Origin of the sequence: Kitasatospora sp. NPDC001309 (genome assembly GCF_042896295.1) — a bacterium.
GTDB lineage: Bacteria > Actinomycetota > Actinomycetes > Streptomycetales > Streptomycetaceae > Kitasatospora.
Genome location: NZ_JBIAXC010000036.1, coordinates 58,703 through 105,523 on the forward strand (window position 1 = coordinate 58,703; position 46,821 = coordinate 105,523).

The 46,821-nt window shown below is 71.3% G+C and carries 50 protein-coding genes (1 of these 50 running past the window's edge); 22 read left to right on the plus strand and 28 right to left on the minus strand.

The genetic code is table 11. The features are described from left to right. Positions 1-144 carry the start of a helix-turn-helix domain-containing protein gene (locus ACFY2K_RS30345; RefSeq protein WP_387715674.1) on the minus strand. 165 nt of this gene lie to the left of the window's left edge, so the window shows 144 of its 309 coding nt (coding positions 1-144); it begins with the start codon at positions 142-144; its stop codon lies beyond the left edge, outside the window. 768 nt (positions 145-912) lie between these two features. Next, complete coding sequence (murF, locus tag ACFY2K_RS30350; protein WP_387715677.1) at positions 913-2,292, minus strand: UDP-N-acetylmuramoyl-tripeptide--D-alanyl-D-alanine ligase; 1,380 nt, start codon at positions 2,290-2,292, stop codon at positions 913-915. Between the two features lie 516 nt (positions 2,293-2,808). On the opposite strand from murF, the gene ACFY2K_RS30355 reads away from it, so the two are divergent. Continuing rightward, on the plus strand, positions 2,809-3,771 hold the full coding sequence (locus ACFY2K_RS30355) for an SDR family NAD(P)-dependent oxidoreductase (protein ID WP_387715680.1): 963 nt from the start codon (positions 2,809-2,811) through the stop codon (positions 3,769-3,771). A 165-nt stretch (positions 3,772-3,936) separates the two neighbouring features. Here ACFY2K_RS30355 and ACFY2K_RS30360 read toward each other — a convergent pair whose 3' ends face one another. The 7 genes from ACFY2K_RS30360 to ACFY2K_RS30390 all read right to left on the minus strand — a co-directional run bounded on the left by ACFY2K_RS30360 (position 3,937) and on the right by ACFY2K_RS30390 (position 9,318). After that, complete coding sequence (locus ACFY2K_RS30360; protein WP_387715683.1) at positions 3,937-4,119, minus strand: hypothetical protein; 183 nt, start codon at positions 4,117-4,119, stop codon at positions 3,937-3,939. 278 nt (positions 4,120-4,397) lie between these two features. Beyond that, entirely contained in the window at positions 4,398-4,874 is a 477-nt protein-coding gene (locus ACFY2K_RS30365; RefSeq protein ID WP_387715821.1) for a ferritin-like domain-containing protein, read from the minus strand. A 186-nt stretch (positions 4,875-5,060) separates the two neighbouring features. Continuing rightward, the gene (locus tag ACFY2K_RS30370; RefSeq protein ID WP_387715686.1) at positions 5,061-5,981 is read right to left on the minus strand and encodes a Rieske 2Fe-2S domain-containing protein; all 921 of its coding nucleotides are present in this window, start codon (positions 5,979-5,981) and stop codon (positions 5,061-5,063) included. A 70-nt stretch (positions 5,982-6,051) separates the two neighbouring features. Further along, entirely contained in the window at positions 6,052-6,792 is a 741-nt protein-coding gene (locus tag ACFY2K_RS30375) for a glycosyltransferase (protein WP_387715689.1), read from the minus strand. Beyond that, positions 6,789-7,382, minus strand: a complete 594-nt coding sequence (locus tag ACFY2K_RS30380; RefSeq protein WP_387715824.1) for an SAM-dependent methyltransferase — start codon at positions 7,380-7,382, stop codon at positions 6,789-6,791. Before ACFY2K_RS30380 ends, ACFY2K_RS30375 begins: the two co-directional genes overlap by 4 nt. Positions 7,383-7,447: 65 nt before the next feature. Further along, a complete protein-coding gene (locus ACFY2K_RS30385; RefSeq protein ID WP_387715692.1) occupies positions 7,448-8,074 on the minus strand; it encodes a PIG-L deacetylase family protein in 627 nt (208 codons plus the stop codon). 182 nt (positions 8,075-8,256) lie between these two features. Further along, entirely contained in the window at positions 8,257-9,318 is a 1,062-nt protein-coding gene (locus tag ACFY2K_RS30390; protein WP_387715695.1) for an acyl-CoA dehydrogenase, read from the minus strand. Positions 9,319-9,831: 513 nt separating this feature from the next. On the opposite strand from ACFY2K_RS30390, the gene ACFY2K_RS30395 reads away from it, so the two are divergent. The 3 genes from ACFY2K_RS30395 (at position 9,832) to ACFY2K_RS30405 (ending at position 11,558) form a co-directional block, all read left to right on the plus strand. Further along, the gene (locus tag ACFY2K_RS30395) at positions 9,832-10,164 is read left to right on the plus strand and encodes a hypothetical protein (protein ID WP_387715698.1); all 333 of its coding nucleotides are present in this window, start codon (positions 9,832-9,834) and stop codon (positions 10,162-10,164) included. A 183-nt stretch (positions 10,165-10,347) separates the two neighbouring features. Further along, positions 10,348-10,833 carry a flavin reductase family protein gene (locus ACFY2K_RS30400; protein WP_387715700.1) on the plus strand — a complete coding sequence of 162 codons (486 nt, stop codon included), beginning with the start codon at positions 10,348-10,350 and terminating at the stop codon, positions 10,831-10,833. Between the two features lie 368 nt (positions 10,834-11,201). Continuing rightward, the gene (locus ACFY2K_RS30405) at positions 11,202-11,558 is read left to right on the plus strand and encodes a hypothetical protein (RefSeq protein ID WP_387715703.1); all 357 of its coding nucleotides are present in this window, start codon (positions 11,202-11,204) and stop codon (positions 11,556-11,558) included. 137 nt (positions 11,559-11,695) lie between these two features. Here the strand turns inward: ACFY2K_RS30405 and ACFY2K_RS30410 are convergent, their stop codons facing one another. From ACFY2K_RS30410 to ACFY2K_RS30420, 3 genes are all read right to left on the minus strand, one after another. Beyond that, positions 11,696-12,043 carry a PRC-barrel domain containing protein gene (locus ACFY2K_RS30410; RefSeq protein WP_387715706.1) on the minus strand — a complete coding sequence of 116 codons (348 nt, stop codon included), beginning with the start codon at positions 12,041-12,043 and terminating at the stop codon, positions 11,696-11,698. Positions 12,044-12,079: 36 nt separating this feature from the next. Further along, entirely contained in the window at positions 12,080-12,355 is a 276-nt protein-coding gene (locus ACFY2K_RS30415) for an isoamylase early set domain-containing protein (RefSeq protein WP_387715709.1), read from the minus strand. Between the two features lie 397 nt (positions 12,356-12,752). Next, positions 12,753-12,923: a hydrophobic protein gene (locus ACFY2K_RS30420; RefSeq protein ID WP_387715712.1), complete on the minus strand. Its 171-nt coding sequence runs from the start codon at positions 12,921-12,923 to the stop codon at positions 12,753-12,755. A gap of 695 nt (positions 12,924-13,618) precedes the next feature. Between ACFY2K_RS30420 and ACFY2K_RS30425 the strand changes: the two genes are divergently transcribed. Continuing rightward, positions 13,619-14,263: an L-threonylcarbamoyladenylate synthase gene (locus ACFY2K_RS30425; protein WP_387715715.1), complete on the plus strand. Its 645-nt coding sequence runs from the start codon at positions 13,619-13,621 to the stop codon at positions 14,261-14,263. Between the two features lie 39 nt (positions 14,264-14,302). On the opposite strand, the gene ACFY2K_RS30430 is transcribed toward ACFY2K_RS30425, so the two are convergent. Beyond that, on the minus strand, positions 14,303-14,941 hold the full coding sequence (locus tag ACFY2K_RS30430; protein WP_387715718.1) for a carbonic anhydrase: 639 nt from the start codon (positions 14,939-14,941) through the stop codon (positions 14,303-14,305). Positions 14,942-15,472: 531 nt separating this feature from the next. Here ACFY2K_RS30430 and ACFY2K_RS30435 point away from each other — a divergent pair. From ACFY2K_RS30435 to ACFY2K_RS30445, 3 genes are all read left to right on the plus strand, one after another. Then, positions 15,473-16,657, plus strand: coding sequence for a zinc-dependent alcohol dehydrogenase (locus ACFY2K_RS30435; RefSeq protein ID WP_387715721.1), 1,185 nt, complete (start codon positions 15,473-15,475; stop codon positions 16,655-16,657). 63 nt (positions 16,658-16,720) lie between these two features. Continuing rightward, positions 16,721-17,686 (plus strand): SDR family NAD(P)-dependent oxidoreductase, encoded by a 966-nt coding sequence (locus tag ACFY2K_RS30440; protein WP_387715724.1) that lies wholly within the window; start codon positions 16,721-16,723, stop codon positions 17,684-17,686. A 14-nt stretch (positions 17,687-17,700) separates the two neighbouring features. Continuing rightward, positions 17,701-18,705, plus strand: a complete 1,005-nt coding sequence (locus ACFY2K_RS30445) for a DNA topoisomerase IB (protein ID WP_387715727.1) — start codon at positions 17,701-17,703, stop codon at positions 18,703-18,705. Positions 18,706-18,860: 155 nt separating this feature from the next. Here ACFY2K_RS30445 and ACFY2K_RS30450 read toward each other — a convergent pair whose 3' ends face one another. The 3 genes from ACFY2K_RS30450 to ACFY2K_RS30460 form a co-directional block, all read right to left on the minus strand. After that, the gene (locus ACFY2K_RS30450; RefSeq protein WP_387715730.1) at positions 18,861-19,286 is read right to left on the minus strand and encodes an SsgA family sporulation/cell division regulator; all 426 of its coding nucleotides are present in this window, start codon (positions 19,284-19,286) and stop codon (positions 18,861-18,863) included. 205 nt (positions 19,287-19,491) lie between these two features. After that, on the minus strand, positions 19,492-20,046 hold the full coding sequence (locus tag ACFY2K_RS30455) for a type 1 glutamine amidotransferase domain-containing protein (protein WP_387715733.1): 555 nt from the start codon (positions 20,044-20,046) through the stop codon (positions 19,492-19,494). 964 nt (positions 20,047-21,010) lie between these two features. Further along, complete coding sequence (locus ACFY2K_RS30460) at positions 21,011-21,571, minus strand: hemerythrin domain-containing protein (protein WP_375892191.1); 561 nt, start codon at positions 21,569-21,571, stop codon at positions 21,011-21,013. A 304-nt stretch (positions 21,572-21,875) separates the two neighbouring features. On the opposite strand from ACFY2K_RS30460, the gene ACFY2K_RS30465 reads away from it, so the two are divergent. From ACFY2K_RS30465 to ACFY2K_RS30480, 4 genes are all read left to right on the plus strand, one after another. Beyond that, positions 21,876-22,199, plus strand: a complete 324-nt coding sequence (locus tag ACFY2K_RS30465) for a plasmid stabilization protein (RefSeq protein WP_375892189.1) — start codon at positions 21,876-21,878, stop codon at positions 22,197-22,199. 137 nt (positions 22,200-22,336) lie between these two features. Beyond that, positions 22,337-22,537, plus strand: coding sequence for a hypothetical protein (locus tag ACFY2K_RS30470; protein WP_387715738.1), 201 nt, complete (start codon positions 22,337-22,339; stop codon positions 22,535-22,537). 60 nt (positions 22,538-22,597) lie between these two features. Then, a complete protein-coding gene (locus ACFY2K_RS30475; protein ID WP_387715741.1) occupies positions 22,598-23,071 on the plus strand; it encodes a hemerythrin domain-containing protein in 474 nt (157 codons plus the stop codon). A 48-nt stretch (positions 23,072-23,119) separates the two neighbouring features. Next, the gene (locus ACFY2K_RS30480; RefSeq protein WP_387715744.1) at positions 23,120-25,453 is read left to right on the plus strand and encodes a molybdopterin oxidoreductase family protein; all 2,334 of its coding nucleotides are present in this window, start codon (positions 23,120-23,122) and stop codon (positions 25,451-25,453) included. 111 nt (positions 25,454-25,564) lie between these two features. On the opposite strand, the gene ACFY2K_RS30485 is transcribed toward ACFY2K_RS30480, so the two are convergent. From ACFY2K_RS30485 to ACFY2K_RS30515, 7 genes are all read right to left on the minus strand, one after another. Beyond that, complete coding sequence (locus ACFY2K_RS30485; protein ID WP_387715747.1) at positions 25,565-25,729, minus strand: CinA family protein; 165 nt, start codon at positions 25,727-25,729, stop codon at positions 25,565-25,567. Positions 25,730-25,747: 18 nt separating this feature from the next. Next, entirely contained in the window at positions 25,748-26,281 is a 534-nt protein-coding gene (locus tag ACFY2K_RS30490) for a hypothetical protein (RefSeq protein ID WP_387715750.1), read from the minus strand. Positions 26,282-26,967: 686 nt separating this feature from the next. Next, a complete protein-coding gene (locus tag ACFY2K_RS30495; protein WP_387715753.1) occupies positions 26,968-27,303 on the minus strand; it encodes a hypothetical protein in 336 nt (111 codons plus the stop codon). A gap of 277 nt (positions 27,304-27,580) precedes the next feature. Further along, a complete protein-coding gene (locus tag ACFY2K_RS30500) occupies positions 27,581-28,708 on the minus strand; it encodes a hypothetical protein (RefSeq protein WP_387715756.1) in 1,128 nt (375 codons plus the stop codon). Positions 28,709-29,010: 302 nt separating this feature from the next. Then, the gene (locus ACFY2K_RS30505) at positions 29,011-29,415 is read right to left on the minus strand and encodes a hypothetical protein (RefSeq protein WP_387715759.1); all 405 of its coding nucleotides are present in this window, start codon (positions 29,413-29,415) and stop codon (positions 29,011-29,013) included. A 314-nt stretch (positions 29,416-29,729) separates the two neighbouring features. Then, a complete protein-coding gene (locus ACFY2K_RS30510; protein ID WP_387715762.1) occupies positions 29,730-30,251 on the minus strand; it encodes a hypothetical protein in 522 nt (173 codons plus the stop codon). Between the two features lie 61 nt (positions 30,252-30,312). After that, positions 30,313-31,617: a beta-ketoacyl-[acyl-carrier-protein] synthase family protein gene (locus ACFY2K_RS30515; protein WP_387715765.1), complete on the minus strand. Its 1,305-nt coding sequence runs from the start codon at positions 31,615-31,617 to the stop codon at positions 30,313-30,315. Positions 31,618-32,212: 595 nt separating this feature from the next. Here ACFY2K_RS30515 and ACFY2K_RS30520 point away from each other — a divergent pair. After that, complete coding sequence (locus ACFY2K_RS30520; protein ID WP_387715768.1) at positions 32,213-32,674, plus strand: hypothetical protein; 462 nt, start codon at positions 32,213-32,215, stop codon at positions 32,672-32,674. A gap of 118 nt (positions 32,675-32,792) precedes the next feature. Here the strand turns inward: ACFY2K_RS30520 and ACFY2K_RS30525 are convergent, their stop codons facing one another. From ACFY2K_RS30525 to ACFY2K_RS30535, 3 genes are all read right to left on the minus strand, one after another. After that, positions 32,793-33,026 (minus strand): DUF6296 family protein, encoded by a 234-nt coding sequence (locus ACFY2K_RS30525; protein WP_387715771.1) that lies wholly within the window; start codon positions 33,024-33,026, stop codon positions 32,793-32,795. Further along, positions 33,023-33,457 (minus strand): STAS domain-containing protein, encoded by a 435-nt coding sequence (locus ACFY2K_RS30530; RefSeq protein ID WP_387715774.1) that lies wholly within the window; start codon positions 33,455-33,457, stop codon positions 33,023-33,025. Before ACFY2K_RS30530 ends, ACFY2K_RS30525 begins: the two co-directional genes overlap by 4 nt. A 198-nt stretch (positions 33,458-33,655) precedes the next feature. Beyond that, positions 33,656-34,012 carry a winged helix-turn-helix transcriptional regulator gene (locus ACFY2K_RS30535; protein ID WP_387715777.1) on the minus strand — a complete coding sequence of 119 codons (357 nt, stop codon included), beginning with the start codon at positions 34,010-34,012 and terminating at the stop codon, positions 33,656-33,658. 361 nt (positions 34,013-34,373) lie between these two features. On the opposite strand from ACFY2K_RS30535, the gene ACFY2K_RS30540 reads away from it, so the two are divergent. After that, entirely contained in the window at positions 34,374-34,985 is a 612-nt protein-coding gene (locus ACFY2K_RS30540) for an HhH-GPD-type base excision DNA repair protein (RefSeq protein ID WP_387715780.1), read from the plus strand. Positions 34,986-35,552: 567 nt separating this feature from the next. Here the strand turns inward: ACFY2K_RS30540 and xerC are convergent. Beyond that, positions 35,553-37,565 carry a tyrosine recombinase XerC gene (xerC, locus tag ACFY2K_RS30545; RefSeq protein WP_387715783.1) on the minus strand — a complete coding sequence of 671 codons (2,013 nt, stop codon included), beginning with the start codon at positions 37,563-37,565 and terminating at the stop codon, positions 35,553-35,555. 452 nt (positions 37,566-38,017) lie between these two features. Between xerC and ACFY2K_RS30550 the strand changes: the two genes are divergently transcribed. The 4 genes from ACFY2K_RS30550 (at position 38,018) to ACFY2K_RS30565 (ending at position 40,990) form a co-directional block, all read left to right on the plus strand. Then, positions 38,018-38,227 (plus strand): hypothetical protein, encoded by a 210-nt coding sequence (locus tag ACFY2K_RS30550; protein ID WP_387715786.1) that lies wholly within the window; start codon positions 38,018-38,020, stop codon positions 38,225-38,227. Between the two features lie 73 nt (positions 38,228-38,300). Continuing rightward, positions 38,301-39,449: a hypothetical protein gene (locus tag ACFY2K_RS30555; protein WP_387715789.1), complete on the plus strand. Its 1,149-nt coding sequence runs from the start codon at positions 38,301-38,303 to the stop codon at positions 39,447-39,449. Between the two features lie 50 nt (positions 39,450-39,499). Further along, positions 39,500-39,724, plus strand: a complete 225-nt coding sequence (locus ACFY2K_RS30560; RefSeq protein WP_387715792.1) for a hypothetical protein — start codon at positions 39,500-39,502, stop codon at positions 39,722-39,724. A gap of 69 nt (positions 39,725-39,793) precedes the next feature. Next, complete coding sequence (locus ACFY2K_RS30565; protein ID WP_387715795.1) at positions 39,794-40,990, plus strand: hypothetical protein; 1,197 nt, start codon at positions 39,794-39,796, stop codon at positions 40,988-40,990. Here the strand turns inward: ACFY2K_RS30565 and ACFY2K_RS30570 are convergent. Continuing rightward, entirely contained in the window at positions 40,984-41,457 is a 474-nt protein-coding gene (locus ACFY2K_RS30570) for a hypothetical protein (protein WP_387715798.1), read from the minus strand. The genes ACFY2K_RS30565 and ACFY2K_RS30570 overlap by 7 nt on opposite strands. Positions 41,458-41,641: 184 nt before the next feature. Between ACFY2K_RS30570 and ACFY2K_RS30575 the strand changes: the two genes are divergently transcribed. From ACFY2K_RS30575 to ACFY2K_RS30590, 4 genes are all read left to right on the plus strand, one after another. Further along, entirely contained in the window at positions 41,642-43,351 is a 1,710-nt protein-coding gene (locus ACFY2K_RS30575; protein ID WP_387715801.1) for a hypothetical protein, read from the plus strand. A gap of 212 nt (positions 43,352-43,563) precedes the next feature. Then, positions 43,564-45,423 (plus strand): helix-turn-helix domain-containing protein, encoded by a 1,860-nt coding sequence (locus ACFY2K_RS30580; RefSeq protein ID WP_387715804.1) that lies wholly within the window; start codon positions 43,564-43,566, stop codon positions 45,421-45,423. Between the two features lie 344 nt (positions 45,424-45,767). Continuing rightward, a complete protein-coding gene (locus ACFY2K_RS30585; protein ID WP_387715807.1) occupies positions 45,768-46,208 on the plus strand; it encodes a hypothetical protein in 441 nt (146 codons plus the stop codon). A 150-nt stretch (positions 46,209-46,358) separates the two neighbouring features. Continuing rightward, positions 46,359-46,730: a hypothetical protein gene (locus ACFY2K_RS30590; protein WP_387715810.1), complete on the plus strand. Its 372-nt coding sequence runs from the start codon at positions 46,359-46,361 to the stop codon at positions 46,728-46,730. Positions 46,731-46,821 lie beyond the last annotated feature (91 nt).

Below are 46,821 nucleotides of genomic sequence, written 5' to 3' on the forward strand. Positions count from 1 at the left end.
GGCGAGTTCCTCGGTCGAGTACCAGCCGCCGTGCAGGAGGTCGAACTCCGCTGCCGGATCGGCCTCGTACGCGGGGGCTACGGCGACGGCCGGGGTCGGAACCGAAAACCGGCTGGCGGTGGAAACGTGGGGTCGGACGTGCATGGTCTCCCTCTGATGGGTGGTGGAGCCGCTTTGGCTCGGCCGGGCACGCCCACAGTCACCTGTCCGTCTGGACGGGCGGAACAGGGTTTGGCGTGCTGAACGGGGCAGACCGTATGCACGTGTCGTTCTTCGAAACGCGTCGAGACCTGTCGGGCACAGTGGGTGGAAGGCGACCTGACGTCTTCGACCGCTGAGGAGGGCCAGCCGCTCCCGGGAGTCTGCGCAGGTCACCCGAGTACGAGGAGGCGCTTCTCGGTGCCGGCCGCGATGCGTGCCGCGAATGGCGTCCTTGCCCGGTGGGTCGCGGCCGGAGCGCTGGGCAAGGGCCCGGAGTACCCTGAAAGTGACGGTAGACGCAGGACGGCAGCTACGGTCTGTGACGAACGTAAGGAGTCCAGGGCTGTCGACCGCCTACGTCGCGCCGACGCTAACTCAAGAGCTGCGGACTTTTAATCCGTAGGTTCAGGGTTCGAGCCCCTGGTGGCCCACCGACGAAAGAGCCAGATCAGACCGCAACTGACCTGGCTCTTTCTGTGTTTGACGATCCCTCGCGATCTGGGCAGGTGCCTCGCTGCGCCTTCATTTCGTCCCCTTTGCCCCCGAGCGGGGACGGAGCGGGGATAGAGCCCCCGAAACGCCCTCGCCGGGCCCCTTTCCACCCACGGCCATGGCGGTCCAGCGGCCTCCAAGTTCAGGGCGAACCCTCACTCTTCGTGTGCGCCCCGGGACTGGCGGCCAGACGTACCACCGTCTTTCGCTTCGGCAACGTCAGGCCGGAACCACAAGCAGGTCCTGTACCAGGGCCTGCAGCCCGGCCGACAGGGAGGCCTTCACCACCACCAGGTCCCCGGGGCGCAGTAGGCCGACCAGGAGTTTGGCGGCGGCCTGGCGGTCCGGCACCAGGTGGGTGGTGCTGCCGGCCTCGCGGGCGCCGGCGGCCGTCCGTGCGGCGTCGTCGCCGCCGACCGCGACTACCACGTCCGTGCCAAGGCTGGCGGCCAGGACGCCGACCGTGCGGTGTTCGGCAGCTGAGCTGATGCCGAGCTCGTGCATCTCGCCGATCACCGCGACGGTGCGGCGTCCAGCGCGCATTGCCGCCAGCGCCCGCAGCGCGGCCGCCATCGAGTCCGGGTTGGCGTTGTAGGCATCGTCGATGACGGTGACGCCGTCAGGCCGGTTGTGGAGCTGCATTCGGGAGCCGGTGGAGGCGACCGCGGAACAGAGGGCGTCGGCGATTTCGGCCGCGCTCAGGCCCGCGTGGTGGGTGACTGCGGCGACCGCGAGCGCGTTGGAGACGTGGTGCTCGCCGAGCAGGCCCAGCTGAACCCGGGCCTGCCCGGTCGGGGTGGTCAGCAAGAACCTGGCCCGGCCGTCCCCGTTTATGGTGACGTCGGTGGCGCGGATCTGCGCGGCCTTGGAACGGCCGAAGAACAGCACCGGGGCCGTGGTGCGGGAGGCCATCGGTGCTACCAGCGGGTCGTCGGCGTTCAGCACCGCCAACCCGTCCGGACACAGCGAGGCGGGCAGCTCGCCCTTGGCCTTCGCGGTGTCCTCTTTGCTGCCGAACTCCCCGACGTGGGCGGCGCCGACATTGAGGACCACGGCGACGTGTAGCGCCACCATGTCGGTCAGGTGCGTCAGGTGTCCGATCCCCCGAGCGCCCATCTCCAGCACCAGGAACCTTGCGTCCGGAGGGCAGGCGGCCACGGTGAGCGGGACGCCGATCTCGTTGTTCTGGGAGCCGACCGTCGCATGGGTGACCCCGGCACGGGACAGGACCTGCGTGAGCAGGTCCTTCGTGCTGGTCTTCCCCGAGGATCCGGTCACCCCGATCCGCGTCAGGCCCGGCATTCGCTCGGCCTGCCACCGGGTGATCTTGGCGAGGGCTGCCATGATGTCCGGCACCAGTACCGCGGGCGTGCCGCACGGCCGGGATCCGATGATCCCGGCCGCACCGGCTGCCAGCGCGGCAGTCGCGAAGTCGTGGCCGTCGACGTGCTCGCCTCTGAACGCCACGAAGAGGGAGCCTGGAGTTGCCCGGCGGGAGTCGACCACCAGGGGACCGGTGACGACCGCTGCCGGGTCCGATACCTGGTCGAGCCGACCGTCAACCACCTCGGCGATCTCGCTCACGGTCATCGGCTGCATGTGCTCACTCCGTCCGTCAGCGGGCCGTGCGCCGACCGTACCGCTCGGTGGCGAACTTCACTGGCTGCCGTGGTCCAGAGTCGGAGTTGATCAGCCGGTTGGTGGTGGTGTGCATCGCCTTCACCGCGGGTGGCACGATGCGGGAGACAGTCGACGGGCACCGGCAGGCCCCCGGAGCCGAGATCCACGCCACCGGGTACCCGGGCACCACAAGACGTCCTCGAGTATCGGATCACCCCAACCGTCACCTTCCTCGAGTACGAACCTGGCGAGCGATCGGCGACACCCACCACGCGCGGCGCTGACCCAGCCACGCGCGCCGGCCCGGAACGGATTCGCCTGGGCGTGGTCGTCGGCCTGGGTCCCGACTGGTTCCGTGTCGTACTCGGTATGGCCGTCGTGGGCAGATGCAAGCTGTCGGCCATGACAAAACGAGGTCCCCGGCGGCCGTCGAAGCCGATCCCGGAGGCTTCGACGTGTGGCTGACCGGCAGGCGGGCAGGCGCCGGGTATGACAGTGGCTTCGATCATCGACAGTGGGCTGGATCGTACGGTTGTGCTCGGCTACGGCAGGACCGGCCTGTGGGTGCGGCGGCGCCTGGCCATTTGGCCGGCGGATCCGCCGCGGCTGGACGGCAGGGTGGTACTGGTGACCGGAGCCGCGTCCGGGATCGGGCTGGCCGCCGCGGCGGGCTTCGCCCGGCTCGGCGCCTCGGTACGGGTTCTGGCCCGTGACCGCGCCCGCGCGGCGGAGGCTGCCCGGCTGGTCCGCCAACGGTGCGCACCTCTTCCCGCCCACGTCATCCCGGTGGCGTGCGACGTGGCCGATCTGGCCGCGCTGCGCACCTTCGTTCGCACGTTCGTAGCCGATGAACCGCGTCTGGACGTCCTGGTCAACAACGCCGGCGTCATGCCGGACGACCGGCAGACGAGCCCGGACGGTGTCGAACTGTGCTTCGCCACCCACGTCCTCGCCCCGTGGGTCCTCACCGAGGGGCTGGCCTCGCTGCTGCAACGCTGCGCGCCGAGCCGCATCGTCAATGTCACCTCCGGCGGCCAGTACGGCCAGCGAATCCCCGCCGGTGATGTGGAGTCACAGCGCACGCGGTACGGGCCGAAGAAGGTCTACGCGCGAACCAAGCGCGAGGAACTCGTCATCACCGAGGAATGGGCCCGGCGGCTCGCGGGCACCGGAGTGCACGTCCACGCGATGCACCCTGGTTGGGCGGACACCAAAGGCGTCCGCCAGTGGATGCCGCTGTTCCGTGCCATGACCCGCCCGATCATCCGAACCCCGGATGAGGGCGCCGACACCGTCGTCTGGCTCGGCTCGGCCCCCGAAGCCGTCCACTCCACCGGTCTGTTCTGGCACGACCGACGCCCCCGTCCTACCACCTACGCGCTCGGGGCCGGTCCGGAGAGCCATGCCTCACGGCAGGAGCTGTGGGACCACCTTGCTGCCCTGGCAGCACAGCGGTGACCCACGCCTCCGACCGCGCACCGCCGCCGCGCCACCGGAGGGGCCCTGGCCACAAACCGCGCCCAAGTCGACCGCCCGCAGGACGGCATACCCTGTCGGACCAGCCCATCGGGCCGGCGCGGAGGTGGCAGTCGGCTCTATCGATTGGGCTGCTGCGTCGGCTGGTCAGTCGGTATGGGGCTGATGCGGTTGGTCGGCGACATCCCGCTCATCGCCGGGACCATCGGTGCCGTCCTCGTCCTGCCGGACGCGCTCGATGTGTTCGGTGTTCTTCTCGTCGACCTCATCCTTGAGGTGTGACAGGTCCTGGGACTTCCGGTGGGCTTGCTCACGGTCGAACTCGGTCATCGGACTCGTCTTCCTGTGAGGGCGGCGGCATCGCTCCAGGAGCGGACCGGTCGGCGGCCTTGGCGGATTCTCCTCGTGTGCGAACAGAGCCCACAAGGGGCTGACCGGCGGTGCCCGCCGACCTCGCCGAGGACTCCGAACAGCGATCCGAGTGCTTTGTGGAGGTCTTCTCCATCACGATCTCCCTGTGCACGTCGCCGCCCCGCCTGGACGGTCGCTCTGAGCCTGTCCGAAAAGGGCACGGCCATCCGCTCGTTCGGGCCAGGATGCCTGTCGGTTCAGATGGCGAGGAGGTCGGTGAGGTCGTCGGCGTGCTCCTCCTCCTCTTCGAGGATGGATTCGATGAGGCGCCGGGTGGTGGGGTCCTGGTCGCCTAGCCAGCGGGCGATCTCCTGGTAGGTGGAGATCACGATCCGCTCGGCCAGCAGGTTGTGCTCCAGCATCGCCTTAAGGTCCTTCTCGTCAGGCGTGGTGTAGTCGGTGTGGGCGCGTTGGGCGAGGGTGGCGGGGTCGAAGTCCGGTTCGCCGCCGAGTTGGGCGATCCGTTCGGCGGCCCGCAGGGCGTGTTGCATTTCTGCGGCGGCGTGTTCGGTGAACTCCGCCGCGACTTGTGCGCGGTCGATGCCGGTGGCGGAGATGGCGTGCCGGGTGTAGCGCAGCCAACACACGACCTCGGTGGCGACCACGTCGTTCAGGACCGCGATCACCTTCGCCGCGTCGAGGCCGTAGGTGCTAGTCACCGCTCCCTGTGCCATCTTCTGCCGGGCTTCGTCCCGGATCCGGCTCACGTCGATGACGAAGTCGTCGCCTGCCACGGTGTGCTCCCAGAGGTTGGAGAAGGATGGTCCTGGCAGGCGTTCCCGGTGGCGCTCGGGGTGATTCCGGTCGGTGTCCGGTGCCACCGGTTCGCAGTAGGACGGTGTGGTGGTGCGGCAGGGAGCTCAGCCGGCGTCGGGCAGGCGGGCTTGGAGGTTGCCGTCCTGGTCCCTCCGGGTGTCGAACCGGGGCTGCGGTGCGGTGGCCGGGCCGCCCACGTTCCAGCCGTCCGTCAGGCGGAAGACGCTGCCGTGCCAGGGGCAGGTCACGCAGCCGTCGGCGACCTTGCCCTGCGAGAGCGGGCCGGAGAAGTGGCTGCACCGGTCGGCCAGGACGTAGAACACGTCTTCGGCTTGCCGCACGACGAGAACCGGTACCTCGCCGATCATCCGGCGCGCCGCGGCTCCGGCGGTGAAGTCCTCGGTGTGTCCGAGGGTGTGCCAGCCGGGTTCCACCAGGTGGGCGACGGGCTCGGCCTTGTTGGCGCCGGCGGCCTGCCGGTAGGCGAGGTGACCGCCGATCGCGGCCCCGGTGCCGACCGCGGCCAGTCCGACGAAGCCGAGTGCGCGCCCCAGCATGTTGCGGCGGCGTGAGCGGGCGACCCACGACGCGCCGTACAGGCCCGTTGCGGCGGCCATCGACGCGGCGTGCACCAGGCCGGTGCGCATCTGTTGCTCGTGCTGCTCGGCCCAGTCGGCCCAGCCCGTCCAGGCCGCCGGGGCGGCGGTGACGACACCGACCGCGACCAGGAGGCGGGCGGCGCGCTCCGAGCCCGGTACGACGTCGAGGACGGCCGCCGACAGCCACGCGCCGACCGGCACCTGGACAAGGGCCGGGTGTAGCGGGTGTCCGAGGGCGCGGCCGTGCATCACGTCGCGCAGTCGCCCCAGCGGCAGGCCCTGGACGGCGCGCTTGAGCGATTCGGTGATCGTGTCGAGTTCCTCGGCGCCGCCGACGGCGTCGAGCACCTTCAACGCCCGGATGCCGATGCCGTCGCTGCCGTCCGGCCGGCCTGCGGCGGTGATACGTGCGAGGAGGGTTCCCATGGCAGCTACGCTGCCTGCCGCTTCGTAGCGGCGCGGCCCGGGCTGGGCCGAACGGCGGACCCCAGTACCGTCAGGTGCGCCGGCCCGGGCCGGGCTCTGTGGTCAGGGCGTCGAGGTCGCGCAGGAAGTCGCCGAATCCGCCGCGGGCGCGCGGATCGCGCCGCGCGGAGGTGGTCACGGGGTTGCGGGTGGTGCGTTTGACGCGGTAGCCGCCGGCTTCCAGGGCGGCGACCAGCGTCCTGTCCTCGCCGACGGGCAGCGGCGCGAAGCCGCCCGCCGCACGGTAGGCGTCGGCCCGCACGGCCAGGTTCGCGCCGTGGACGTGCCGGTGCCCAACGCCGGGCGGATTGTGCCGGTAGTGCCGCAGGAAGGCCGCGGCGGCGCCTTTAGGGTGACCGGTCCAGTCCACGATGCGAACGGTTCCCGCGACGGCGTGCCAGCCGCATGCCGCGTAGGCCAGCTGGTGGGCGAGCCAGTGGGCCGGGACGCGGGAGTCCGCGTCGGTGTGGGCCAGCCAGACGCCGTCCGGGCCGAGGCCGGGCCGGGCGGCGAGGGTGGCGTCCAGGGCGCGGCGGCTGCCGGCGGCGCGTGCCGCCCCGACGTTGCCCGCGGCCATTTCCAGCAGCTCGGCGCCGTGGCGGCGGGCAACGGCGGCGGTGGCGTCCCGGCAGGCGTCGGCGACCACGACGACCCGGCTCGGCAGATCCCGCACGCCCGGATGCCGGACGGCCCGGTGCAGCGCGGCCAGGCAGCCGGGGAGCAGTTCCTCCTCGTCGCGGGCCGGCACGACCACGGCCAGGGCGCGGATCACGCCAGTGCCTCGGCCGCGGCGACCGACAGGCGCGCCGCCGCGGTGCCGGGCCGCTCGGGGCGGGTGAACACGTCCAGGAGGAAGTCCGGCTCGCTGTGCGTGGCGATCCGCACCAGGGACGGATGGCCGCCGGCCTGCTGGTGGACGGCGTCGGCGCTGCGGGCATGGGCGGCCACCGGGCGGCGCCAGTGGACGAGTTCCAGGGTCCCTCCCGGCTCCAGCGACCGCACCGCCCTGTCCAGCAGGCCGGCGCCATCGGCGGCGGTGAAGTAGTACAGCAGCTCCGACAGGACGATGAGGTCGAAACCCTCCTCGGGCCAGTCCTCGGGCAGCAGGCGGTGTTCGACCCGCACGTGGGGCAGGTGGGCGAGGCGGGCGCGGGCCTGGGCGAGGGCGCGGTCCTCCCGGTCGCAGGAGAGCAGGGCCCGGCAGCGGCCGGCGAGCAGGGCGGAGAGCACGCCGACCGAGCAGCCCGGCTCGAAGGCGCTGCGGTAGGCGGGCCTGGGCAGGGCGGCGACGGTGAGGGCGTACTTGCGCTGCTCGTACCAGCGGTCGGCGAGCTGCCACGGATCGTCGCGCTCGGCGTACATGCGGGTGAAGTAGTCACCCGGCGTGCCCGCCGCCCCGCCCGCGGCGTCAGGGGGTGGAGGCGCGGTCACCGCAAGACCACCTCGAAGCCGCGGCGGAAGTGGGCGAGTTCGGCGGGCGGCAGGATCGCCGCGTCCCCGGGCCCGGCGCCGAGCGGCTCGGTCTGGCTGCGGAAGCACTCCAGCGCCGCCTGCTTGCGGGCCCGGGCGGCGGGGGACAGGCGGATGCGGGCCGCCCGGTGCCAGGGCAGCCGCCCGTCCCCGGGCACGGCCCAGTGCCAGGCCCACACCGGGTACTCCCACACCGCGACGCCCCGGGCGGTGCCCGCTGCCCGGGCGGCGCGGCCCGCCGCCTCGTGGTCGGGGTGCAGGTCCTCGCTGAACGGCGCCACACACAGATCGCAGTCCCGCAGCAGGGCGGCCAGCCGGGCGCTCAGCTGCCGCTCGTGCCGCGGGACCTGGCCGTCCGGGACACCGAGTGCCACGCCCTGCACGTCGGCGCCCAGCCGGCGCAGCGCCTGGCGCAGTTCCCGGGTGCGGACGGCTGCCAGGTCGCCGGCCACCGGGCTGCGGCTGTGCGGATGGGATGCCTCGCCGTCGGTGACGGACACCAGCCGCACCCGCACACCGGCCGCCACCAGGGAGGCGATCGCGCCGCCGAAGCCCAGGACCTCGTCGTCGGGATGCGCCGCCACCACCAAGACCCGCGGCGGGCGTCCCCGCACGGTCGGCAGACAGGCGAGCGGATCGATGACGGGAAGCGCCCGAAGCCCGGGCCAGGCCTCCCACTCCTGTTCGCGGGTACCGGCCGCCTGGATCGGGTCGGCCGCCACCGTCCCCGGGCCGCAGGCAGCGGGAGGCCCGGCCGGGCGGCCCCTCACGTGTCCTCCCAGTCCGTGCGGGCGGCGCAGACCGCCTTGCCGAGGGCGGCGAGGTCACGCTCCGCGTGATGCTGGCGCAGATAGACGGTCAGGTCGGCGACGGCGCGCGCGTGGACGGCGTCGTGGCCCAGCGGCGCGGCGCCCAGCGCCCGGCCGACCCGGGCCAGGACATCACCAGAGGCGTCCTCGACCGCGGCACGCACCCGCATCGCGCGAAGACGCGCCGTGCCGTCCTTGTCGAGCGGGTCGGCGTCGACGCCGGCGGCGGCACCGTCCAGCAGCGCCCCGACCGCGGCCAGACGGGCGTCGACCGCCCCGAGGTGCGCCAGCGCGTGCGGGCCCAGGTCCCACCTGCGTGCGGCGGACAGCAGCGTACGGGCGACCGCGCGGGCACCACCGTGCCAGCACGCCGCGACACCGATCCCCCCGTGGTGGAACCCGGGACGCTCCAGGTAGGCACCCGGCTCGCCGACCGACACCGCCCACACGCCGTCGAGCTCGACGTCCAGGGTGTCGCTGCCCGCCATCCCCGGCCCGGGCCAGCTGCCCGGCAGCGGTTCCACGCCCGGCTGCGCGACCTCGACGGCGAACAGGCGCCGCAGCTCACCTTCGCGCGCGGTGACGAGCGCGTGCGTACACACCCGCGCCCCCGAGCAGAACGGCTTCACCCCGAACAGCCGCCAGCCGCCCGCCACCCGCCGCGCCTCCAGCGCGTACCCGGGCGGCTCCGCCGCCCACACCCCCCACCGCACCCCGTCCCCGCCCGCCGGCACACCGTCCCAGCCCTGCGCGTCGAGTTCGGCGAGAATCGCCACGGCATCCGCGTGCCCCTCGGCGAGCCGGGCCAGCGACAGATCCCACTGCGCCCACCGGGTCAACGCCTCCCACCGGGCCCGGGTCAGGCCACCGCCGGGCAGCGGCAGATCCAGCTCCCCGCAGGCCGCCATCCGCGTGAACGCCTCAGCGACGCAGCGGCGGTGAGCCTCCGCATCCGCGCCGCGGTCCGACAGCTCGCCCCTATCGCCCAGCGCGCCGACCTGACCGGTACCGCCGCTCATCCGCCGTCCGCCCGGAGGGGATGACGCTGGCGGGGCAACCGCACAGGCCACGGCGGCAGGGTCGACGGTCGAAAGGACAAGCCAACGGCCACGGTGCGCTCCTTGCATCGAACCGGGCGCGCACACAGCAGGCACCCGGCACCGCTTCCGACTCTGCACCGCCCGCCCCAAGCCCGCACTCCCAACGCCACAGAGGCGGCACCGGGTGCGGTCATGGAATCGGAAGCCCGAAGCCGGTGCCGGGCCCGCGTCCGTTCCAGGCCGGGCGGTCCGCCTACGCCGCCCCGAGCCGGATCGACGCGGCAGCTGGCACGTGGCCGGTAGAGCCCTCTCGCTCGCCTGCCAGCCTGCCAGCCTGGCGGCCCCCAGGGCGCCCAACCACCCCCCGTGCCTGGGAACTTCACGGCGGCTTCGATCCGATGCCGCTGTCGGAGGTGGCCACGCGAGGCTCTGATTGCCCGCACCGGAGCCGCCCGGCGGGCGGTCGACGGCCGGCGGACATAGGTTGCCGCCATGACGGCAGACGAGTCGACGATCCCCACGGTGGGGGCGCGTGGGTTGGGCGAGGTGCTCGAAGTGACCAGGGCCGCCAACCGGCACCCCTCGCCGTGTAGCGATTTCGAGCACGCTGTACTGGCGTCCTACCAGTGGGCCACCGGTGCCCAGCTCGAAGCCCCTGTGACCGCTTCCACGTCAGGTCCCTGCCGTGATCAGCTCTTCGCCGAACGCCGCAGCGCCGCCGTGAAATTGCGTGCGGCCCTGAACGATGGCGCCGACGTCGGCTATGCCCTTGGCGCCTACCAGGCCCTGGCCTGGCTCTGTGGCTACCACGACGACGCTCCCTGAAGGCCCTGCGGCCACCCGCACCCTCGCACTCGTCGGGAGAGCGATCGGTACGGCGGGGTCGGCAACGAACACCTCCTACGCGCCCACGAAACCGGTGGCACCCGTGCGCTGCGTCCCACGCACGGCAGACCGGCTTCACCAAACGCGGACGCGGCCTGCGGATCCGCGGGAAGGGACAGTTGCGTGAGTCAATTCGATGCGTTCAGCGCACTGCTGGACTACCCGGTCTACGTCGTCACCGCCGCGGTCGGCGAGGAGCGCGCGGGCTGCCTAGTCGGCTTCGCCGGCCAGAACTCGCTACAACCGCCGCGATTCACCGTGTGGATCTCCAAGGCGAACCGCACCTACGCCGTCGCGTCACGCTCACAGGTGCTGGTGGTCCACCTGCTCCCGGCACGCCGCCACGACCTCGCCGAGCTCTTCGGCGGTCGCACCGGCGATCAGGTCGACAAGTTCGCCGCCACCGAGTGGGAGCCCGGTCCAGGGGGAGTTCCGGTCCTGACCGGCGCGATGGCCTGGTTCGCCGGCCACGTTCTTGCCCAGGCCGACTGGGGCGACCACGTGGGCTTCCTCCTGGCCCCGTTCGCCATCACGACCGAGTCGCACACCAGCAGCGGGCCGTTGACCCTTCACGACGTGAAGGACATCGACGCCGGACACACCGCGTAGCTGGGCCAGGCGGCCGGGTGAGGCTCGACAGCGAGCGTCGGTGGCATTCGAACAGCACCGACGGCGCGGCCAGGAGCGGAGACACCGCGACACCGCAGAGGGCGTACGGCTCCGAAGCGAGATGCGCCGACAACCGCGCGGCTCGGCGCCCAGATCCCGTTCGGATTCCTCATCAGCGTTGGCCCCTCGCTCCGAAAATCCGCCGCGGAGGCGGCGGCCTGCCGCTGCCTGCCCCGCCAAACGACCTTCCGCAACCATCGGGCTCCCGGCCGGGCAACGGCCCCATCAGCTCGATCTGGTTCCTGCCAGAACAGTAACGACACGGAACGCTGTGTCACCGAAGCGGCTTCGAGCGGTAAGCTCACGCCATGGAGGACAAGCACCTGTTCGAGTCGGTGTGCGACGTTCTTGCCCGCCATGGGTTCGACGTAGCACCGCCGCAAGCGGCCGGACTCTTCGTCCGACTGCGACCGGGGAGGGGCCTCCTGCTGGGCTGGCGGCCGGGACCCGAGACCGCGCACAGCGGCCGCGACGCGGCGGACGAAGCCGGCGACGAGTTCCAGCGCCTGCGAGGCGCACTGACCCTGGCCCTGTCCGAGATCCTGACCACATCCGGGTACATCGTGACCGGTCAAGGCGTCGACCTCCTGGTCGGCTGCCCCCGCGCGTCGGCACGTATCCCCTCGCCCGCCACCGGCGACCCGGTGACCACCCGGATTTTGTAGCGCGGCAGGACCGGCCCGGATCCGAACGGCTCACAGCCCTCAACTCGCCCTAGCGAGCGCCCACCCTCCAGGTTTCGGAGCAGATGCGGGGGCCGGAGACACCCGATGGCGGCTGGCTCCGGCCCCGCGCATGCGGGTCAGCGCGGCAGGTTGCCGTAGTAGCCGCCGAGGGTGTTGCGGTAGCCGGCGTCGTTCCGGTGAACATCGGGATCGTACTCGGGGGCGTCCTTGATCTGGTTCTTGGTGCGGCCCACATGGATCGTCTCGTTGTCGTGGTCCACACGGGTGATGGTGCCAGCGGGCAGCATCACGTGCTTGCCGATCAGCCACGGCCTGCAGTTGACGACGATGTAGGCGGCGCCGACCTCGTCGGTGGCGTCGTCGACCTTGCCGACGGTTCCGTCGGTGGCCTCGACCTTGTAGCCGTTCAAGTCAGTGCCGGGCGTGTACTGCGAGGAGGCGTTGTAGCCCCAGATGTCTGTCATGAGAGCTGTCCTTTCCTTGATGGGGCGCGGGTGGGTTCAGGTGTGCAGGTAGCCGTTCATTCCGTCGTGGCCGTCCGCGTCCTGGTCGTCGAACCAGTGGTCGCCGTGGGCGAGGTAGCGGAAGGCAACGCGCTGCTCGGTGGGCATCGCCACCGTTACGGCACGCATGCCGTCCGTGCGGACGGTGAGCGGGTGGGCGCCAGGCTGCCAGCCGTTGAAGTCGCCCACCACGCTGACTTCCCCCATCGGGTGGTCAGCGGGCAGGACGAAGGTGACCTCGGTGGCGTTCTTGCTCCGGGTGCGCTCCAACATGACGGGCGGCTCCTTCACAGCAGATAGATGTGGCTTTCGATCCTGCGCCTTCGCCTGACCGACAGACGTGTGAGGCACGTCGATCACCTGCTCGGCCACCCGTTCGGTCCCAGGCCGGCCGCGTGTGAGGGGCCGGACGTGCGAGCAGTACCGCGTGCTCGAAGTCGTCACGCAAGCTGACGCCCTTGTCCCGCCCTGCCAGGTCAGTCGGCTCCTCGGCGCCCGCCCCAGAGCCTGAGACGTCTGGGCCGGTCTCCGACCGACCTGTTGGGGCACAAGCCTTCGGTCGCGCGAGCGTCGCGGCCTGGCCCGGCCCCGATCCGGGGTCTGCGGCGTCTCGCACGAAAGATCACCCACGTGGGGGGCCTCTCGCTCCGCGACGTGCCGCCGCGCTACCTCACCAGCGGTACCACCGGCCGCGCGAACCGCCAGCCCCAGCACCGCGGAACGCAAAGCCCAGCAGCCACAGCACAAGCACCACGACCGCCACCCACCACAGGACGTGGATCGCGAACCCGGCACCGGCCAGGATCACGACAAGCAGTAGAACCAACAGCAGAGCACCCATGGTTACCAACCTCCTGGCGGGCGTCTACCCGCCGCGGCCCAACCCAATCGAGGCGCTCGGCCGCGCGGGGCAAAGCGTGCGGTGCCCCGACGAACATCCTCTCGGCGTCGATCAGGCCGACGTCGATGACCCGGAGGTACAGCCTGTGGACGACGAGCCGACGAACGCGAGCGCGATACCGATGGTTGGCCATGATCACCTGCCAGCCGCGGTCTGGACTGCACCCGCCGCTGGCCACGCGCTCGCGACTGCGGAACTCCTGGCCGGCACCGTCGGCAGACGGCGCCGGGCTGGCCTGGCCCTGCTGTGCGGACCCCCTCCTCGGCCTCCCGGCCATCGGCCGCGCTTCGCCTGCAGTGCCCTCCACGATCAGCCGATGCTCGAGGTGGGCCCGGTGCAGGCCGACGATGCCCTCAAGACGATCCGGGTAGGCGGCGTCGCGGGACGGAGCTGCGGCGATCTCCCGGAGGGCCCGCTCAGCCGGCTTGGGGTGGGCGGGCAGGCGGGCCGCCTGACGACGGTCTTGTCGACCCAGGCCCGCCAGACGGTGCCTTACCGACTCTGTCGGGGTGCGGGGCTACCGGTGAGTCGACGAAGCCCCCTGGCCGGCCACGGATTTGAACGGCCGAATCAGGCCTCGGTAGCCTGCCCTGGCCGTGAACTGGCGCGGACGAGGATCTTCCCGGAGTAAAGCGATGTCTCTTCGTTTCGACTGCGCGACCGCATCCAAGCAGGCCGAAGGCCTGCACGAGGCCGCTGCTGCGGTGCGCCGGGGAGAGTTGGTGGTGTTGCCCACCGACACGGTGTACGGGTTGGGGGCGGACGCATTCAGCCCCGAGGCGGTGAACCGGCTCCTCGGGGCAAAGGGGCGGGGCCGCCACATGCCTTCGCCCGTGCTGGTCGGCTCCCCCTACGCGTTGAACGGCCTGGTCGCCGATCTGTCCGAGCAGGCGCGGCAGCTTGTGGACGCCTTCTGGCCGGGCGCGCTGACTCTGGTGGCCCGCCATGAGCCGTCGCTCGATTGGGACCTCGGCGAAACCGGCGGCACCGTCGCCGTCCGCATGCCCGCGCACCAGGTGGCTCTCGACCTGCTCAACCTGACCGGGCCGCTGGCCGTCTCCAGCGCCAACCTGACCGGGGCGCCGTCCCCTCAGGACTGCGACACCGCCCTCGCCATGCTCGGCGACTCGGTCGCGGTCTACCTCGATGCGGGACCGACCCCCGCGCCCGTTCCGTCCTCGATCGTGGACGTCACTGAGGACGTCCCGGTCCTGCTGCGGGCGGGCGCGCTCAGCGCGGACCGGCTCCGCGTGGTCGCGCCCGGCCTGCGGGAACGCTAAGCGCCGGGCCAACGGTCGGCGGCGGCCCGCTGCTCGGCGTCAGCCCACTGCTACGGCCGCCTTGAGGCCTCGGGAGGCCACCAGGTGCGCGCTGCCGTCTGCCAGCCGGTAGGACAGGCCGACGACGGCGAGCCGGCCTGCGGCCACTCGCTCGGCGAGGACACGGGACCGCTCCGACAGCAGGTCGACTGTGTGCCTTATGTGCTCGTGCAGAATCTCCTCGTCGCTGTCGCGCCCTGCCGCGCGGGCTGCCAACACGCTCGGGGTCACCCGCTCGATGACGTCGCGCACGAAGCCCCCCGGTGTCCTGCCACCGTCGGCCGCGGCGCGGGCCGCGGCGACGGCCCCGCACGAGTCGTGTCCGAGCACCACGACCAGCGGGCTCTCCAGCACGCTCACCCCGTACTCGATACTGCCCAGCACCTCCGCCCCGGCGACGTGACCCGCCGTCCGCACGACGAACAGGTCTCCGAGACCCCGGTCGAAGATGATCTCAGCGGCAAGACGGGAATCGGAGCATCCGAACAGCACCGCGAACGGACTCTGCGAGGGGACGGTCTGGGTGCGACGCGCGGCGTCCTGATTCGGATGCTCCGGCAGCCCCTCGACGAACCGTCCGTTGCCGGCCATCAGCATCTCGAACGCGGCGTCGGGGGTCAGCGTCATGAAATCGTTCATGGCCGCAGACTAGGGCCCGGCACGTGACGCCGCACGGGGCGGCAGTGTGCCTATTGCGGGCGCGGCGGCCTGCTCGGGAGGGACGCCGCGCCCGCAGGATGATGTGCCTGCGGCGGCGGTAGGCGGAGCTGACAGCCGACCTGCTGGCGGTGAAGGGGGCGAAGTACGGTCAGGGCAGTTTCGCCGGCTTGCGGCCAATCGGCTGACTCGGACGGCCCCGGGGCAGGGCGACACGCCCGAGGCGGAGTCGGAGGTCTCGGCACGCCCCCTGACCTCGCGGGTTGGACAACACGACGCCCGCTGGACCGATCGGGCGATTGGCTCCACCAGGTCCCGACCGAGCGAGTCATCGTGAAGCTCTATGGATCGGGGCCCGACCGCGGCGCGTATCCCCAGGCCCCCGGCCCCGGCCTCCGAGCCGAGGCCTTCGGCCGGCCGGAGCTGTCTCCGGCAGGCGCGCGCCCGTTTCGCGCACCGCGATGCGGACACACGCTGGGGCAGCGAGTAGGTACGGCCCCGTAAGGAGTGACGATGAAGGCCTTGACCTGGCACGGCAGGCGAGACGTCCGTGTCGACACCGTTCCTGATCCGGCCATCAAGGATCCGACCGATGTGATCATCAGGGTGACCGCCAGCGGACTGTGCGGGTCCGACCTCCACCTCTACGAGGTGCTGGGCCCCTTCCTCGATGTCGGCGACATTCTCGGCCACGAACCCATGGGCGTGGTCGAGGAGGTGGGGCCCGACGTCACCACCGTCAGGGCGGGTGACCGAGTGGTGATCCCGTTCAACGTCTCGTGCGGGATCTGCCACACGTGCGGGCAGGGCTTGCAGTCGCAGTGCGAGACCACCCAGGTGCGGGAGTACGGCAGCGGCGCCGCGCTGTTCGGCTACACCAAGCTCTACGGCCAGGTCCCGGGTGGGCAGGCCGAACTGCTCCGCGTCCCGTTCGGGAACAACCTGCCGATCAAGGTACCTCACGGGCCCGCCGACGACCGCTTCGTCTTCCTGTCCGACGTGCTGCCCACCGCCTGGCAGGCCGTCGAGTACGCGGCCGTGCCCGAGGGCGGCAGCCTCGTAGTCCTCGGCCTGGGGCCGATCGGCGACATGAGCTGCCGGATCGCCCTGCACCGCGGCGCGTCCCAGGTCATCGGCGTCGACCGGGTCCCCGAACGCCTTGAGCGCGGCCGGGGCCGGGGCGTCCACGTCCTGGACCTGGGCGAGCACAGCAAGGACCTCGCAGAAACGATCCGCGGCCTCACCGCAGGGCGCGGCCCGGACGCGGTCATCGACGCCGTCGGGATGGAGGCTCACGGCTCGCCCGCAGCGAAGCTCGCCGCCCAGGCCACCAACCTGCTGCCGAGCGCCTTGGCCGCCAGGATGATGGAACACGTCGGCGTCGACCGCCTCCACGCCCTCTACCTCGCCATCGACATCGTGCGGCGCGGCGGCACGATCTCCCTGTCCGGCGTCTACGGCGGCCAGAGTGACCCGCTGCCCCTGCTCACCATGTTCGATAAGCAGATACAACTGCGGATGGGCCAGGCCAACGTGCACCGCTGGGCCGGTGAAATCCTCCCGCTGCTCACCGATGACGACCCGCTCGGCGTTGACACCTTCGCCACCCACCACCTCCCCCTCGACCGAGCTCCGGCGGCGTACGAGATGTTCCAGAAGAAGCACGACGGCGCGGTGAAGATCCTCTTCAAGCCCTGAGCACCCGCCGGCTCGTCCACGACCAGCGCATCTGACTCCAGCCCCGAAACCTGGGAGTCCGCCATGACCGCACCATCGCACCGCTTCGCGGGCCGCACCGCCCTGGTCACCGGTTCCTCCCGAGGGCTCGGCCTGCTCATCGCCCGGGAACTGGCCCGCCACGGCACCCGCGTGATGCTCTGTGCCCGAGACGCGCACTCCCTTGACCAGGCCGAACGGCAGTTGCGGACCAGCGGATCCCCTGTCGCCTCGATCAGCTGCGACATCACCGACCCCGACGCCCCCGGGCGCCTCCTGGACGCGGTGCACCAGCGGTTCGGCCCGCTCGACATCCTCGTCAACAACGCCGGAATCATCCAGGTCGGGCCTCTGGAAGCCCTGCGTGAACAGGACTTCCGCCACGCCATGGAGACCATGTACTTCGCGCCGCTGCGCCTGACCCTGGCCGCCCTTGCCGACCTGCGGGCCAGCGGCGCCGGCACCGTGGTGACCGTCTCGTCGGTCGGCGGCCGAATCCCCGCGCCCCACCTGCTGCCCTACGTGGCCGCCAAGTTCGCCGCCGCGGGCTTCTCCCAGGGGCTGCGGGCGGAACTCGCGGGCACAGGGGTCAGCGTCACCACCGTCCTGCCGGGACTGATGCGCACCGGATCGCACACAGCTGCGCACTTCCACGGCCGTCCCGGAGCCGAGTACGGATGGTTCGCCGCTGCCGCCAGCCTTCCGCTGCTCTCCATGGACGCCGAGCGGGCAGCTCGCGCGATCGTCCGGGCCGCTGAGCGGCGCCGCCCCGAGCTGGTCCTCACACCCGCGGCGAAGGTCGGTGTCCGGATGCAGGGGCTCGCACCCGCCATTACCGCCCGGCTGCTCGCACTCGTCGCCCGGACCCTGCCCGACGCCGGGGACACGCCGCGCCACGACGTCCAAGGCGCCGAGGCAGCTGACCTATCGGACCTGCCGACGTGGGTCACCGTCCTCGGCGACCGGGCCGGCGCGCGCTTCGCCGAGCCTCGCCCGAACACAGAGCCCTGAGAGGAAGGCGACCGGTGCGCCTGAGAACCAGCGACCCGCACAAGCCCGGGTACCGGCGCATGCGGCACGGGCGCGGCTTCCGCTACCTGACGCCCGACGGCGCTCCGGTGGACGGAGACGAACTGACCCGGATCAAGGCGCTGGCCGTTCCTCCGGCCTGGACCGACGTGTGGATCTGCCCGGATCCCAGCGGTCACCTCCAGGCCGTCGGCAGGGACGCGGCCGGCCGCCGCCAGTACATCTACCACCCGCACTTCCGGGCTCTGCGCGACCAGGCCAAGCACGAACACGTCCTGGAGACGTCGGCCTGCCTGCCCAAGCTGCGCGCGACCGTCGAGCAGGACCTCCTGCGGCGCGGTCTGGTGCGTGAGCGCGTCCTGGCGTGCGCGGTCCGGCTGCTCGACCTAGGCCTGTTCCGGATCGGGTCCGACGCTTACACCCGGGACAATGGCTCCTACGGCCTGACCACCATCCTGCGCTCGCACATCACTCTGGGGCGAGGCGAGGTCCGCTTCGACTACCCCGCGAAGTCCGGCCGGCGGCGGGTCGCGGCCCTGGCCGACCCTCAGACCCGCAGGGTGGTGCGCGCGCTGCTGCACAGCCGCCACCCCGGTGACCGGCTACTCGTTCATCGCTCGGGCCAGGAGTGGCACGAGGTCCACGGGAGCGACCTCAACGAGTACCTGCACGAGGTCAGCGGCACCGACCTCACCGCCAAGGACTTCCGGACCTGGAACGCCACCGTACTGGCGGCGGTCGGGCTGGCGGTGTCACAGCCGGTGGCAGACGGCTCGCAGGCCGCGCGCAAGCGGGCCGCCGCCAGGGTCATCCGGGAAGTGGCGCACTACCTGGGCAACACCCCTGCCGTGTGCCGCGCCTCGTACGTCAATCCGCGGCTGATCGAACTCTTCGACGAGGGCGTCACCGTAGCCCCGGCCCTCGGCGAGCTCGGCCGGGGCGGCGCACCGGTCGCAACGCAGGGCCCTGTCGAGGACGCCGTCCGCGCGTTGCTCACCTGAGAACGGGCTCCCCGTCCTCGCGCACACCCGTGCCGCAGTCGCAGGGGCAGATCGCGGACGCAGCGGAACTCAGCCCACGTCCCTGTCGACCCGCACGACTTCCGTGTCGCGCACGAGGAGCTGGCCGAGCTGGTCGCGAATGCCCAGAGCCGAGGTCAGCCGCCCGCGCGCAGCCGGGCAAGGACAGCGTCGACGTCGAGGTATTCGGACTCCGATCCTGCGGGCACCAGGGTGAAGGAGTCTGCGAGGAAGGCGACCACGGCGTCCTGCGGGGCACTGAGCGCCACCTGGCAGCCGGAACCTCGCAGGGTGATGAGGAGCTCGCCCGCGGGCCCCGGCTGGACCGTGACATCTCCGTCGCCGGCTGGGGCGTGACGCCCCTCATTCAGCAGATCCCTGCCGAAATACCAGCACACCGTGGCGTCCGGCCCGGCGCAGTCGGACTGGGGCAGCGGGAACGCCAGGCATGCCGCGTACGGAAGGGTGGTGTTGAACCGCAGCTCGACGTCGACCGGGACATCGGGCAGGGAGCTGTCGGGGAACGTGACGGGCATCAGGCACACAGCGGACTTCTGAGCCAACGAACCCTCCTGCTGCAGCAGCGGACCCGATCTGGGCGGCCCGCCTGGTCGGGCGGGCGCCTACCCGGCGCCTCCTCAAGCAGTCCAGTGCTGCCAGAGCATGCACAAGTCCCCTACACCCGGAGCACATCGACTCCATCGGGTCGCGCCGTAGCTCAGCGTTTCGCCAGCGCTTGTGACAAGGCCGACTCCCGGCGTGGCTCGGTCAGGCTGTGGCGAAGACCGTGACCAGTGTGTCGTTGAAGGCGGGCAGGTCGTCCGGCTTGCGACTGCTCACCAGGATGTTGGGGCCGTCGGTGCACACCCGGACCTGTTCGTCGGCCCAGTGTGCGCCGGCGTTGAGCAGGTCGGTGCGCAGGCTCGGCCAGGAGGTGAGGTTGCGCCCGCGAACCACGTCGGCCTCGATCAGTGTCCACGGGGCGTGGCAGATAGCGGCTACCGGCTTCCCCGCGGCGAAGAACGACTTGGTGAAGGCCACCGCGTCCGCGTCCGTGCGCAGAGCGTCCGGATTGGCCACGCCGCCGGGCAGCACGAGCGCGTCGAAATCGCCGACGGAGACGTCGGCGACCACGGCGTCGACCTTGAAGGTGTCGCCGCGGTCGAGATGGTTGAAGGCCTGGATGCTGCCGCTTCGGGTGGACACCAGGCAGGGGGTGCCGCCCGCCTCTTGAACGGCCTGCCAGGGCGCAGTGAGTTCGACCTGCTCGGTACCCTCGGGCGCCACCAGGAACGCGACGCTCTTTCCCTGCAACGTGACCACGGAGGGCTCCTCTTCTCAGCCGATCAGGGGCGCCGACGGCAATAGCGCCGGCTGTGACGAGTCGGTCCCGTTCCGTTGGCCGGATCCGCGCCTGCCAGCCGGGGGCACCCACCCGACGCTCCCACCTTGGCACAGTGTCTCGGTGCCCGCCTTCGATGAGAGCCGCAGGACGGACGCGGCCGACCTCGTCCGAGAGGAAGTCGGATCCGCCTGCTTGGTTACGCCGAACGCCTGCTGGCATCCTCGGAGGATTGCGACGTACCCGGAGGGAGACCGCCCATGCCTCTGTCACTTCACCTGGAACCATGCCGGGGCGGTCCGCGGTGAGGGGCTGGGTGATCGGAGTTGTAGACGGACACGGTGAGCCGCGCCAACTGCTGGTGCTGCTCACGGACGGACGGCGGGTGGTGGTCCAGAAGCGGTCCGAGCAGGAGAGCACGGAACTACGGGCACCGATCGCCGAACGTCTGCACCCACCACATTCCGGCGCGCGGTCCGTGGTGCGCTGGCTGCGTCCGGTGTTGCCGGTCGACGTAGAGCTGGACGGAGGCCGGGTACGTCGCGTCATGCCCGTGGAACAGGAGTGAGCGACCCGCCGTCGGCGGGCGGCTCGTCCTGCCCCACGTGGTGCTGCGCCGCACAGCCGCCCGCCAGGAGGCCACGCGGGAGCACGGCGACACCGACGGCCGGGGCGGCCCCCTGGGTTGACAGCCCGGCGGTCTGGCCCGCGCATCGTTTCTGCCAGGTGATTTTTTCGGCGCCAGCCGGGGCTCGCCCAGGTAAGCGGTACATCGCCGCGCGCCCGGGACGACCAGGTGCCCGGTTTCGCTGGGGCAGAGGGGTGCCGCCTGTGGCGTTGAGGCGGCAGGTGTGCCCGACCGGCATGACCCGCGTCACGCCCCTGGCCGGGCGCTGGGGCCGGACCGGCCGTGCGCGGTCCGACCCCAGGGCTAGGAGTCGGGGTTCAGGACTTGCCGCGGCCGGTGACGAAGTCACGGGCCCGGTCCACCAGGCCGACACCGGGGGCGAGCAGTTTGCTGGCCATCGGGGTGTCGGGTGCGGCGGGGTGCGGGCGGGTCGGCGCCATGGACTTGGCCCGGCGGATCTTGTCCCCGAGGTCGTCCAGCTGCTCGGTGGTGCAGGCCCGGCGCAGCATCGGGAAGAGGTTGCTCTCCTCGTCCTGTACGTGAGCGGCGACCTCGTCCATGAGCTGCTGCAGCAGCGGGCTCATCTGCGGGTCGTCCGTCCTCGTGTTCTCCAGCTTCTTGAGGAGCTTCTCGACCCGGCCGTGGTCGGCGATCTCCTTGTCCGCGAGGCGGTCGCCGCCCTGGATGTGCTCGCGTACCGCCGGGTAGAGGTACTGCTCCTCGGCGACGGAGTGGCGTACGAGTTCGATGGTGACCTCGTCGACCGCGTCACGCAGCTGCTGTCCGTCGCCGGTCATGGCCTGGATCCGGGCGAACATCTCCTCCACCTCGCGGTGGTCGGTCATCAGTTCGTCGATCGCGTTTCCGCCGTGTCCCATGACATGTCCTTTCGCTGGTTGCTTTCCGGGCCGGGTCCCTCCGGCCGGTCGGGTAGTGATCCCCGACGATGCGGGCGGTGCGAGCACCAGCGAAGGCACCTCACCCGATCGGAGCCCGCCGCGAACACCTTCGCCAGACGGGCCCCGGCATCGGATGGCGCCTGTGCCGTGCCCGTGTGGAGCCCGTTGTGGCGAGCGCCGGGCCTGGTCCGGCAGGGCCTGGCCGCCGGATCCGTGCGGGCGTGTGGACGAGCGGCGTCTTACGTTCGGGGTAGACGCGACGAAGCCGCGAGATGGAGGAGCCATGCCTGCCGGTTCGAGCAAGAAACGTGAACGCCAGTACGAGCACATCAAGGACAGCGCGCTGGAGCGCGGGGAGAGCCAGAAGCGGGCCAAGGAGATCGCGGCCCGGACCGTGAACAAGGAACGGGCCCGGCACGGCGAGTCGAAGACCGCCAGCCGCTCCTCCACTCACGACATCTCCTCCTCCAGGCGCGGCGGACTGCGCTCGCACTCCGGCTCCCAGGGGCCGACGAGGGAGCAGCTGTACAACGAGGCCAAGCAGCGCAACATCCACGGCCGCTCGAAGATGAACAAGAAGGAACTCGCCGACGCCCTCGGCCACTGACCGGCGACGGGCCGCAGGCCGCCCCCCGGGGGCGGGGCCATCCTCCGCGCCCGTCCCGCGTCGGACGCCCCGGACGATCCGGGTGGCCGGGGTCGAGCGCCGGACCTGCCGCCTGACCTGACGAGAAGGACGATGCCATGAGCACTCACAACGCACACACCCACGAAGAGGACGATGCCCCGCGCGACGACGGCACGGTACGGGAGCGGTCGGCGGAGGAGCGCAGCATCACGGCGCCCACCCCGAAGGACGTCCGGGCCAAGGCCGACGACGCAGACAAGGACGCCGAGGAAGACGGGGTACCTGAACCGCCCGCGGCCGGCACCCAGGCCCCCTGACCGGCGGCCCCCAACGCCGGGTGTCCCGCTACGACACTGGCGCGACGGAAAGAGGTTGTGATGGATGCGATCGTTCTGCTCAAGGACGACCACAAGAGGGTGGAGAAGCTGTTCAGGGCGTACGAGAAGGCCGGCGACGGCGCGTACGCGGAGAAGCGCCGCATCGCCGACCAGGTGATCGAGGAACTCACGGTGCACGCCGTGAGCGAGGAGACGGTGTTCTACCCCGCGGCCCGCGAGGCCGCGCCGGACACCACCGACCACGTGCTGGAGAGCGTCGAGGAACACCACGTGGTGGTGTGGATGCTGTCCGAGCTCGCCGGCCTGGACCCCAAGGACGAGCGGTTCGACGCCAAGATGACCGTGCTGATGGAGAACGTGCGCCACCACGTCGAGGAAGAGGAAAAGGACTGGTTCCCGCAGGTGCGCAAGGCCATGGGACGCAACCGGCTGGTGGAACTCGGCGAACAGCTCGAAGAGGCCAAGAAGACCGCCACCCGCGACCCGCTGAGGGTCCCCAGCGCCACCAAGTAGGAACAGCCTCGTCATACCCCGGCAGGCAGACGGGAGGAGCTCACCGTCATGGACCGGACCACCGACCTGTGGGGCGCCAGGACCCCGTACGCGCCGGGCAACCCCTGGCCCGCCCGCGTGGACCTCCACCTGGCGGAAGGCCTGGACGAAGGCGACGTGGAGCGGTGGGTGCCTTCCGCGTCGTTGCTGCACTCCAACGGCGACGCCATGGACATCGCGGTCCGCGACGGGCGGATCGTCGGAGTCCGAGGCCGCGCAGGCGACCGCGTCAACCATGGCCGCCTCGACATCAAGGACCTGTTCGGCTGGCAGGCCAACGCCTCACCCGACCGGCTCACCGCACCACTGATCCGCGCCGGCGGACGGCTGGCGGAAACCGACTGGGACACGGCCCTGGACACCGTCGCCGGGCGGTGCCGGTCCGTCCTCGAAGAGCACGGACCGGGGGCGGTCGGCTTCTACACCTCGGGACAGCTGTTCCTGGAGGAGTACTACACGCTCACCGTCCTGGCCCGGGCCGGGATCGGCACCAACCACTTGGACGGCAACACCCGGCTGTGCACCGCTACGGCGGGCGAGGCCCTCAAGGAGTCGTTCGGCTGCGACGGCCAGCCCGGCTCCTACCAAGACATCGACCATGCCCAGGTGATCGCCCTGTGGGGACACAACGTGGCCGAGTGCCAGCCGGTGCTATGGATGCGCATCCTCGACCGGCTCCACGGCGCCGACCCGCCCGCGCTGCTCGTCCTCGACCCCCGTCCGACGCCCACCGCGCGCGAGGCGGCCATCCACCTGTCGCCGCGGCCGGGCACCAATCTCGCCCTGCTCAACGCCCTCCTGAACGAGATCATCACCACCGGCTGCGTCGACCACGCCTTCGTCGCCTCGCACACGGTCGGCTTCCACACCCTCGCCGAGCGGGTCTCCTCCTGTACGCCGGAGTGGGCCGCCCGGATCTGCGACATCCCGGCGGCGGAAATCCGCCGCACCGCCGAGCTGATCGCCGGCACCGACCGGCTCGTGTCCACCGTGCTCCAAGGCGTCTACCAATCGCACCAGGCCACCGCCAGCGCAGTGCAGATCAACAACCTGCACCTGCTGCGTGGGCAGCTCGGACGCCCCGGCGCCGGTGTCTTGCAGATGAATGGCCAGCCCACCGCCCAGAACACCCGCGAGTGCGGTGCCAACGGCGACCTGCCGGGCTTCCGCAACTGGGCGAACCCGCACCATGTCGCCGAGCTCGCCGACCTGTGGAACGTCGACCCTGCCGTCCTGGACCACGACGGCCCGCCCACCCATGCGCTGGAGATCTTCCGCCTCGCCGAGACCGGCGTGCTGAAATTCCTGTGGATCAGTGCCACCAACCCGGCGGTCTCCCTACCGGACCTCGCCCGGATCCGCGAAACCCTGGCCTCCCCGGGCCTTTTCACCGTCGTGCAGGACATCTTCCCCACCGAGACCACCGCGCTCGCCGACGTGGTGCTGCCGGCCGCGACGTGGGGGGAGAAGACGGGCGCCTTCACCAACGCCGACCGCACCGTCCACCTCTCCGAACAGGCCGTCGACCCGCCCGGCAGGGCCAGGGCCGACCTCGACATCTTCCTCGACTTTGCCCGCCGCATGGACTTGCGCGACCGCGCCGACCACCCACTCATCACCTGGCACGACGCCCCGTCCGCCTTCGCCGCCTGGCAGCGGTGCAGCGCCGGCCGCCCATGCGACTACACCGGCCTCAGCTACCAACTGCTGCGCGAACAGGGCGGTACCCAGTGGCCGGCCACCCCCGCCCTCCCGTTCGGTACCCAGCGCCTGTACGCCGACAGCCGCTTCTGGGCCCACCCTGATACCTGCGAGACCTACGGCCGCGACCTCAACACCGGTGAGCCAGCCACCGAATCCGAATACCGTGCCCTCAACCCGCACGGCAAAGCTGTCCTTCGGGCCGCCGATTACCAGCCGCCGCCCGGGCAGCCCGGCGACCAGTACCCGCTGTGGCTGACCACCGGCCGCACCATCTACCACTTCCACACCCGTACCAAGACCGGCCGGGCCCCCGAACTGCAACGCGCGGCCCCCGAGATGTGGGTCGAGTGTTCTCCGGCCGACGCCCACCGTCACGGACTCGCCGACGGAGACATGGCCGCCGTGACCACAGCCCGCGGCACCGTCACCGCCCGGGTGAGAATCACCGGGATCCGCGAAGGCCTGCTCTTCCTGCCGTTCCACTACGGCTACTGGGACCACGGCCCCGACCACCCGGGCAGCCCGCCGCGCCACGACCGGGCTGCAAACGAACTCATCCCCACCCGCCTCGACCCCGCCTCCAACCAGCCCGTCTTCAAGACCGCCACCGCCAGACTGGCCCGGCTCGACCATCGCTGAACGCAGTGCCCATCAGTTCAAGCCATCTGCCGGACGATAGCGGCGTTCACGGCTCTCGCGCTCCAACTGCCCCCGTGAGACGGCGAGTACACGGTGCTCGGCGTCATGGGTTCAGGCCGTAACCGAACCGGCGAACGTCTCGCTCGCGCCCGGAGCATCGGCCCACGCAAGGGCCAGCAGGCCATCGTTGAGTTGCTCCGCCACGGCCAGGGCGCTTCCGGCCGCTTGAAGCGCCGCCATACAGCTTGTGTCCGACCCGGCCCTGGCCGACGTCATTCACCAACGGGGAGCCGCTTACAAGACGGTGTCCGGACCGGCGCCTGGTCCCGGGCCGGGCCGGGGCGCGAGGACAGCGGCGCTGACCGCGTCATGCCAGCCGTTCAACGTACGGGCCTGCTCGGCGGCCCGCTCGGCGAGCCGGTCCAGCTCCACCCGGTCCAGGCGCTCATCGCTGTCGGCGATGGCGCGCAGCGCCCGCCACAGTGCGGCCTTGCCCTCGACGCCGGTGCGCAGCGCCTCCAACTCGATCAGATCGCTGAGCGGGGAGCGCTGCAGGACGGTCCCGTTGGGCTTGAGCCGGCCCAGGCGTTCACCGGCGAGGCCGAGCCAGGTCCGATAGCGCCGCACCGGCACGCCGAGCCGTGTCATGATCCTCACCAGAGCGTCACGGTCCTGCTCGATGTCGCGGGCCAAGCGCCTCAGGTCGTCCGCGCGGCGGCTGGGGTGCGTGCGGGCCATGCGGTCGGCCAGAGCGGCGCCTCCGAAGGCACCGGTCAGGTGGTCGTTCAGGTAAACGTGCAGGGGCTCGGCCAAGTGCTGGGGCGACACGTCAGCTCCTCCCGGTGAGGCCGACCACGGGGATGCCGCGCAAAAAGGGCGGCGCAGGGCCGGTGCAGAATGATCCCCTTCTCTCATCCTGCCGCGCGCTGCAGCTAGCCGCTCGCTGACCGCCAACGGCCACGACGGCCGGCGGAGGGGCCGACTTCGTCAGGGACGACTATTCGTCCAGGAGCCGCCGCAGCGCCGCGTCGTAGAGTTCGTAGCGGACCACGCGCCCCTGTTTGACCGCAGCGACCGCCCGGGGACCGGAGCAGCCGGCGCCGCCTGCGAGGCGGCGGCCGGAGCGACTTGGCAGGCCTGCGCGAGATCGGAGACCGGGATCGGGCCGGAAGACCGCAGGATGGTCAGCAGAGCCAGTCGGCGGGGCTCCGCGAGCCGCGCGAAGTGTTCGGCGGCGGTGCGCAGCCGGTCTCGGTCCACTACTGCGGCGACTGCTGCCCGCTCCGCGGCACCGTCAATTGCCTGTTCTGTCGTCGGTCCCCTCACCCGCCATGCCCGTGTCGGTCCTTCGCCGGGTCCGGTTCGGAACACTGCCCCTGGGTAGTTCCGTGTCCAGAACGTGGGGGCGGGTATCGCCCCGCTGAGGCGGTTGGGTAAACCACCGACGGCCCGCAGCCGGTCCGCACACCGCCGCCGGCTGTCAGCCATCGTGCGCCGTCAGTGGACGCCAGGAGTCAATCGGGGTCGGCGCCGTTCGCGGACTCGCTGCAGCCAGATGACAGGACGGTGGCGGTGTCGACGGTGGCGGGGGAGACGGCCGTGTTCGCTCCGCTCTGGCACGTGGTGCAGATGTGCCAGCGCCGTCCGGCGGACGTGGGCCGCTGCGGGGCGAGCGCCATGTCCGAGGTGTCCAGACCGCACATGGTGAGAGGGCCGCAGGCGCCCGACGGTTTGGCGGGCGCGATGTGCGCGCGCAGCACCGGCTGGTCGGGATTCGCCGGTGTGCGGTCGGGTTGGAGGACCCGGATGTTGCTCGGCGTGTCCAGCTCCAGCACGACGACAGTGTCCATTCACCCAGCGTGACCGTCTGGTGAGGCCGACGCACGCTTGTGGCGGCGTTCGGAGTAGCGGACGTGCCCGGGGCCATCCGATGATGCCGCAGCTCCAGTACGGGCGCCGCTCGGGAACCGTCGTGACCGCCAGTTTGGCAGGGTCACCGGCGCCGTCGGCGCGAAGTGGGCGGCCGGTCGGATCGTCGATCCCAGCACGGCCCGGGAGAGACGGTGGGGCCCTCACGCTCGTCGACGTGAGGGTCCCACCCTCAGGTTACGTGTCCGGCTTCACCTGTCAGGAAGCGGAGTTGGCGCTGCGGTCGTCCAGGACGACGCGCGGCCGGTCGTCCGGGCCGTCCTGGGGTGCGGCGGTGGGCCGGGTGGCGTTGACGACTTCGGCGATCCGCTCGTACGCGGTGACCGCGATCGACCAGGTCTCGATGCCGCGGTGTGCGTCCAGGCCCTGGTGCACCGTGGTGTGCAGGGCGTTGAGCAGGGAGACCGTACTGCGCCCGGACAGGATGTTGTCGTCCTGCTTGCCGGTCTCGGCGCCGCCCCGTTCCCAGCCGGGGCGCTGCTCGCGGCCAGGGCCGGTAGGGCCGGCGAAGTGCGGGTTTCGGTTGTCGTCGCCGGTGGTGCGGACCTGGTCGCAGAGGAGTTCCCAGGTGTGCGGGTGGCAGGCGATGGCGAGTTCGTTGACGGCAGAGGCCTTGCGCAGGGTGGCGACGTGGGCGGGCCAGGCCAGGGCGGGCGGGATGAGGTCGGTGGTACCGCCTGCGCCCATCCGCGGCTCGGGGACCCCGGCGCGGGCCTGCTGCGGCGTGGCCGGTTCGTCGGCGGCTGGTTCTTGCGGCGCCGCGGCGGCGTGGAGCCGCTCGGCCAGGACCTGGTGGATGTAGTCGCGGACGGCCGGGGGAACGTCCTCGGCGCCGGGCTGGGGGATGGGCTCGTTCACGGTCGGCTCCTGCGCGCTGGTGATGGTCGTGGTCGTGGGCGAATCCTGGACCGGAAAGGGTTCGCTGGCCTCGGGCGCCGTGCGGACGAGATCCTTGCTGTCGACGGCCTCCGGCCCGGCCAGCTCCGCCTGGGCGCGGCTTTCCTCCTGCGCCTCGACGGGCGGGTCGGGCGGGCCGACCGGGACTGCGGTGCGGGCGAGGTCGAGGCGGGCTTGGCCGAGTTCGGCGAGGAGTTCCTCGATCCGGTGCTGCTGGGCGGCATTGTCCTTGCGGAGCCCGGCGGCCTGGCTCTGCTCGGCCCGCAGGACTCCGATGAACCGCTCGCGGTGCTCGGTCAGTTCGGCCCGGACGGAAACGAGCAGCCCGCTGACGGCTTCCTGGAGCTGGCCGGGAAGCCCGTCCAACTGCTTGCGGACCTCGGACAGCTCGAGGACGAGTGATTCGACGTTGCGGCCGGTCTTCGACACGGTCCCTGGCTCTCCCGGCTATCGCGGGCCTTCCCCTCGGCCGCGGCAACACCAGGGTGGCGGCGCGGCCATGCGTCTAACGCGAAGATCCGACCGTCTGTCCAGAACACGATCAACCACTGTCCGAAACCGCCTGGCTACCGAACAGGCGTATGGCCAGGCCGCTGGCCGTCGACCCGCGGCGCCGTGCGCGCGCCACCGGCTAGAAAGCTCACTAGGCCCTAACCAGCCGCCGCGGCCATGGGACAGGCGGCCGGCGCCATCGTGCTCGGCCCCAGCGCGGTGGAGGAAGGCCCCGCAGGTCACTGGTGGCCCTCCTTGCACGCCCTGGCCTTCGCCGCCGGGGCGATGGGCTGCATCCGGGCGGCCTGACGAGTGCCGGCGCCCGGCGCGTGCCCGTGGTTGGCGAGGTGCCACGTGCCGTAGCTGTAGAGCGAGCCCGGCGGTGTGCGGGTGTGGCCGACCTCTGGCGGGCGCCCCGTCGAGGAATCGGCCGTGGGGCCTGGGTCTGCCTCCCTCCATGCCTCGGGTCGCTGGAGGGCCGTGTGCAGGTCATCCAGGCGTGCGAGGCAGGCGTCGATGGCGGCGAGGGCGGCTGCGCTCTCCTCGCGCATCTGCCGCTCGATGGCGTGGAGTTGGTCCTCGATGTGCTGCCACCGTTGTTGGGCGGCGACGAGGGGGTCAAGCGCGTCGTTGGTCGCTGTCATAGCGCAGTCGCTCGGTGCCGCTCGATGGACCATGGCCGCAACCGGACAACGACGAGAACGATGTCGGGTTTTCTCCCTTGCAGCTGGCGGAAGCTCCGGCTCGTACTCATCGCTGGGAGGGGCCAGCGGCAGCCACGGCGGTCGGAGGCTGTGTCGGCAACGGCTGAAAACGAGCGCTGGATCACTTTCCGTGCCGATTTGACTGCCCATCACCAGTGTTAGCTGGTAGTCGGAACGTGGTTGGCGTGCAACCAAGCTCGAAGTCCGACATCCCGAAGCCGACGCGGGTCACCCCCGTCAGGGGTGAGGTGTGGTCAGCTGGGCTGCCCGCCCGGGTTGGTGATCTGGGCGCGGGCGCGGGCGAGCGTCTCACCGGCCTCGATGAGGGCGTGGGCCGCAGCGGCGGGTTGGGAGCCCCGGTCGAGTTCGGCTTGCAAGAGCAGCATGAGGGCACGCGCGGTATCGCTGGCGGCGTTGATGAACCGATGGTCACTGTCGGCGTTGTTGCGCAGGACGCGTAGTTGTCCAGCGAGTTGGGAGACCTGCCAGTACCAGATGGCGGGCAACTGGTCGGGGGTGCCGGTTGCGGGCAGCACGGCCGCGCGGCTGGCGGTGACCTCGTCCAGGTCCGCGCCACTGCTCAGCATCCGGATTTCCGCCAACGCGGCCTCGCCAGCGGCGGCGCCGTAGGCCGCGGCTGCCAGGCAGGCCGTGCGCAGAGCGTGTTGGTCGGCCGTCGCCTCGTAGGTCTGGACGGGGATGACCGGGTCGGGGATGTGCAGCAGCCGCAGGATCTGCGTGAAGGTCTCCGCGTCTGGCGCGTTGTGGGCGGTCACGGAGGCATTCCATAACATCTTGGTGGTTTAGGGGCTGCGGCGCGCGGGCCGCTCATGGGTGTTAGGCGGTGCGGCGGAACGCGACGACGGCGTTGTGGCCGCCGAAACCGTACGAGTTGCTCAGTGCCACGTCGCCGCCGGCCAGTGTCCTGGGCACGCCGGTGACTATGTCGAGCGGGTTGCCTTCGTCGGTGCTGCGGCAGCCGACGGTCGGGGGGATGAGCTGGTGGTGGAGGGTCAGAACGGTTGCGACGGCCTCCACTCCTCCGGCGGCGCCCTGCATGTGGCCCAGCGCTCCCTTGGGAGCGGTGACGGGGATGGTGCTGACCGCCTGGCCGAAGACCTTGCTCAGGGCCACGGCCTCGGCGGTGTCCCCGTTCGGGGTGGCCGTGGCGTGGGCGTTGACGTGTGCGACGTCGTCTGGTGTGGCGCCTGCGTCGGTCAGCGCCTTGGTGATCGCGTCCACTATGCCTTCGCCGTCCGGCCGGGGCGCGGCCATGTGGTGGGCGTCGGCGGAGATACCCCAGCCGGCGGCCTCGCAGTAGATCCTGGCGCCGCGTGCGAGGGCGTGCTCCTCGGCCTCCAGGATCAGCATGCCGGCGCCCTCGCCGAGGACGAAGCCGGCCCGGTCCTTGTCGAAGGGGCGGGAGGCGTCCTCGGGATTCTCCACGCAGGACAGGGCTCGCATGGCGGTAAAGGCGGCCAGGACGGCCGGGGTGATGACCGCCTCGGTGCCGCCGGCCAGAACTACGTCCGCGTGCCCGCCGCGGATTCGGTCGATCGCCTGTCCGATTGCCTCGGTGCCGGACGCGCACGCGGCGACGACGGTCCTGGCCTCGGCGCGGGCCCCGAGGTCGATGGCGACCTGGGCGGCCGCGCCGTTCGGTACCACCATAGGCGCGGTGTGCGGGGGCACGTGCCGCGCTCCGCGTGCCTCCAGCGCGCGGTCGGCGGACACCAGCACGGGCGCTCCGCCGATGATGGTGCCCATCGACACCCCGACCCGCCGGGCATCGACCGCGCCCTCGCGCGCATCGGCGGGATCGAACCCGGCGTCCGCCCAGGCCTCGCGCGCGGCTAGGAGCGCGAACTGCGAGCTGCGGTTCATCGTGCGCGCCTGCGCGCGTGTCAACCGCTCGGCAGGCTCCACCGCGCTCGGTGCCACGACCCGCACCGGGAGACTGTCGAACTCCCCGCCCTCCAGGAGCCGGACGCCGCACCTGCCCTCCAGCAGGCCCTGCCAGGTCTCGGACGCGTCCGCCCCGAGCGGCGAGATGGCGCCCACTCCAGTAACGACGACCCTGCGGCGTTCGTGGGAAGCCAGGCTGCTGCCACGCTGGGAAGGGACACCTGTCTGGTCTGCCACGGAATGATCTTTCCTACGCGGGGGGGGTGAACATCGAAGATACCCGAACCAGACACAAGATCATCACATGGTGTAGAGAATCCCGTCGCTCTCACACATGGCCGCCGGGGCCGCGCGGCCCGACGAAACGAGCTGGTCCTGCCCAGTGGTTCACGCGCGCGAGCCGGGCATCCGGTGATCTTCACGAGGCTGCTTGACATGGCATCAACTCGCCATATTCTGCGCACCTTGTTACCTTGAACGGCCGAGCCGCCACCCGTGGCGATTGCGGCGTTATAGCGAGATGGGTCCCGTTGTGAAGAGCCGTCGCGGCCGCGCTCGGACAGCTCCTCTCGCCCCGTAATTCCACGCTCGCCGCCGATTCCCGGCCCGCGAATTCTGGAACAATTTCCAAGGCAGCGCTCTGCAGACGAGAACAACCGCCCATCCCTGTGCTGAGCGACAGCGGGGGCTGGCGCCTTCGCAGAGTGAATCAGACCTCGATAAGGCTCTCGGTGCCGGATGGATCCACCCTCCCGCGTTTCAGTCGGAGGAACTGCGGCGCGCCACCGACTTCTTCGACTCGCTTGCAGACCACCGGCGCAGATTCTCGAAAGTGCAGGAGGAGGCCCGCCGGGTGGCATCGGAGTGGCTGGGCTCAGAGTCCTACCCGATGGGCTCCAGTCATGCCGGAAGCGTGCTTCCCGAATCGGATGTCGACCTATTCGCCTGCAACCCATGCTCGGACCTATCCGGTCTTCGTAGCCTGCTGACGGCGAGAGCGGAGTACAAGAAGACCAGAACGCGGCTCACCGGAAGTGAGAGATTTCTCTTCGTATTCCAGGTCGACGAGATCAAAGTCGATCTCAACATCGTGAGCCCGCAAGACTTCCATCTCGCAGCGAGAATGACGAATGAGATCGGCAGAAATGCGACGCAGGATGATGTAGTTGTCCACACATGGCTCAAGCATCTTGCCAAGCAGCACCGAGGCCGCGAAATCTACGAAGCATGGAAATGGTCCTACCGCACCCATTTCTCTCCGACACTGCGGAGCCTCTCAACACGGCCGAAGTGATCCGCCGCCGCGCACCGCGACGTGTCGTCGACGGAGAGCCGAACCGTCTGGGCCGGGTCTTGATAGCCCAGTGGTACCCGATTCGGACGTCGATGGCAGCTGTAGCCGCGGAAAAGGGTCAGGGCATCGGGACGGCGTGCAGGCAGGCGTGCTGGCCCGGCCCGGTCGGTTCTGCGAGCGGGCGCGCCACCTCGCCGATGATCTCCACTCGGAAGGTGCCGGCCGCGTCGGCGTACACCAGGGCGCCGTCGGCAGTGGTCTCTCCGGTGGCGTGGACGAGGACGACCTCGGGCGGGCCGTGTCGGCCGGGTACTCCCGGCAGGGTGACCGCGTAGCGCGATGGGGCGTTCATGGCCGCTCTCCTCGCTCGGTTTTCTGGCCAGGGGCGCCCGCCAGGGCTGCGCGGACGCTGGGGTAGAGGGTGAAGACCTCGTCGACGCCGGTGAGCTCCAGGACCCGCACGGTCTGGGGCAGCGGGGCGGCGAGCGCCATCACGACGCCGACGGCGTTCGCGGTCCGGCGGGCGGTGAGCAGGGCGTTGAGGCACACGGAGTAGCAGAAGGTCAGGCCGGCCAGGTCGACGACTAGCCGGTTCGGGCGCTTGTCGAGGGCCACGGTGAGGGCGTCGTCCAGCTGGGGGCGGTCGTCCTGGTCGACCTCGCCGTCGAGGCGGACGATCACCGTGCCCCCTGGTGCCGCCGTGGTGGTGATCCGCAGGCGTGGCGTGGGCACATGCCGGGGGCCGGCGTGCTTGCGGCGGCCGGATCCGGGGGGCGTGGTCATCGCACTCACCGCACCTCGTGGCGGGGAGTCGGCGCGGCGGCGGTGTGGTCGTAGGCCGTGCACGGTGTGGAGTGCCGGATGCCGGCTCTGCGCCCGTGGAGGGCCTCGGTGCCGTCGAGTGTCCAGTCGCGCGGCTGGCCGTGGCGGGGGCGGCGGGGGCAGCGAACGGCGTGGTGCGGGGGAGAGGTTGGCGCTGGTTCACGGATGCTCATCATGGTGATCACCGCTGGGTGTCGCAGGCTGATGAGGGGGACGGCCGTCGGGGTCGGCGAACAGGAGCAGTAGGTCGCCGATCTCGTGGCGGGCTTCGACCGGGTGACGGAAGAACGTACCGCCGGTGACGTGGTAGCGGTTGCGGCGCCCGTGCCGGGTGTGAGTGAGGTAGCCGGCTTTCTCCAGGTCGCCGACGATCGCGCGTACGGCCCGCTCGGTCACCCCGCAGGTGATCGCGAGGTCCCGCAGGCGCACGTCGGCGTCACGCGAGATCAGCAGCAGCACGCGGGCGTGCTGTGTCAGGAACGTCCAGCTCGTCCGTGGTTCCCGTTCGTCGGACATAACACAAGTATGAACCAGAATGCCTGTTTTGCGATGCCTGATTGTCGGGTTTCCTGCTTGTTCCGGCGAGTGGTCGGGTGGTGAAGCCTCCGCTGGGCTGCGGCGTCGCCGGCTCTGCCCGGCGCCACGTCCGGGGAGCCGTCCGCCATCGAGCCTGCTCCACCCGAGCGGCCCCACGCCACTTCCACAAGGCGCCGGCGTTCGATGGGGCCGGCCGCTCATGCCCATCAGCGCCGGGGCACCCGAACGCGTGAGCGTGCCATTCACTGCGCGGACCCCGGCGTGCCGTGCCCGACGCCGGGGGCGGGCTTCGGCCACACTGACCGGCAACCCGGTCACCGGCACCGAGGAGACCCGGCCCGTGAACATCGCAGTACGCATCACGCAACAGGCGGAGGCCGACGCCCTGCTCTCCCGCAGCGCGCTAGCACTGCTGGTGGGAGCACTCCTGGACCGGCAGATTCCCACCGAGTCAGCGTTTGCCGCACCGGCGACCATTGCTTGGCGCCTTGGGTGCGAGGACCTGGATGCGGACCGGATCGCCTGGCACGACCCCGGACACCTGGCCGCCCTCTTCGCGGCCCGGCCTGCCGTGCACGCCTACCCCGAGGTCATGGCCCGGCGGGTCCAGGAGCTGTGCCGCCACCTTGTCGCGCGCCACGGCGGCCGGGCATCCGCCGTGTGGGAAGGGGTGGCCACCGGCCGGGACCTGTACCGGCGGGTCAGTGAGCTGCCCGGCTTCGGCCGCCAGAAGACGCAGATCTTCGTCGCCCTCCTCGCGAAGCAGTACGGCGTTCGTCCCGACGGCTGGCGCGAGGCGGCCGGCGTCTACGGTGAGGACGGTGTCTACCGGTCCGTCGCCGACGTCACCGGCCCCCAGTCGCTGGCGAGGGTGCGCGAGTATCGGCAGGAGGAGGGACGCGCCGCCAAAGAAGCCAGATCCCGACCGGCTGGCCAGCGCCAAAGGCTCTGACCCTGCCCCGGGGGTGGACGCCGCACCGGCCCGGGTGCCACGCCACGCGTGAAGAACACCACGTTCCCCCAAAATAAGGCAATTCATCTTGAATCGCCTCGTACCGTCGAAGGCAAGGAGTATCGACCAACACGACGCAGGGGACACCATGGAGCAGGCCGCACAGATGATGACCTGTACCCGCTGCCTCGCCCTCGTCGACCGCGCCCCGTCTCCTGACGGCACCTGTCGGTGGCCCTGCCATGCCCACCCCCGACCAGGCAGCGACCACGCGCAAGCCCTGCTCGCTTTGGATCCCGCGGACGGTGCCCTACCCCGGTCTGCTCTGCCGGCGTAGGACGCCCTGAGACACCGGCGCTGGCCGAGACAGCGGTCCACCGCGAGGGCGGGCTCACACGTCTGGGTCAGCGCGGCCGGTCGTTGCCCCCAGTACAGCCCGACGCCGGGGGCGGGACGTCCAGCGAGCCCCGTCGCACCGTCGACATGTGGCCGGAATGGGGGATGTGCAGCAAGTAGTGCGGCCCGGACCCCACCGCTCCGACCTCACCGGGTTCACGCAGGGGGCCGTCACCCCGCGACGACCTCCCCCAAGGGCTGGTTGTCATCGGCCCCGGGAGCGCTGGCGGTGTGCAACTTCGCGGCCTCCTCCAGGGCTTGCTCGAAGGCGGTCTTCACCGCCTCCTCGTCCGTCCCCCGGGCCACGACTTCGATGGTGCCGCGCAGGCCGTGGCGCAGCTGCACGGTGCTGACGGCGGCCTGGTCGGTGTACAGGTCGCGCTCGAATTCGAAGCAGGGCTGTTCGAGGAACGGCAGTTGGTAGATCAGCGCGCCGGAGCGCCGGTCGACGCCAGCCACGGCGGAGTGCAACTGCTGGTGCCGGGGCTGGCGTTCCCACAGCACTTCCCGGCCGGACCAGCGGGTGCGCTTGCTCGGCATCGTCGCGGGGCGTTCCGCCAGCCCGGGGTAGCCGTGGGCCTGGAGCTCGTTCCACAGGTTCACCATGGCGTGTGCGTCGTCGGCGTTGGTCATGGCGACCTCGATCCCGCCGAGTACCAGCAGGTACACGAGCGGGGCGCTGGTGCTGCTGCGGGACTTCACCGGGACGAGGGCGGCGGCCTTCTCGGCGTTCTCGCGGTCCAGGGACGGCAGGACGGAGGTGTAGGTGTCGGCGGTCAGCACGTACGTGGCGTGGCCGAGTACCTCCTGCACGACCTTGAGGTCCGCGCCCGCGCCGAGCAGCAGGGTGGCCGCGAGGTGCCGCAGGTCGTGCAGGCGCACTGGCGGCAGGCCGAGCTTCCTGCACAGCAGCTCGAACCGGTCGGTGAGGTAGTCCGGGTTGATCTCGCTGCCGTCCTCGCGGACGAACACCTTGTCGGTCACCGGCCACGGCAGTCCGGCTTCGGCCGCGTCGCGACGGGCCTCGGCCATCCGGTCGCGGTGGTCCCGCATCTCCTGGAGGGTGTGGCTGTCGAGGGCGAGGGTGCGCTCGCTGTCCTGCTTCGGGGTCTTCCCGAGCGGCTTGCCCTTCACCGTGACCACCTGCCAGTCGACGGTGATGACCGCGGTCGCGAGGTTGGCCTTCGGCCACTCGAAGCCGGCGCCCTCGCCCCGGCGCAGCCCGCGGAAGATCGCCAGGTGCCAGAACGCGCGTAGCCAGTCCCCCTCGATGCCGTCGAGGAACTGCCCGGCCTGCTCCGGGGTCCACACCATCACCTTCGACGGCTTCTCGCCGGTGCGCCGCCACGCTTCGACGCGCTCCGGCGTCCACAGCAGCGCCTTCGGCCGCTTGCCGGATGGCAGGTCGACCAGGCTCGCCCAGTTCCGGCTGACCTGGCCCTTCTTGACCGCCGCTGTGAGGGCGGAGCGCAGGGTGGCTCGGATGCGCTGCATGGTCGCCGGGGAGACGATGCGCATCTGGGGGTGCGGCTCGCGCTTGGGTATCTGCGGCGCGGGCACTGGCGGAGGCGGGGCGTTCCTCTTCGGGCGGCCCGGCTTGCGCCCGTACAGGGCCTTCCACTCGGCGTACTCGGCGCGGGCCTTGGCGATCAGCGCCAGCTCGTAGGCGATGACGACGTTGCGGGCCTGGATCGCGTCGAACATGTCGGTGATCGGCTCGGCGGTCAGGTCTTCCAGCTTGATGTGGCCGAGTGCGGGGATCAGGTAGATCCGCAGGTGGCTCTCGTAGGAGCTGGCGGTCGTCGGCTCCAGGGTCTTGCGCTGCTCCAGCCACTTGATCAAGTACTGGGCGACGGTGGTGCGATGGTCGATCACCTCGCCGCGGTCCACCTTGGCGATCGCCTTCTTCAAGGCGGCCAGGGCGGTGTCTTTGTCCTCGTATCCGCCCTTGCGGTCCCGGTTGGGCTTGCCGTCGGGGCCGGGTTTGAGCTTGAGGTAGTACCACCAGGTGCCGTGGGCCTTCTTGCCTTTCAGCTTCGGGCAGCGGGAGCCGAGTTCGCGCATCTTCGGCTTTCCCTGGGCGTCCAGCACCGGCTGCCGGTTCTCGTCGAGGACGGGCTCGCGGCAGGTGCAGCGGCGGTAGACCGACCCGGGACCGTCCTTCTTCGACTCGCGCTCGCTCATCTCTCTCAATCGGCATTCAGGCCCCGCTGGTTGGGGCGGTGGTCACGGCACGCCCACAGTCACCGGTGCCGTGCAGGTCAGGGCACAGGGCGTTGTCGTTGTGGGGAGTTGGCCGTGACCGTACGGCCGGTGGCGCGGTTGGGTCGCGTTGAGGCTGGACGGGGCCAGCCGTGCGACCGCCGACATGGACGGTCGTGGACCACGGCGGACGGAGGAGAGGCCGGCAGGCCGCTGCCGTACGGTGGCGGCCCGGGTCTCGCGCGGCCGCGGGTGGCTGGTCTGCAAGGGGCGGTAGGCGTCGGCAAGACCGCCATTCGCGGCTCGCATGCGCGCTGAGCTGCACGGATGTGGCCTTCGGTGTACCAGCGCGGCCGGTGCGGCACACACCCGGACTGCGTGCACCGACCGTGGACGGCGGGACGGTAGGGCCCGGTCCGGGCCAGGGTGCGGGCATGACGACGAGCCCCGTTCCCGCCCTTCCCGACCCCCAGGTCCAGCCGACGATGACTGTGCCCGAGGCCGGCCGACTCTTCGGCCTCGAGCGCGCCGCCAGCTACAACGCCGCCCGGCGCGGCGACATCCCGACGATCACCGTCGGCCGCCGCGTGCTCGTGCCGACCGCGAAGCTGCGCGTCCTGCTGGGCCTCGACACGGCCGCCTGAGCGTCACCGCCTCGCCCCGATCGTCGTGCCGGCCTGCGGACCCGGCACCCCACCCTGGTAGGAGACCACCGGCATGCCCTGGTTCGCCGTCGGCGACAACACGGACGACCACCCCAAGATCCTCGCGGCAGGCAACGCGGCTGTCGGCCTGTGGGTGCGCTGCGGCGCCTATGCGAGCGCCCACCTGACCGACGGGGTGATCCCCGGAGCGGTCGCGGCGAGGAGCGGCACTGCCACGCAGATCGCCAAGCTGCTCGCCTCCGGACTGTGGCACGAGGCCGGGCACGCGTGCGCACGCTGCCCGCAACCGCGGCGCGGCGATTACGTGATGCACGGCTACCTGGACGCCAACCCGAGTCGCCGCCAGGTCCAGGAGCGGCGTCGGCGCGCGGCCGAGAAGAAGCGCCAGCAGCGCAACCCGCCGCCGGACGGCGACGATTCCGCCGACGACCCGGGACCAAACTGTGCCCCGTCTGGCGAGGACTGCGCAGGCCAGCCGCCTGCGTCCCCGGGGGACGTCCAGCGTCCTCGTGTGCGCCCGGCCCCTCCCCGCCCCTCCCGCAGGGAGGGGGCTGGTGTGGGTGGGGAAGGTGCAGGTGGGTGGGGGCCGGCAGCGCGCCGGCACCCCCTGCCAGACGGCTTCTGGCCGGACGCGGCGGCGCTGGCGTGGGCGGCGGCCGACGGCCACCTGGACCGCCTCGGCGGTCCGGTCGGGCTGGCGGCCGTGACGGCGGCGTTCACGGACTGGCACCGCGGCCGCGCCACTCTCGGCGCGGACTGGCAGGCCATGTGGCGCAAGTGGGTGCGTGAGCAGCGGGAGCAGCCCGGACTCGTGTCGCCTGACCGCCCTGCCGGGCGCGGTCGCCGTGCTGCGGCACGCCGAAGGCTCGCCTCTGCAGCGCAGGTGAGCGTCGCGGACCGGCTCGCCTCGATCGAGACCGCGATCGCGCACGATCAGGAAGCCGAGCCCGCCACTGACCGGCCGTTGACGCTGCTGCCCAGAGTGCCAGCTGCCGGGGCCCGATCTGCAGGCGCGACACCGATGCTGGGGCAGCGGCCGCTGATGGCCGCGCTGCCCGGAGGGCGCGCGGATGCTCCTGACCTGCTGGAGGTGCTGGAGGCGATCGCCGACCACGGCCAGGCCCACGCCGTCGCCCTGTTCGGCTGGCGGGCGGTGGCGGCACTCCTCGTCGACGGCGCTGCGGCAGCCGGAGAGGCGTGAGCATGCTGCCGAGGCAAGGCCTCGCCCGGTGCCGCCGGTGCGGCACGGCCGTGCACTGGACCATCACCGCCGCCGGCGCGCGACTCGCCGTCGACGCGAATCCGTGCGCGATCGGCAACACCGCGGTCTACCGCGACGGTATCGGCACCATCCGCTCGCGCCGCCCGAATGTGGAATTGCCGCTGCTGTCGTACGAGCGGCTTCACCTGCCGCACGCGGCCACATGCCTCGCGCGGGCCCTGGAGAACAACCCTTCGCGTCGTCGTGTGTCTTGACGGTGTGGGGCCGAACCAGCCTGCCAGTCCAGTGGGCTGGCTGAGATCAGATCGACGGAGGAAGGGCGCGTGGCGCAGGAGTACGAGACGGTGCTGGCGGCGCTGCACCGTTGGGGGAACGTCCGGCCGACCGAGGGCGGCTGGCTGGCGCGCTGCCCAGCGCACGACGACCGGCAAGGTTCCCTGCTGGTGCTCGCGGCCGGGGACGGCCGAGTGGAGCTGGACTGTCTGGCCGACGGGTGCGAGACGCAGGACATTGCGGGGGCGCTGCGGCTGGGCCCGGAGTACGTGGTGGTCGCGCCGCCGGCGTTCGAGGACGGCCCGGGCTGGATCTGGCCCGGCTACGTGCCGTCGGCGGGCTTGAGCCTGATCGACGGCGAGGACGGCGTGAGCGCCCTGTCGGTGGCCTTGGACATCGCGGTGCGGGCGGCGACGGCGGCGGCCCTGCCCGACGGGCAACAGCCCCAGGCGGCGCGCACCGTGCTGGTACTCGCATCGCCGCAGACGGCCGAGCGGACGACGGGACTGCTGGAGGCCTGCGGGCCGGGCAGCGAGCGGATTGAGGTGGCCCCCGTGCTGGGTGGCCGCGGTGGGCAGCGAGGGCTGCGCCTGCCCGGCGACGCTGACCAGCTGGAGCGCCTCCTGCGCGAGCACCGCCCCGACCTGGTGGTGCTGGACCTCATGACGATCTGTCCGTACCGGGTACCCGTCGAGAGGGTGGTGCGGGCGCTCGCAGATCTCGCGCAGCGCGTCGGAACGGCGGTCCTGGCGGTCCGAGACGCCTCGAAGCGCGCGGGCTGGTCGTCCTCACGGCGGGCGCAGGAAGCGTCGCGGTCCTCGCACACGGCGGCGGTGCACATGGCTGTCCACGGTGCGGACGGCGCGATGGCGCTGGTGCCGGTGTTCAGCAGCGGGTGGGCGGTCATGGGCGGCTTGCAGTTCCGCCAGACAGGCCGGACCCGGCCCGTGGCGTGGAGCAGCCGCTTCGCGAGCGGGCGGGACGAGGCGATGAGCGTCGCGGACCTGTCGCGGCGGCGCCCGGCGAGTACTAGCGCCTACAGGCTCCTGGCCCGCATGTTGGCGGCCGGCCCGGCGCCGACCCGGGACGTGCTGGCGGCGGCTGCGGCCGTCGGGCTCGCCCCGCGAACGGTGCAGCGGGCACGGCGCCAGCTCGGGGTGGTGGCGTCGAAGACGGCGAGCGGCTGGGTGCTGGCCCTGCCGGACCGGGGCTCCTCGGTCGGAGGAGCCCCGGTCTCAGATCAGTGACTCGGCTGGGGGCCGCGCGGGGTGCTCGGGGTCGGGGAGGGGGCCGAGGTCGGGAGCAGGGTTGTGAGGGCGGTGGGGGACGGGGCGGGGGCCGTGACCGTCGGGGCGGTCACGATCTGCGTGGCCGTGATGGTCACGGTCACGGTCGGGGCGGGCTCGGTGATCGTGGCCGCTGGGGCGGTGACGGTGACCGTGGCAGGTGTCTCGGGCAGGGTGATGGCGGCCGGGCTCGGGGCGTCGGCGGGGCAGGCGGCCGCCGGGGAGAGGGCGGTCTGCGGGGCCATGGTGGGGGCCGCCGGGGCGGTGGCGGGCATCGGGTGCGTCGGGGCGGGACCGGTGGTCACGGCCACCGGGTTGGCCGGGGCGGTGGTCGGGTGGGTGCTGATGACCATGCCGGTGGTGAAGGCGGTGGTGATGGCGAAGGCGACTGCCGCGTGCCGGGCGGTGATTCGGGTGGTCAGGGCCATGGTTGGTCTCCTTGAGGTTGGGCCGGGGGTTCGCGGTCCCCGGCTGGCGGTACCAGCCTCGCAGATAAGTTGACCTAGGTCCACAAAAGAGAGCAAGGTAAATCTCTCGCGGGTTCCCTCGGCGCGACACCCGACCGCAGGTCCGGCACCGTGTCCTGCCGACCGACACGACCAGGAGGAACACGTGACCAGGCCACTGCCCGCGGTGCCCGCGCCGCGTACCAGCAGGCTCGGCCGCCGCCTCTACACGGACCTCGCCTCCTCGGCACCTGCTGTCCGCCGACGCTTCTACGCCACCCTTGACACCGGCGACTGGGCGCAGGTCCTCGCAGCAGCCGACGCCGAGGCCGGCACCCCCTACGCCCTCTGGGCCGACGACCCGGTCGGATTCGTGGAGGACGTCCTCGGCGAATCCCAGTGGAGCCGCCAGCGGGACATCCTCGAAGCGCTGGTCGACAACCGCCGAGTCGCCGTCCCGAGCTGCTTCGGATCCGGCAAGACCCACATCGCCGCCCGCGCCGCCGTCTGGTCCGCCGCCGTGCACCCGCCCGGCACCGCCCTCACGGTCACCACCGCCACCCGGGCCCGCCAGGTCCAGCGCCAGATGTGGCCCCACATCCGCCAGATCGTCGCCCGCGCCGGCCTGCCCGGCGACGTCGGCGTCACCCAGTGGAAGATGCCCGACCGCCACGGCTCGGACACCGTGGTCGCCTACGGGTTCAGCGCCCCGCCGCACGACGAGTCCGCCGTCCAGGGCATCCACGCGCCCCGCCTGATGGTCATTGTGGACGAGGCCGGCGGCATCGGCCGGATCATCGGCGCCGCGATGCGCGGCCTGCTCACCGGCGAGCACACCCGCGCCCTGCTGATCGGCAACCCGGCCACCGACGACGAGGGCAGCTGGTTCGAGCAGACCTGTGCCGACCCCACGGTCCGCGTGCTGCCGATCAGCGTCTACGACACCCCGCTGCTGTCCGGCGAACGCACCCGCCGCTGCCGTGCCTGCCCGCCCCAGGCACCCGCCCACCTGCTCGCCACCCACCTCGTGGACCCCCAGTGGGTGGAAGAGGCCATCCGCGACCACGGCGAGGACGCGCCCTTCGTCCAGGCGAAGGTCCACGCCCGCTTCCCCCGCGGCGGCCAGGCCCGCGCCATCCCCTCCTCCTGGGTCGAGCGCGCCAGCGACAACCCCGAACCGGACGGCCCCGACTACGTCGCCCTCAACGCCCTCGCCCTGGACGGCGAGACCAGCACCTACCGGGTGCGGCGCGGCGCCTGGGTCAGGCTCGGCGTCGACGTCGCCGCCGACGGAGGCGACGAGTTCGCCATCGCCCGCTCCGTCGGCGACCTGGTCGAGCTGCGCCACGCCACCGCCGGCCAGGACAACGCCGACCCCGTCGTCGTCGCCGGAGTCGTACTGCGGGAGATCAAGACCGCCCAGGACCTCGCCGCCGCGCTCGGCAGCACCGCCCCCGTACGCGTCAAGATCGACGGAGTCGGCATCGGCTGGGGCGTCGCCGGCCTGCTGGAAGCCTGGCGGCGCGAAGGCCTCCACCATGCGGAGATCGTCACCGTGCTCGCCAGCGAGAGCACGGGCCGGGACGACGAGGCCGCGACCCTGCGCCCCTCCAACAAGCGGGACGAGATGTGGCTGGCGATGCGATCGCTGCTGTCCCCCCACGGGCAGGGCACGCTACGCCTGCGCATCGACCGCCGCACCCAGGCCCAGATGTCCGCCCCAAAGCTGGAGACCAACTCGGGCGGAAGGACCGTGATCGAGTCCAAGCGATCGATGCGGCGGCGCGGTGTCAGCTCGCCGGACCGTGCGGAGGCGGTCCTGCTGGCCCCGTACGAGCCGCACACCGGTCGGCGCCGCGTCCGGGTGATCGCCTGACCGGTAACAGGGTAAATCAAGGCCCCTGTGCCCGAATTATCTGGCAATCCGTCAGTAATGAGTGATCCAACTATTCCCGTTGACACGGGAGATGAGTCGGGTTTTGATGGCATGTCTTCCGGGGGCGCGGCCGGTCAGATCCTGCGAAGGGGAGCCGCAGATTTGGCATGCTCGCGTTCTGTGGAGCGTGGTGATTCAGCGGAGGGGGGACCATGCCATCACTGGAACGTCTCATCGAGATGGTCGAATTCGGCCTGACGGAATTCCCGGGAACACCGCCGTGCGCCAGGGCGCGCGTCATCACCGCCGTTTGGCCTGTCCATCCCAACGCCAGACCCCAGGTCCGCGGCAGTCTGACGGGCACCCTCGCCGTCGCCGACCTGGACGACTGGGCCCAGGCCGACCCCGGCTTCGAGCGCCTCGTCAGCCGCACCGCGGGCGCCGGCGCCGCAGCGCTGGCCGTCGTCTCCACGACTGGCTACGCGCCCACCGAGCTCGTCAACGCCATGACCAAGCTGCGCGTGCCGCTCCTCACGCTGCCCGCCCGTACCTCCTGGGCCGACCTTGCCGAAGCGGTCACCCGCGAGCGGATGAACAACCTGCACCGGGCCATCGAGTGGCGCGACTGGCTGCTCGGGCAGGCGCGTGTCACCTCCGAGGCCCCGCACGCTGGCCGCATCGTGCGCTGGCTCGCCTCCGAGACCTCCAGCCGAGTCGTCCTGGTCGGCCGCGACGGAGCGCTCGCCGCCGTCGCCCCACAGCGTTCGGCCGACAAGCTCACTGCCGTCGCCGACAAGATCACGCAGATCGCCGCCGGCGCCCTCCAGTCCGCCGCCCTCGAGCACGACGGCCACCAGATCCGACTCGTCGCCGTCGGCAGCTCCCAGCCCCGCGCCGTCCTCGCCGTGGCCCGTGAGGCCCCCTTCGACCCCGGGCTCACCCAGATCATCAACCGAGCGGCCGACCTGATCTCCCTGCACCTCGCCGTCGAGGACGCCGACACCGACGTCCACAACCACCGGGCCACGGCCTCCGCGCTGCGCATCGCGATCCTGCAACTCCTGATGACCGGTGAGGTCTTCAAGGCCCAGCGAACCGCGGCCAGCCTCTACCCGGGGCTCCTCGACCAGGACACCGCCCGCGTCTACCTCCTGGAAACCCGCCCGTCCGAGCGCAATCACCTTGATGCGGAGTGCCGGCGCACCCTCGGGGCCCGCGCCCTCGTGGTGCAGTGCCCGGTCTACGACGAGCACCTGATCATCGTCGCCCCCCGCTCGTGCCCTGCCGAAGGCGAGGACGAAGTGGGCACCACCCTGACCCGCCTGGTCGCCGCCCAGCGCCACCGCTACCTCGGCGTGAGCTCCACCAAGCCCCTGGCCGAGACCGACCAGTCCTACCGCCACGCCCTGCGGGCCCTCGCCAACGCCAGGCTCGACAGCAGCCGGACCGCGCTCTACAACGAGCAGAGGCGGCTGCCCGAACTGCTCAACCGGCTTCACCCTGGCTGGGCCAGCGCCGTTCTGCGGCCGCTCCTTGTCCAGCGGGCGGCGGACCGGGACGTGCTGATCCAGGCCCTCAACCTCACCCTCCAGTCATCGGTGCGCGCAGCCGCCGAGCTCACCGGCGCCCATCGCAACACCGTCGCCAACCGTGTCCGGTCCGCGGCCGGCATCCTCGGAGTCGACCTCGACAGTATTCGCGACCGGGCACTCACCGCCGTTGCGCTGGAGGCCCTCATCGTGGACGAGTGCGCCGGCGAGACGCTCGACGCGGGTCCGGCTGACCTTCGGGAGTACCTGGCCGGTTCCGACGTCCGTGCGTGGAGGGACGAGTTCCTGCACCCGTTGTCGGGGGAGCTGGCGTGCACCCTCAAGGAGTGGGTGCGGGCCAACGGCGATACCGCCCGTACGGCCGAGGCCCTCGGCATCCACACGCAGACCGCCCGTAAGCGGCTGCGCCAGGCGACGAAGCACCTCCAGCGGGATCTGCTCAACCAGTCCGCCGACGCGTACGACGTCGTTCTTGCGATCTCCAGCCGGTACAACCTTCCTCTGCCGCTGCCTAGTTCGTAGGCCTGCACGCCTCGGCGATTCGCTACAGGCGGCGATGGAGCGTGCGCTGTCCGTGTCGATGTGCAACGGTGATAACCCAATTGTGCACTGATGAGATTCCCTTGAACATCGATCACCAACTACGGTCGACCGTGGGGGGAATCCCAAATCCGTAACTTCCGGAATGGAGAGGGAACTTGCTTACTCTTGCCGTGTTGGGGTCAAGCCAGCACGCAAATCAAACCGTGAACCGGCTCTCGGCTGCGCGATACCCAGTTCGTACCTGGGGCATACGGGGTGCCAACACCAGTGAGGCTAGCTGGACCGCGCACCCCACCCCGCGCGAGGCCGTCGAAGGGGCAGGAATGCTCCTCACCTTCATCGAGGAACTCGACGAGCTCCACGAAGTGCTCACCCACCCGGTCGCCGGCGCACTCGAAGCCCTCGACTCCGGGGCGTGGTGGCTCAACCTCGCACCCACGCCCGCCGGTACTGATCGTGAACTGCGCGACCTGGCACGGGCGAACAGCGTCACCTACCAGCACACGCCGATCTACGGGGCGAACGGCAGCCTGCTCGTCATCGGCCCCTCGATCGAAGACCGCTGCAGCCGCGCCGTCTGCGACACGATCCTGGGCGCGATCGGCCCGGTGATCCCGAACGGCACCGAGGCCGCACACGTAGCCGCCACCGCCCTGCCCCGCACCGCCGCAGCCGAACCGGTACTCACCGCCCTCGGCAGCCAACTGTGGGACGTCGAGGCATCCATGCTGGAAGACAACGGGCTTACAGCCCTCCGGCATTGACGGCACCGCTCCTTCGAGCCAACTCGAAGCCGCGTGCCACGAACGAGCCGGGACCCCACGCTACGGGCCCGGGCAGAACAGGACGCCGAACAACCGCTGCTTGCCAGCCGGCCCCACCCTCAGGGCGCCCGGTGGCGAGGGGAGTGCAGCATGACCACCGACAGCACCAAGACCGACGACACCACCAGCAGCCCCATCCACGAGTGGGTGATCGCCGCGTACGTCCCCGTAGACACGCAGGGCGCCGCCTACGCCCGCCGCCGCGGTGTCTACCGGGTGCCTGCCACGACCAAGATCCGGTCGGCAGATGTGATGTGCATCCGCTGCCGCAGGCCCTACGACGAGGTCTACGAACAGTTGTGCGCCGGCTCCGACCCGATGCTGCACGGAGGGCCGCTCGGCACTCGCAAGCGCCGTCCGGCGCCCGAGTACCGTCACCAGGTCGCCGCAGCGGAGAACTTCCGCAAGCCGGACCCCGGGGGTGCGGGCAACCGGATGCGGGATCAGCCGCCGGGACGCTAGTGTCCTGAGTCCTTGATCCGTCGTTGGTCAGTGCATGGGACGTCCTGGGCCGAGGCTGGCCGAGCTGGTGTTGTCGGATCACGAGCGGCAG

Bases quoted from the DNA above. Each gene is read 5' to 3' on its own strand.
- murF (WP_387715677.1), bottom strand. From the start codon at position 2,292: ATGCAGCCGATGACCGTGAGCGAGATCGCCGAGGTGGTTGACGGTCGG.
- ACFY2K_RS30360 (WP_387715683.1), bottom strand. From the start codon at position 4,119: ATGACCGAGTTCGACCGTGAGCAAGCCCACCGGAAGTCCCAGGACCTG.
- ACFY2K_RS30365 (WP_387715821.1), bottom strand. From the start codon at position 4,874: ATGGCACAGGGAGCGGTGACTAGCACCTACGGCCTCGACGCGGCGAAG.
- ACFY2K_RS30370 (WP_387715686.1), bottom strand. From the start codon at position 5,981: ATGGGAACCCTCCTCGCACGTATCACCGCCGCAGGCCGGCCGGACGGC.
- ACFY2K_RS30380 (WP_387715824.1), bottom strand. From the start codon at position 7,382: ATGTACGCCGAGCGCGACGATCCGTGGCAGCTCGCCGACCGCTGGTAC.
- ACFY2K_RS30390 (WP_387715695.1), bottom strand. From the start codon at position 9,318: ATGAGCGGCGGTACCGGTCAGGTCGGCGCGCTGGGCGATAGGGGCGAG.
- ACFY2K_RS30395 (WP_387715698.1), top strand. From the start codon at position 9,832: ATGACGGCAGACGAGTCGACGATCCCCACGGTGGGGGCGCGTGGGTTG.
- ACFY2K_RS30405 (WP_387715703.1), top strand. From the start codon at position 11,202: ATGGAGGACAAGCACCTGTTCGAGTCGGTGTGCGACGTTCTTGCCCGC.
- ACFY2K_RS30410 (WP_387715706.1), bottom strand. From the start codon at position 12,043: ATGACAGACATCTGGGGCTACAACGCCTCCTCGCAGTACACGCCCGGC.
- ACFY2K_RS30415 (WP_387715709.1), bottom strand. From the start codon at position 12,355: ATGTTGGAGCGCACCCGGAGCAAGAACGCCACCGAGGTCACCTTCGTC.
- ACFY2K_RS30420 (WP_387715712.1), bottom strand. From the start codon at position 12,923: ATGGGTGCTCTGCTGTTGGTTCTACTGCTTGTCGTGATCCTGGCCGGT.
- ACFY2K_RS30425 (WP_387715715.1), top strand. From the start codon at position 13,619: ATGTCTCTTCGTTTCGACTGCGCGACCGCATCCAAGCAGGCCGAAGGC.
- ACFY2K_RS30430 (WP_387715718.1), bottom strand. From the start codon at position 14,941: ATGAACGATTTCATGACGCTGACCCCCGACGCCGCGTTCGAGATGCTG.
- ACFY2K_RS30435 (WP_387715721.1), top strand. From the start codon at position 15,473: ATGAAGGCCTTGACCTGGCACGGCAGGCGAGACGTCCGTGTCGACACC.
- ACFY2K_RS30440 (WP_387715724.1), top strand. From the start codon at position 16,721: ATGACCGCACCATCGCACCGCTTCGCGGGCCGCACCGCCCTGGTCACC.
- ACFY2K_RS30460 (WP_375892191.1), bottom strand. From the start codon at position 21,571: ATGGGACACGGCGGAAACGCGATCGACGAACTGATGACCGACCACCGC.
- ACFY2K_RS30465 (WP_375892189.1), top strand. From the start codon at position 21,876: ATGCCTGCCGGTTCGAGCAAGAAACGTGAACGCCAGTACGAGCACATC.
- ACFY2K_RS30470 (WP_387715738.1), top strand. From the start codon at position 22,337: ATGAGCACTCACAACGCACACACCCACGAAGAGGACGATGCCCCGCGC.
- ACFY2K_RS30475 (WP_387715741.1), top strand. From the start codon at position 22,598: ATGGATGCGATCGTTCTGCTCAAGGACGACCACAAGAGGGTGGAGAAG.
- ACFY2K_RS30480 (WP_387715744.1), top strand. From the start codon at position 23,120: ATGGACCGGACCACCGACCTGTGGGGCGCCAGGACCCCGTACGCGCCG.
- ACFY2K_RS30485 (WP_387715747.1), bottom strand. From the start codon at position 25,729: ATGACGTCGGCCAGGGCCGGGTCGGACACAAGCTGTATGGCGGCGCTT.
- ACFY2K_RS30495 (WP_387715753.1), bottom strand. From the start codon at position 27,303: ATGGACACTGTCGTCGTGCTGGAGCTGGACACGCCGAGCAACATCCGG.
- ACFY2K_RS30505 (WP_387715759.1), bottom strand. From the start codon at position 29,415: ATGACAGCGACCAACGACGCGCTTGACCCCCTCGTCGCCGCCCAACAA.
- ACFY2K_RS30525 (WP_387715771.1), bottom strand. From the start codon at position 33,026: ATGAACGCCCCATCGCGCTACGCGGTCACCCTGCCGGGAGTACCCGGC.
- ACFY2K_RS30530 (WP_387715774.1), bottom strand. From the start codon at position 33,457: ATGACCACGCCCCCCGGATCCGGCCGCCGCAAGCACGCCGGCCCCCGG.
- ACFY2K_RS30535 (WP_387715777.1), bottom strand. From the start codon at position 34,012: ATGTCCGACGAACGGGAACCACGGACGAGCTGGACGTTCCTGACACAG.
- xerC (WP_387715783.1), bottom strand. From the start codon at position 37,565: ATGAGCGAGCGCGAGTCGAAGAAGGACGGTCCCGGGTCGGTCTACCGC.
- ACFY2K_RS30550 (WP_387715786.1), top strand. From the start codon at position 38,018: ATGACGACGAGCCCCGTTCCCGCCCTTCCCGACCCCCAGGTCCAGCCG.
- ACFY2K_RS30555 (WP_387715789.1), top strand. From the start codon at position 38,301: ATGCCCTGGTTCGCCGTCGGCGACAACACGGACGACCACCCCAAGATC.
- ACFY2K_RS30570 (WP_387715798.1), bottom strand. From the start codon at position 41,457: ATGGCCCTGACCACCCGAATCACCGCCCGGCACGCGGCAGTCGCCTTC.
- ACFY2K_RS30580 (WP_387715804.1), top strand. From the start codon at position 43,564: ATGCCATCACTGGAACGTCTCATCGAGATGGTCGAATTCGGCCTGACG.
- ACFY2K_RS30585 (WP_387715807.1), top strand. From the start codon at position 45,768: ATGCTCCTCACCTTCATCGAGGAACTCGACGAGCTCCACGAAGTGCTC.
- ACFY2K_RS30590 (WP_387715810.1), top strand. From the start codon at position 46,359: ATGACCACCGACAGCACCAAGACCGACGACACCACCAGCAGCCCCATC.